Here is a 57,671-nt window from a genome sequence, read left to right as displayed (position 1 = left end):
CCCGACCCTGAGGATTCCATCGATCAGCCATCTGACCAATTCGCTGCACTCGGGCCGGACCAGGGCGACGAGATAGATCACGGCCCGCATCACGGCTACCTAGGCGGGATTGGGTACCCAGAGCCTGTTTTTGAACCGGCGGCTACCGGCACGCCGAGCGACCAGAGCTACCCACGCGGAGCAGAGCATCCGGCTGACTCCGCCCCCCCGGCCCCCGACGAACCCGCCGATTACCAGCGCTACTGGGCCGAAGACCACGAGGATCACTACTATGCCGCCGGCGCAGTCGACGACTACCCAGACTTTCCGCCCCGGCCTGCGGGCTCATCGACTAGCCCGCAGGCGCCGACCGCCCTGTCGCGCCTATTCAGCGCTAGCCACCGGGGCGTCGGCGAGTGGCAGGGCGGACACCGCAGTGACCGCGGACGACGGGGGGTCAGCATCGGCGTGATCGTGGCCCTCGTCGCGGTCGTGGTGGTGGTGGGCACGGTGATCCTGTGGAGTTTTCTCGGCCATGTCTTGGACAATCGCAAGCACCAGGCGGCCGCACGCTGCGTAGGAGGTCAACAGACGGTCGCTGTCGTCGCCGATCCGTCGATCGCCGATTACCTGCAGGAGTTCGCCCAAAGCTATAACGCATCCGCCCGGCCGGTAGGCGACCACTGTATGGCGGTGACTGTCAAACCCGTCGGCTCGGAGGCAGCCCTCGCCGGTCTCAACGGCAAGTGGCCGGCGGACCTAGGGGGAAAACCGGCACTCTGGATCCCGGGCAGCTCGATCTCGGCGGCACGGCTTGCCGTGACCGCGGGTCAGAAGACGATCAGCGAAAGCCATTCGCTGGTGACGTCGCCGGTACTGCTGGCGGTTCGGCCCGAATTCGAGCAGGCTCTCGCCAACCGGGGCTGGGCGGAACTGCCCGGTCTGCAAACCAATCCGAACTCCTTGGCTGATTTGAACCTGCCGGCCTGGGGATCACTCCGGCTGGCCTTGCCGATGAATGGCAACAGCGACGCCACGTTTTTGGCCGGCGAAGCGGTAGCGGCTGCGTCGGTACCTGCTGATGCACCGGCAACCCAGGGCGTAGGGGCAGTGCGCACCCTGATGAGCGCCCAACCCAAGCTCGCCGACAGCAGTTGGGCAGAAGCGATGAGCGCACTGCTCAAACCCGGTGACGTGGCAACTGCGCCGGTGCACGCTGTGATCACCACCGAGCAGCAGCTTTTCCAACGCGGCCAGTCATTGTCAGACGCCCAGAGCACTTTGCGATCCTGGCTACCGCAGGGGCCGGCACCGGTTGCTGACTATCCCGCGGTGCTGCTCAGCGGTTCGTGGCTGACGCAGGAACAGGCCGCGGCGGCCAGCGAGTTTACCCGGTTTGTGCAAAAGCCCGACCAACTGGCGAAGCTGGCTAAAGCTGGTTTCCGCGTTATCGGCGTCACACCGCCGAGCAGCCCCGTTACCAGTTTCGCGGCGGTACCTTCTCCCGTCTCGGTGGGTGACGAGGGGATACGCGCCACGCTGGCCGAAGCGATGATCCAGCCGTCTAGCGGAGTGGCAGTGACCATCATGCTCGACCAGTCGATGCCCACCGATGAGGGCGGCAAAACCCGGTTGGCCAACGTCGTGGCGGCGCTCGACGACAAGATCAAAGTGATGCCGCCCAGCTCGGCGATGGGCCTGTGGACATTCGACGGCCGCGAGGGTCGAACGGAGGTGACAACCGGTCCGCTGGCGGACCCGGTCAACGGCCAGCCCCGCTCAGCAGCGCTGACGGCCGCGCTGGACAAGCAGTATGCATCCAACGGCGGTGCGGTGTCGTTCACCACGCTGCGCATGATCTACCAAGACATATTGGCCAATTACCATGCTGGGCAAACGAATTCGGTGCTGGTGATCACTGCTGGGCCGCACACCGACCAAACCCTGGACGGGGCGGGGCTGCAGGACTTCATCCGCACCAGCACCGACCCGGCCGAACCGATCGCGGTAAACGTCATCGACTTCGGGGCCGACCCTGACCGGGCAACCTGGGAAGCTGTCGCCCAGCTCAGCGGCGGCAGCTACCAGAATTTGTCGACGTCGGCCGCTGCTGACCTCGCTACAACGATCAATACATTCTTGAGCTGAGCCTGCTAAGGCGGTAAGGAGCGCGATGAGGATTGACTTCACTCCGGATCCCCAGCTGTACCCGTTCGTGTCGCGCTGGTTCGACAGCTCCCGGGGGCGGATCCACTACATCGACGAGGGTGATGGCCCGCCGATCCTATTGTGTCACGGCAACCCCACCTGGAGCTTCCTGTACCGCGACATTGTGGTCGCGCTGCGTGACCGGTTCCGCTGTATCGCGCCCGATTACCTCGGCTTCGGGCTCTCGGATCGGCCCGTGGGATTCAGCTACAAAATCGACGAACACGCCCGGGTGGTGGGTGAGTTGGTCGATCACCTGAGCCTGAACGGCTACCTGACGATGGGCCAGGATTGGGGTGGACCGATCGGCATGGCGGTTGCGGTTGAGCGTGCCGACCGGGTGCGCGGCGTCATCCTGGGCAATACCTGGTTTTGGCCGGCCGACACGTGGACGACAAAGGCTTTCAGCAGGGTGATGTCCAGCCCGCCGATGCAGCATGCGATCCTGCGGCGAAATTTCTTTGTCGAGCGGCTAATCCCCGCCGGAACAGAGCGCCGGCCCAGCGCCGCGGTGATGGCACACTACCGGGCAGTGCAACCCAACGCCGCGGCTCGGTTGGGCGTAGCCGAAATGCCCAAGCAGATCCTGGCTGCCCGTCCGCTGCTGGCGCGGCTGGCGCACGAAGTGCCAGCCAAGCTCGGTGCCAAACCCGCCCTGTTGGTTTGGGGTATGAAAGACTTTGCCTTCCGACCCGGCCCTACGCTGCCGCGGATGCGCGAGACATTCCCGGATCACGTCCTGGTCGAACTGCCCACCGCCAAGCATTTCATTCAGGAGGATGCGCCCGAGGCGATCGCCGCGGCAATCGTCGAGCGCTTCGGCTAACGGATTCGAGGCCGGCTCAGGCTGCTTTAAACAAACGCCTCCACCGGCGGGCACGAGCACACCAAATTGCGGTCGCCGTAGGCGCCGTCGATGCGCCGCACCGGCGGCCACACCTTCGGCCGGAACGCTTTGCCAAGCGGATAGGCGGCCTCTTCTCGGGTATACGGATGATCCCAGTCGGAGGCCAGCAGGCACTCAGCGGTGTGCGGTGCGCCGCGTAGCGGGTTGTCCTCAGCAGGCCACTCCCCCGCGCCGACGCGGGCGATCTCGCCGCGTATGGCGATCATGGCCTCGCAGAATGCGTCGATTTCGGCCAGGCTTTCGCTTTCGGTGGGCTCCACCATCAGCGTGCCGGCCACTGGGAAGCTCATCGTGGGCGCGTGAAAACCATAGTCCGCCAAGCGTTTCGCAACATCGTCGACAGTCACACCAGTCGATTTGGTGATCGGCCGCAGGTCCAGGATGCACTCGTGGGCGACCATGCCGTTCTCGCCGGTATACAGCACCGGGAAGTACTCGTCGAGCCGACGGGCTATGTAGTTGGCCGAGGTGATCGCGGTCAGCGACGCCGCCCGCAGACCGTTGGCGCCCATCATCCTGATGTAGGCCCACGTGATCGGCAGGATCGAAGCGGACCCGTACGGCGCCGACGATACCGGCTGGCCTGGTGGCAGTTCGGGGGCAAAGGGGTGGCCCGGCAGGAACGAGGCCAAATGCGAACGAACTGCCACCGGCCCGACTCCTGGTCCGCCGCCGCCGTGCGGTATGCAGAACGTCTTGTGCAGGTTCAGGTGGCTGACGTCGCCGCCGAACTTGCCCGGTCGGGCCAGGCCGACCAGCGCGTTGAGGTTGGCCCCATCGACGTAAACCTGACCGCCGGCGTCGTGCACCGCAGCGCAAATCTCGGCAATGTCGTGCTCGTAGACGCCGTGCGTGGACGGATAGGTGATCATCAACGCCGACAGCCGGTTGGCATGCTCGCTGACCTTGATGCGTAGATCGTCGAGATCAACGTCGCCGTTATCGTGGCAGCCCACCACAACCACGCGCATGCCGGCCAACGCCGCCGATGCGGCGTTGGTGCCGTGCGCGCTTGACGGAATCAGACAGATGTCGCGATGCGGTTCTCCTCGGCTGGCGTGGTAGTCGTGGATCGCCAACAGACCGGCGTACTCCCCCTGAGAGCCCGCGTTGGGCTGCAGCGAGACCGCGTCGTAGCCGGTGATTTGCACCAGCCAGCTTTCCAAGTCGCTGATGAGACGACGCAACCCAGGGGTGTCGGATGCTGGCGCGAACGGATGCTGACGCGCGAATTCCGGCCAGGTAATCGACTCCATCTCGGCGGCGGCGTTGAGTTTCATCGTGCACGAACCGAGCGGAATCATACTGCGGTCCAACGCGATATCCTTATCCGCCAGGGCCCGCAAGTACCGCATCATCGAAGTTTCGGTGCGGTATTGGGTAAATGCGGGATGCGTCAGGAACTCCGAGGTGCGGGTTGCGATGTCCGGGTCCGGGTAGCTCGCCCGCGTCGGCGCGGCTGCAAACGCCGCCAACACGGCCGTGATGTGCTCATCGGTGGTGGCCTCGTCGCAGGCCACCGAGACATGGTCGCCGTCCACCAGCCACACATTGATCCCGCGCTCCTTGGCGGCGCCCTGAATGTGCGCCGCCCGGCCGGGTACCCGGGCCAGCACGGTGTCGAAGAACGTCTGATGCACCACCTCGACGCCGGCGGCCGACAGACCGGCCGCCAGGTCGCGTGCCTGCGCATGCACTCGGCGCGCGATACCGGTCAACCCCTCGGCGCCGTGGTAGCTGGCGTACATCGCAGCCATCACCGCCAGCAGCACCTGCGCGGTGCAGATGTTGCTGGTCGCCTTGTCGCGGCGGATATGTTGCTCGCGGGTTTGCAGCGCTAGCCGGTAGGCCGGCGTGCCGTCGCTGTCGACGGAAACGCCGACCAACCGACCCGGCAGCTGACGGGCATGCCTGTTGTGCAGGGCGAGGTATCCGGCATGCGGGCCGCCGAAGCCCATTGGCACGCCGAACCTTTGAGTGGTGCCGAATGCGACGTCGGCGCCGATCTCGCCCGGTGGTGTGATCAACGTCAGCGCCAACAGATCGGCGCCGACGGCGACCAGCGCGCCGCGGTCGTGGGCCTGGGCGACTAAAGCGGTCCAGTCGGTAATCCGGCCGCTGGCCCCGGGCAATTGGGTGATGACGCCGAAAAACTCACCGTCCGGCAGTCCTTCGCGTAGGTCGGCGGCGACGATGTCGATGCCTAACGGCTTGGCCCGGGTGGCAAGCACCGCGGTGGTCTGAGCGAACACATCGACGTCGACGGCCAGCCGGTTCGCCGTACCGCGCGCAGCACGGTGCATCAATGTCATGGCCTCGGCGGCCGCGGTGCCCTCGTCGAGCATCGATGCGTTCGCGATCTCTAGACCAGTCAGATCGCTGACCAGAGTCTGGAAATTCAGCAGCGCTTCCAGCCGACCCTGACTGATTTCGGGTTGGTACGGCGTGTAAGCGGTGTACCAGGCCGGGTTCTCCAAGATGTTGCGCGACAGCACCGGGGGCGTGAGGGTGTCGTAGTAGCCCTGCCCGATCATCGATACGGCAACGGTGTTGGCACGGGCTAGTGCGCCTAGCTCGGCCAGCGCCTCGGCCTCGGTGGCCGGCGGCGGCAGCCGGTCCAGGCCCGGTGCCGCGCCGGTGTCGGCGACGTTATCGAGGATGCCGCTGGGGACTGCCTTGGCTGCCAGGTCCTCGAGCGAGTCGACGCCAATGACTGCAAGCATGGCGGCGACGGCCTCGCTGTTCGGGCCGATGTGCCGGGCTGCGAAGGTTGATTGGTCAGACACTGGCGAACTCCTGGGGTAGGGACTTTCGGCCCCCTCCCTCTGTCTTCACCCGTTCGCCCGGGCGCCTGAGAGATTCGGCGCCGGGTGCTGTCCGAGCGCCTTTCCCCATCGGCGGGTGTGGACCGCTGGAATCTCCAGAGGGTGCCACCGCTTTCCAGAGGCATCATTAACTCGCGCGGTCCGGGTGCCTGAGAGGTTGACGGAGAGGTATTGCTCCTTCGGCGTCCGTGACTGGCGGTCACAGAACTCTCCCGCGTGAGGGCGATGCAGACCCAACTTTACCCTCGCGTCGCACGCGAGGGTAAACGAGAGGGCGCCGCTGGCTACCCGCAGTTAGCCGATTTTGCGGTCGCGATGCTTGCGCCGGGAAGCCAGCTCGTCTTCCGGCGCGGCAATCGACTCGCCGCCGTCAGCGCGCTCACCGCGGAAGTCGGCGATCACGCCGCTCAGCTCACGCATAGCGCCAGACACGGCGATACCGAACACACCCTGCCCGCCTTGTAACAGGTCGACGACCTCTTCAGCCGACGTGCACTCGTACACCGTGGTGCCGTCGGAGAACAAGGTGATGTTGGCTAGGTCCTGGACGCCCCGCTGACGCAAATGGTCAACGGCAACCCGAATGTTGTGCAGCGAGATACCGGTGTCGAGCAATCGCTTGACGATCTTGAGAACCAGGATGTCCTTAAACGAGTACAGCCGCTGGCTGCCGGAGCCGGCCGCGCCCCGGATCGATGGAACCACTAACGACGTCCGTGCCCAGTAGTCCAGCTGGCGGTACGTGATCCCCGCGATCTGGCAGGCGCTGGGCCCACGGTAGCCGACCAACTCATCAGGCACGGAGTCATCAGGGAAGAGCCCGGGTTGCACGGGTCCGCTCACTGCGGTGGGGCCATTGAGGCCAATGTCGCCATTGGTTGTAGCGGTCGGGGTGTCCCGGTGGTCCGCAAGGTCCAGTTGACCTTGACGTGGCTGCTCGCTCACGGTGGTTCCTCTCGCCGATCGCGCTCTGGTCACTAGCTGCGTTATTGGCTACCCCCGGCAGCCAGGTTTGGTCAGGCCCGAGTGCTAGAGAGCATACGCTGTTCGGTAGCTGCCCTGCCTGAAGTCGTCATCAATGTATGGCCGTCGCTAGGGTCTGTCGGCGCTATCCGCTAGGCGTGTCGCATCGCAGTGCGATATGAGACGCATCCGTGATGTTAGCGCAAGGGTCGTACCCGCCTCAGGCCGTATCGGCGCGCATCGTCGCTGGGCTAGGGCTGGATCGCTCAGCTTCTCCTCGCGCCGTTGCACGGCGCGCATCGTCGCTGGGCTAGGTCGCTTTGAAATCGTCAGGCGACACGCTATCGAGAAACTCCTTGAACTTCTCTACCTCGTCTTCGCGAACAGCGCTGCCGGCCTCCTCGTCATTCTCGTCGGGGATCAGCAGGCCGGCCTGGGCAAGCACGGCCTCCTCGACATAGATCGGAACACCGACCCGCAAGGCGATTGCCACCGAGTCCGAGGGGCGCGCCGACACCTTGATATTGCGATCGAAGATCAGATCAGCGTAGAAGGTGCCTTCCTGCAGATCGACGATCCGCACCTCTTTGAGCGAATGCCCAAGCGCGGCAATGACGTCCCTGATCAGATCGTGCGTCAGCGGACGGGGCGGTTCGACGCCTTGCTGCTCCAGCGCGATGGCGGCGGCCTCCGATTGGCCGATCCAGATCGGCAGATACCGGTCACCGTTGGCTTCGCGCAGCAACAGCACCGGTTGGTTCTGCGGCTGCTCGACACGAATGCCGACAACACGAACTTCACCCATCTGTGTCCGCCCTCCGCATATGCCGCTGTGTCCGATTCACGCTCGGCGCAACGACGCGGTGGACACCGTGCCTTGCCACGCCGCCGAACACCAAGCTGTCGAACGAAGTCTAATCCTCAGCGGTGCAGAACGCCGCGAACCGCGGACTTGATCAACGAGGTGTGCAATGTGATGGCGAGCGCAGCGACCTCACGCGCTAAGTCGTCGGCGCGGTCACGGGCGCCGGCCTTACCCGCTTTGACTATCGGCCCAGCGATTTGGGCGATCAGGTCGGACTGGCGGTCGGCCGCTGACCGGAAGGCTCGCAGATGCCGCGGCTCAACACCGTATTCGGACAGCGCCCGCGCGCATTGGAGGATCACGACCGCATGCTCATCGAAAAAACCGCCCGGCCCGGTGGTGATCACACCGGCTTTGAGCAGCGCCGTCAGCAGGTCGTCTGCCACTCCCGAGCGGTCTAGGAGGTCTTCTCGACTCAGCCGGATGCGGGCTGGCGATACCGCCGCCGTGTCGGATCCGATACCCGATCCGACACCGGCACCCGGGCTGCCCGTTACCGAAACCAATCGCGGTACCGCGTATGGCGACCCGAAGGGCGGCAGCTCACCATCGGGCTGGGCGTCCAGCTGCGCCCTGATGACCTTTAGCGGTAGGTAGTGATCGCGCTGTGCGGTGAGGATGAAACGCAGCCGCGCACAGTCATACGCGGTGAATCGCCGGTACCCCGATGCAGAACGCTGAGGGGTGACCAGTCCCTCAGCCTCCAAGAAACGGATTTTGGAGATTGTGACATCGGGGAAATCCGGCCTCAGTAGATCCAGGACCGCCCCAATCGACATCCCGGCCAGTGCCGGGCTATCGGGTGCGCTCACTTGCCTCCGGTTCCCCCGTCGTCGTCACCTTGTTTGGGCCCGGTCAGGAACACTAAGCGGAATTTGCCGATCTGCACTTCGTCACCGTTTGCCAATACTGCCGAATCCACCGGCTCGCGGTTGACGTAGGTGCCGTTGAGGCTGCCGACGTCGACGACGTGGAACTCGTTGCCTTCCAACCGGAATTCGGCGTGACGGCGGCTCACCGTGACGTCATCGAGGAAGATGTCGCTGTCGGGGTGTCGGCCGGCGGAGGTGATGGCCTGGTCGAGCAAAAAGCGCGATCCCGCGTTCGGCCCCCGTTTGACGACCAGTAACGCCGAGCCCGCCGGAAGTCCTTCGACCCCGGATACTGCGCTCTCAGCACCCGCCTGTGCTGGAGCGTCCAGTTCGTTGAGGAAGTCGGCGCGGAAGACCGAGGTCGTCTCCACGGTGACTTCGTCAGAAGTCTGGTCTTCCTGTCTTCCTGAGTCCATGTCCGTCACCCGCTGCTCCTTACTGGCCGCTGTGGCGTTGCCTGACCCGGGCCACTCGCCCGGCTTCCCGTTAGGTTCTCCCCCTGGTACTGCCGACTACAGCCGTCTAGGGCTCATGTGTCGACCGTACCGCGCGGTGATCTGCGATGCGCCAACCACCACAGGATCGGACCCCCACATTGCCCGGCTCTCCCTCGAGCCGCGTGACGTCCACATCGTCGTCGCGCGGGATTGCCAGGCACCTTAGCAATCGTCATTCGGTCAGTGTGCCGCGGTAGGCCTCGGCGTCAAGCAGCGTCGCGGTAGCTGACTCCAAGGCATCGACGTCGGAGACGTGGACATCCAGGAGCCAGCCTGCGCCGTACGGGTCAGAGTTCACGAGTTGCGGACTGCCTTCCAGATCGGTGTTGACCGCCGACACTGTTCCCGACACCGGTGCATACAGATCCGACACCGATTTCGTCGATTCCACTTCGCCGAAGGATTCGCCCGCCGTTAGCTCAGCGCCCACGTCTGGCAGCTGGACAAAAACCACATCACCCAGTGCCGACTGCGCGAAGTCGGTGATCCCGACCCGGACGGTGTCTTCGCCACTGCGCCGAATCCACTCATGTTCGGCGGTGTAGTGCAGATCGGACGGGATATTGCTCACGGTAATCCTGTTCTGGTCTTCTGGTCGGGGCTAGTTCACTTGACGGGCTGAGCGTATTGGTGCGGTTTTGGTTGCCGCAAGGTGGTCACGTCCACTCGGTCGGCTTGTTGCACAGACATCCGCGCGCCAACGCGTTTGACGCTGTCCTCCGCGCCACCGGGGATGTTCATCGCCGCGGCGAGCGTCGGCGGATCGCCAATCGCCAGAATCGAATACGGAGGCGAGAGTGCCTTGCTGTCGATAGTCAGCGACCCGGGGACACCGACCACCCAGGTATCGACACCAACCCGCACCGACTGGTGTGCATCATTGATCTCGATCGCCTCGGCGCCGGCGGCACGCAACTCGTTGATCACGTCAAGCATTGCTTCAGGCGCCACCCCAGGTCCGGGATCGTCGATCGTCAACGTGACACCTGGCCCGGTGACGCCGACGGCGCCGACCAGGATGGACAGCGCGGCCAATCGCGCCTGGGCGCTTTGGATGGCGGCCTGATCGGTATTGCCTGACGCTTGCAACGCGTTCAACGTGTTCTGCAGTTCGGTCACTTCGGTGTTCAGCGTGGCCTCGCGTTGCCGCAACGAATCCAGCAGCACCAATAGATCTGCCGGACGTGCGGTTTCCAGGGAATCACCGGACTCGGTCTGGCGGACCTGGGTGACAATGGCGATCCCTAAGAGCACGCACAACAGGATCGCCAGCGTTCCAAACGCCAGACGCGAGCGACCGCTCCGCAGCGACCCGGACAGTCCTGTCCGGCGTAGCGACCCGCTAAGTTGCCGCGGATAGTCGGCTGGTAGCTCGTGGCGGCCATGGCGCGCCGCATCATGGGCTTTGGGGTCGGCCTTGGGTGGGTTGTGCAGGTTTGGCGCGTCACCACTTTCCCGTTCCGGGAGGCCGCCGTGCGCTGAGGGGTCCTGGCTCATGATGACCTCATCATGGTCATGGCGCCGCTCCTCCTCATCGCTTCGCTCTGCATCGTCGCCGGCGCGGTCAAGCCCCGAACAGCCTGCGCCGCAGCGCGGCGGCATTGCCGAAGATACGGATACCCAGCACCACGATGATCGCCGTGGATAGTTGCGTACCAACGCCCAGCTGGTCGCCGACATAGACGATCAGGGCAGCCACCAAGACGTTGAATACGAATGAAACCACAAAGACCTTCGGGTCAAAGATCCGCTCAAGATAGGCACGCAGTCCGCCGAACACCGCGTCGAGCGCAGCGACCACCGCGATCGGCAAATACGGTTGGATGACCTCGGGCACGCTGGGATGGAAAACCAGGCCCAGCACGATGCCAATCGCAAGCGCTGCAAGACCGATCATGCTGGTCGGATTCCGCTCCGGGTTGCCCCGAGGGGGATCATTCTCACAAGGACTTCTCTCACTAGGGCCCAACCTGTTTGGCGAACTTGACATCTCGGATCGCTCCGGCGGGCAATGTGAGACCGTCGGCGACGTTCACGCTGACGCCGACGCCGTAGGAGGCTTCCAGCAGCCTGAGACGCTGCAGACCGGGGCTGTCGTCGAACACGTCCCGCATCGTGTGCGGCGGCCCCACCGCGAGGATGGTGTAGGGGCTGCTGGTGGGATTGTTGTCAACCAAGATCGCCCCACCGGCCTGCCGAATAGTCACATTCGGCCCGATCCGTGCGCCATCAACTGAGATGGCCTCAGCGCCGCTCGCCCACAACGAGTTCACGACGAGCTGCAGGTCGCGGTCCAGAATGATTTGCTGGCTGCCCTTCATGCGTTGCTTGGACACATCGGAAAGATTAGGGCCTATACCCGGGTCCGTTACGGTCACCGTCAAACCAGGCCCGATGACTGGTGTGCTGGCGGCCGCTAGGCTGAGCGCATCGAGGCGGTTCAGCAGCCGCTGCCCCTCAGCGTTGTGTGCGAGCACGAGCCGCTGCACATCATCGACTTGAGCCGAAAGCACACTGCGCTGTTGGGCCAACGTGGCCGCAGCGGTCTGGGTCGAACGCACGCTTATCGCCAGCAGCTGCTGAGCGGCGCGCACACCAGGTGCGACTGAGCGGGCCTGCGCGACCGCGGCGGCAAACACCGTGGTGACCAGGGCCGCCGCCAACGCTTGCCAGATCCAGCTGAAAGCGCGGGCTCGCGGCGTGGTCGAGCGGCTACGTTCGGCCGCTGCCGCAGCGTAGCCGGGGTCGAGATGTTCGGACAGCAGAGCTCGCAGCAGGGAGGGCACCGGAACCTTCTTCGGCCGCGCTGCTGCGTGGAGGTTGTAGCCTGCGTTCGGGTCATAGCCACCGAGCTGTCGCTCACGTTCAGCCATGTTCACTGGCTTTTCGTACAAGCTGCCGATGGGCTTGGTGTTTGATCTTGGGCATCCGCCGCACGACCATCGTCATCTGCACCGCATACAGTACGAATGCCCACAGATAGGCATAGATACCCCAGATCAGAAACGCCCAACCGCAGGCGCCCAGAACACGGCTCCACAACGTGTCCCAGGTTCCCAGCAGAACAAATGGAAAGCCAACCATCAAGCTGAAGGTCGCCGCCTTACCGATATAGGTCACTGGTAAGGCCGACAGTCCGCGACTCCACAGCAACGGCAGCGTCGCGGCCAGTAGTGCGTCGCGTGCCAGCAGAGTGACGACGAACCACCACGGCACGATCCCGCTTAATGCCAACACGACGGGGATCGTCACCATGTACAACCGATCCACAGCCGGGTCGAGCAGCACACCCAACCGGGAAGACTGATCCAGCAGCCGGGCAATCTTGCCGTCGGCCCAATCCGAGGCACCGCTGAACACCAGAATCGCCACCGCCCAGCCGTCGGCGTGCCTGACCAGTAAAACGTAGACGAACGCCGGGATCAGCGTCAGGCGGATGGCGCTGAGCAAGTTGGGCACTGTCAGCACCCGATTGGGCGGATGCACCGGCTCCATGAGCCGTGACCTTAGCTCGGCGCCGATGCAGTCCGCAGCGTGGACTGAGGTGGGGGTACCTACAGCCGTGCAGCGGCGAGGGGGCGAGCCGGGCAATCAGGCCCAGCCCGGTGACATGACGGTCCGGGGAACAGGCCGAGGGCGATCGGACCTCAGCGGAAGACCCCGGGCAGGCTCAAGGTGGAAAGGGTGTCGTCGGACAGTGGGTTGTCGTTGACCATGTAGGTCCACGTCGACGTCGGCCGCGCCAGCTTGGACAGGTCCAGTCCCGGCTCCTCGTCGAGAACATTGGCGGTTTCAAACGTCTGCTGGGCGGCCTCGATCGCGTCGGCGGCCAGCGAAGCAAACGCGTCGACCGCCAATCGGTGAAATTCGTCCAGCGGGTTCTGCCGGCCGAGCGCGCGCAAATGGATGCTTTCGCGGATGTCGGCTAGATACGCCAGATGATCGGCCCAGCCACGGTCGAGGTGGTACAGCATGATCAGTCGGCAGATCGTCTCGAGACGTTCTTCGGACACGTCCTGAGCCAGCTCCTGGTAACGCTTGGGTGCCAGCTCTGCGAGCTCTTCCCGCGCGGTTGCGCTACGCAGCAACGTGTTTCGCCGATCCACGATGATGGCACGCTGCTGGGCGATCAACTGGTTGTAGCGCCAGGTATTCGCGTGCACGTCCAGCAGCCGACCTTCCGCGACGCGCTGGGCATGATCCAGCAAACCACTGGTCTTGGGGCTGATGATGCGGCCGTCCTCGTTGGTCTGCATCGGCAACTTGTTGCGCTCGAGATTGGCCGCGACGACATCGTCTTCCCAGCTGGAGAAGAACACCGACGATCCCGGGTCGCCCTGGCGCCCGGCCCGGCCACGCAACTGGTTGTCCAGCCGCTCGGTATGGTGCCGCCCGGTGCCGACGACGTGCAGCCCACCCAGCTCGGCGACCCTGTCGTGGTCGGTTTCGTCGGACCCACCGAGGCGGATATCGGTGCCGCGCCCGGCCATCTGGGTGGACACGGTGACCGCACCGAATTTGCCGGCCTCCGCGATGACCTGCGCCTCTTCGGCATCGTTTTTGGCGTTGAGCACGACCGCGGGCACCCCGCGGCGTAGCAGCCGCTCATGCAGCTCCTCGGATTCGGCAACGTCGCGGGTCCCGACCAGCACCGGTTGACCCGTTTCGTGCACCTCAGCGAGGTGCGCCACGATCGCGTCGTTCTTGGCGGCAGCGGTGATGTAGACCCGGTCCGATTCGTCCTCGCGAATATTGGGAGTATTCGGCGGTATCGGTGAAACACCAAGCTTGTAGAACTGGCGCAGCTGCTCACCGGCGGCCAGTGCGGTGCCGGTCATGCCGCACACGGTCGCGTAGCGGTTGATCAGCGCCTGCACCGTGATGGTGTCGAGCACCTCACCGGTCTCGGTGGTCTCGATGCCCTCCTTAGCCTCGACCGCGGCCTGCAGGCCGTCCGGCCAGCGCTGCAGCTGTGCAATGCGTCCGCGGGAGGCGTTGATCAGGTGCACCGCGTCGTCTCGGACGATGTAGTGCACGTCGCGCTGCAACAGGACATGCGCGTGCAATGCGACGTTGACCTCGGTCAGGGTGGTGCCGACGTGCTCCTCGGAGTACAGATCGATGCCGCCGAGCGCCTTTTCGACCTTGCGGGCTCCGACATCGGTCAGATGAACGTTGCGGCTGTCGGAGTCGGTGGCAAAGTATTCGTCGGCGTCAGAGCCGCCGACCAGCTCACCGACCAGCTTGATGATCTCGAGCCGCGGCGTCTCCCGGTGTGTGGTGCCGGCCAACACGAGCGGCACCAGCGCTTCATCGACCAGCACCGAGTCGGCCTCGTCGATCAGGGCCACATCAGGATTAGGCGATACCAGGTCGTCGACGTCGGTCACCAGCTGATCGCGCAGCACATCAAAGCCGATCTCGTTGACCGAGGCGTAGGTGACGTCGCAGCTGTAGGCAGCCTTGCGGTCCTCGCTTGTTGACTCCGCGGTGATCCAGCCCACCGTCAGGCCCATCGCCTCGAGCAGCGGGCCCATCCACTCCGCATCACGACGGGCCAGATAATCGTTGATCGTCACGACGTGCACATGCCGGCCGGCAAGGGCGTATCCGGCCGCCGCAATCGCGCCGGCGAGGGTTTTGCCCTCACCGGTGGCCATCTCGATCACGTCACCGGCAAGCATGCGGAGCGCGCCCAGTAACTGAACATCAAACGGCCGCAATCCCGTTGACCGCTCTGATGCTTCCCGGGCGATGGCAAGGAACTGGGGGATGTCGTCGGAATCCGCGAGATCGTTGAGGTTGAGCAGCCCGCACGCCTTACGCAGCTGCTCATCGCCCAGATCGGCAGCTTCCTTGTCGTACGCCGCCGCGGAAGTGACCTCGGCGAGAGAGCGGCTTAGGTTCTGTTCCGTGCTGGCGCCGAGTAGCCGCCAAAATCGGCTGCTCAGCCGGCCAGGCTGAGTGCGGGTCGTCTTAGACACAGGTCAACGGTACGCGACGTCTACAGCGGCGCGAGCGTGCGTAGGCTGCCCGCGACACGCCGGGCGCCGGCGTGCAACTGTGCACCCTCGCGGGCCAGCGGGCCTGATCTAAGCCAGGTTGGATCGGCGAGGGTAGGCGACGCTCGGATCGGTCAGCACATTCACGACCGACGGCAGACCGCTGGCGAAAGCACGTTCCAGTGCGGGCCGAAGCTCACCGGGCGCCGACACCAGCTCGCCGTAACCGCCGAGGGCGCGGACCACCTCGTCATAGCGGGTACCCGGGCGGAGCTCCGCCACCACCGAGTAGCCGTACAACGCTTCCATCGGGTGTTTCTCCAAGCCCCAGATTCCGTTGTTGCCGATCACCGACACGACGGACACCTGATGCCGGACCAGGGTGTCCCACTCCATGCCGCTGAAGCCAAACGCGCCGTCGCCTTGCAGCAGGACGACTTGACGGTCGGGCCGGGCCAGTTTGGCGGCCAGGGCATAGCCAGGGCCCGAACCCAGGCAGCCGAATGGCCCGCTGTCCAACCAGCAGCCCGGCAGATAGCTGTCGATCACCCGGCCGGCGTACGACCCGAAATCACCGGCGTCGATCACCACGATGGCGTCGCGGTCCAGCAGCGACGCCAGCTCGGCGTACACCCGCATCGGATGCAGTGGGATCCGGTCGTCGCCCAGCTCAGCTTTTTCAAGGTCACGCGCGGTCGTCTCGGCCGTCCGCAGCGCACGGGTCCAGTCCTGATGGCCGGTCCCACCGACGACAGCCAGCGCCGAGAGGATACCCGGCAAATCCCCGTAGAGCCCGGCCGCGACGGGCCGCGGATAGTCGCGATCGGGTTCAGCGCGGTCTGCCACGACGAGCTGTGTTTGCGGCCCGAACACCTTGCCGAAGCCCAGCCGGAAATCCATCGGCACCCCGACAACCAGCGCCACGTCTGCTTCACCCAATGCTTTTCCCCGTGCCCGTGAGAAGGCCAACGGGTGGTCGGCGGGCACGACGCCGCGAGCCATCCCGTTCATCAGCACCGGGATCTGGCGTTCCTCGGCCAGACGTAGTAGCGCGGCCTCGGCGTGCCCCCACCAGACGTTGGTCCCGGCCATGATCACCGGCCGATGCGCCGCGGCTAGCAGGCCGGCAGCCCGGTCCAGGGCTTCGGGGTCGGCAGCGGGAGCTGCGGGCAGGTTGGTCAAAGCGCCGGGGCCACCGCCAAGGTCGTCAGCCATGGAAAACGCGTGGTCCATCGGGACGTCGACAAAACCCACTCCGGACGGGGCACCCACCGCAGCCTGCAATGCTTCGTCGACAAGCCGACCCGCGGCATCCGCCGACTGCGCGGTGGCGGCGAAACGGGCTAACGGCGTCACGAACGGCACATGGTCGATCTCTTGTAACGAGCCCATACCCCATCGCAGTGCGGGTGCCCGGCCGCCGAGCACCACCAGCGGCGACTGGTTCTGCTGCGCCGCCGCCATCGCGCTCATTGCGTTGGTGACGCCCGGCCCCGCGGTGAGCACGGCCACACCTGGCTGCCTGGTCACTTTCGACCAGCCCTCGGCGGCGAAGGCCGCCGTCTGCTCGTGGCGAGTGTCGATGAGCCGGATACCCTCGCTGCGGCAACCGTCGTAAATGGAAAACAGATGCCCGCCTGACAACGTGAAGACGGTGTCGACACCGCTGGCTTTGAGTCGGCGTGCAATGAGCTGGCCGGCGTGAATGCTATGGGCCAGGACGGGATCGGTGCTCATATCGGCAGCCTATCCACGACTTTCGGGTACCTTCGCCGGAAGATTTCTGATGAGGTGCTTTCGGCGCCCGGCCGCGAGGAGACGTCAACGTGGAGTTAAGCCTATTCCAGCCATCTATCGACTGGGGCCACGCGCTGCCAGACTCGTTGTGGTGGATCGCCAAGGCATGGGCGATCAGTGCTGTGTGCGTCGTCGTCGTCTTGGTGGTGCTCAGCTTCACCACCCGCTGGGGCCGCCAGTACTGGCGGATTACCCGCGGCTACTTCATCGGCCCGCAGTCGGTCGGGGTGTGGCTAATGCTGGCTGTGCTGCTGCTCTCGGTCGTCACCAGCGTGCGGTTGAACGTTTTGTTCAGCTACCAAAGCAAAGACTTGTATAACGCGCTGCAAGCGGCCTTCGAAGGCGCCGGCGCACAGAGCGACCTGGTCAAACAGTCAGGCGTGCATGGCTTTTGGATGTCACTCGGAATTTTCTCCATTTTGGCAGTCATATTCATAGTCCGCGTGATGGCCGACATTTACCTGACCCAACGGTTCATCATCGCCTGGCGAGTGTGGCTTACCGACCACCTCACAGCTGACTGGCTGGACCAGCGCGCCTATTACCGGGAACGATTCATCGACAACACGATCGACAACCCCGACCAGCGTATCCAGCAAGACATCGATATCTTCACCGCCGGCGCCGGCGGCACCCCCAACGTTCCGTCCAACGGAACGGGCACCACCCTGTTGTTTGGGGCTGTCGAATCGGTGATATCGGTAATTTCGTTCACCGCCATCCTGTGGAACCTGTCCGGCCGGCTCGACGTGTTTGGGCTCGAAATACCGCGCGCCATGTTTTGGATCGTCATCGTCTACGTGCTGGTAGCGACGATCATCACGTTCTGGATCGGCCGCCCGCTCATCAGGCTGAGCTTTGCCAACGAAAAGCTCAACGCTGCCTTCCGCTATGCATTGGTGCGGTTGCGCGACGCCGCCGAAGCAGTTGCGTTCTATCGCGGTGAGCGGGCTGAAAGAAAGCAATTGGGGCGGCGCTTCACACCGATCATCGACAATTACCGCAGATACGTCAGCCGCACCATCGGGTTCCTTGGTTGGAACGCCTCAGTCAGCCAGACCATTGTTCCGCTGCCGTGGATTCTTCAAGCGCCGCGGCTGTTTGCCGGAAAAATTAACTTGGGGGACGTCGGCCAAACCGCGACCGCATTCGGCAATATTCACGACTCGTTATCGTTCTTCCGCAACAACTACGCCGCATTTGCGGCTTTCCGGGCCGCGATCATCCGTTTGCACGGGCTCGTCGATGCAAATGCCCGCAGCCGGGAGTTGCCCCACGTAGCAACTAGGTCGACCGACGATGGGACGGTTCGTGTCGCCGCTGTCGAGGTGCGCACGCCGGCAGGAGACCAGTTGATTGACCCGCTAGAGCTGCAACTTAACTGCGGCGACTCGCTGGTCATCACTGGGCGCTCCGGGGTCGGCAAGACCACGCTGCTACGCAGCCTGGCCGAATTGTGGCCATACGCTTCTGGGACCCTCAGCCGCCCCGACGGCGAGAACGAAACGATGTTCCTATCGCAGTTGCCCTACGTGCCGCTGGGCAACCTGCGCGGCGTGGTGTGCTACCCGAATTCGCCAGCCGACATCGACGAAGATACCGTGCGAGACACGCTGACAAAGGTGGCCCTTACCCCGCTGTGTGACCGACTAGACGAAGAACGTGACTGGGCCAAGGTGCTATCCCCCGGCGAGCAGCAACGCGTTGCCTTTGCCCGCATCCTGCTCACCAAACCAAAGGCGATATTCCTCGACGAAAGTACGTCCGCGCTTGACGAAGGGCTGGAATTCGCACTCTACGAGATGCTGCGAAGCGAACTGCCGGACAGCGTGGTCGTCAGCGTCAGCCATCGGCGCGCGGTCGAGCTGCTCCACAAACAACAGCTGGAACTGCTTGGCGGCGGCCAGTGGCGGCTGGGCCCGGTGGAAAAGGAGCCAGCGCGCGTTTAGGCTCGCGACGGCGCCGACATTGCCGTGACGGTTGTGGTTTCCACCGGAGTCACGACCATGGCGGCAATTTCGTTGACGTGCGGTCGCTAGCGCGCCCGCGCTGCCGCATGCGCTCCGGCACGGCGGCCGAAGAACGACCCCTCACCTAACTGTGTACCGCTGGCGTAACCCTTGCCATCCTGGGCGATGTTGGAGGCACACGCCCCGGCCGCGTACAGGCCGGCCACCACCGTACCGTCTGCGCGCAGCACCTGGCCGTCCACCGACGTGGCCAGCCCGCCCATGGTGAATCCGGCATAGAGCGCCTTGCCCAGCGACAGATCGAACGCACCCCATGGGCCTTTGTCTTGGGGGGCAAGGAATTCCGGCTGTTTATGGAAATCGGGATCTTCGCCGAGCGCGGCGTAGGTGTTGTAGCGGTCGAGTGCCGCGACCAGGTTGCCCTGCGGGATGTCGAGCGCGGCCTCCATTTCGGTGATGCTCTCCCAGCCGTCGATCAGCGGGACCAACGGCATCTTGGGATGCTCCAGGTGCGCCTCGTCGACGATCAAAAACGCGGCGCTGTCTGGCTGCTCCATGATGAATCCGGCAGTCCTGGAATGGTAGGAGTCTTCGGCGACGAACCGCTGGCCGAGTTTGTTGACGATGATTCCGGTGAGCAGGATCGACGGCGGGTAGGGCGGCGCCGTAATAAACATCTGATCCATGTGCTGGGTGGCGCCGCCGGCCGATACGCCCATCCGAATGCCCAGCCCGTCGTCGTAGGTGTTGCCGAGCACAAATGGCTTCTCGGCCAACTTTGGGGTGTATTTGGCCACCATCTCCGGGTTCATCACGAATCCCCCGGCGGCGATGACGACGGCCTTCGCCTTGATAGCACCGGATTCCGAGAATCGCTTCCACATCACGCCGGTCACGCGGGCCTCTGGGCCCGCACCATCAACGATGAGCTCGGTGGCACCGGTTTCGTAGCGCACCTGCACGCCCAGGCTTGCAGCCCGTTTGAGCAGCAGGTCGATCACCATGTTGGCGCCGCCGGTGTCGCCGGGTACTGGCACCTTGTGCCCCCGCGGCGCCGGCGCCGCCAACTCGAGGAACGGCCACACCTTCTCGTTGCCGGTGTACATCAAGCCCTCGGTGTTGGGCTGGATCACCGCCTTCCCCGGGAAGTAGCTGCGCTCGAACTGGAAACCCAGGTCTTCAAGCCAATTGAAGTGCTCGACACTGCCATCGCAGTAGGCACGAATCTTGGCCCGATGAGCTTCGTCGGGTTGCCGCGACACCGCGACCAAGTACTTGTACATCTCCTCGGGCGAGTCGGGGTGACCGGTCGCCTGCTGGACCGCCGTTCCTCCGCCCAGGTAGAAATGCCCGCCAGCAAGTGAAGTGGTACCGCCCGCCGCGGCGGAGCGCTCGAGAACCAGCACCCGCGCGCCGGACGCCGCGGCGCTGACAGCGGCGCATCCCCCGCCAATGCCGAAGCCGATCACCACCACATCAACGTCATCTGACCAGGACGCCACGGTGTCCGCACTGACGGTGGCGGGTAGTTCGGAGTTCACCGCTGCTCCTGTTTGATGTAGTCGTAGAAAGCCCTGATCGCCGGCGGGACATACGCGATCTCGATGAACGGCACTCCCGCCTGGGGCTTTGACACATAGGCGAACCGGATGTCGCCAGGCATCACGCCCTGCTGCACCACTTCTGCGCCGCGGCCGGCGGCCTCGGCCAGCGCCGCATCAAATCTTTCCGGGCTCTCGGCTTCGATGCAGATGTGGTGCAAACCGGGTCCGCAATCACGCAAAAAATCACTATAGACATTCTCGCCCCGGACCGGCGTGATCAGCTCCAACTGAATGTCCCCGAGGTAGCTCAGCGAAATGCTCGCCACAAAATCTGCGGGTTTGCCGCGGTAGCTGCAGGCATCCGGAGCAAAATGCACATCGGTAATCCGCACCCACTTGCGAACGCCTAACAGGCCGGTGAGAGCCGCTTCCGTGGCGTCCAGGTCCGAGGTAACCCACGCGATCTGTGTCGGCGACTGAACGGGAAGGTGCATCGCCTCGCAGGATAGCCCAGCCTGCCGGCCGGCAGAAGGGCTCGGCGGACTCGAGAAAAACTTTGCCACAATAAGCCGCGCAGGGCCGGGGAAAGTCGAATGAACACGTTCTAATTTCGGTCTGGCAGTCGTGGGTAGCGACCGTCAATGCTGCGTCAACACACCCACCAACAGCCGCATCTGGATGTCAAACACTGCCTCCGGGTCGGTCAGGGTGTCGGCGCCGTACTGCCCGAAGACCTCCAGGCTGGTCGCACCTACCACGCCTGACCACAGCAAAAAGCACTTGACGACGACGTGATCATCGCCGGGAAAACCGAACTCCCGGCGAATCCGTTCGAAGTCCGATGACATCGGTTGCGGGACCACGTCATTGGTCAATCTGATGTCCCCGGTGGCAATCCCGGCGGCGATGGCGTCGAACAACGCTCCCACCACCCGGGCGCCGACTCCGAGGGTGCGCTCCGCGGGGGCGTGATATCCCGGCACCGGGCTGCCGTACAGCAGGGCCCAGCGAGCGGGGTGCGTGACGGCCCATTGCCGCACCGCCCGCGCGATGGCGATCACGTCGTCGGTCCACTGATCGGTTACGGCGTCGCGGGCCCGCTCCACGGTGTCGGCCAGCTCGGAATAGGCGTCGACAAGCAGCAAGGTCAGCAACTCATCGCGGCTTGACACGTAGCGGTACACCGCCGAGGAAACCATGCCCAGGTCGCGAGCTATTGCACGCAACGACAATCCGGCTGCGCCGTGATCGACCAGCTGGCGACGGCCTAGTTCGACAATTTGCGCTTCGACGTGCTTCCGCGAGTCCTGCCGGTTACCCACACCGCCAGTCTGACACAACCGAGATCACCGCTCTTGCGTTCTAGTCAGCGCTGTGGCAGCGTAATCAGAATCGAGAGCACCGCTCTCAAGGGCGGTTGATCCGATCGAGAGGGATGCACGATGTCCACGCAATATGTAGAGCCGAACCGCGCTGCGCGGGCCGCCAACGCGGTAATTCGTTGGCTGGCCGAATTGGGGATCAGCATCGCCGGGACTCAGGCGCTGCGGGTGCACGGCCGCAAGACGGGTAAACAGCGTGCCGTGGTGATCAACCTGCTGACCGTTGATGGCGTCGACTATGTCGTCTCGCCACGCGGTAACACCCAGTGGGCGCGCAATGTCAGAGCAGCGGGCGTCGTCGAGATCGGACCGTGCTGGCGCCGGGAACGCGCCGGGATCAGCGAGGTGCCCGATGCCGTTAAACCTGAACTGTTGAAGCGTTACCTGACCAGGTGGTACTGGCAGGTCAAGGGGTACGCCGCAGGATTGACACCGGAATCAACCGACGAGCAACTGCGTGCTGCCGCGCCCTTGATTCCGGTGTTCGCGCTCGCCCTTCCCGCTGATAAGCGCTAACGAGGATTGGTCATCACTCCGAGATCCTGACGGACCTGTTCGGAGGTGGACCGCCAAGACACCGCCGCGGGCAAATCCCCCCAGACACTGTTGAAAATCCCGACGATTTGCCCCTGGCCCCCTGTGGGGGCCAGGTATACCGGCCCGCCCGAATCGCCTTTCTGACTCTGGACGCTGTGGGACATGGTGAACCACCCGTTGTTGACGCTTACCACGGTTCCGCAGGTCTCACCGGTGATAACACCGAAATGGCAGATCGCTTGTCCAGGCTGAACTACCACGGTTGGGTTTGATTCCAGTCGACGCCCACCGGGCAAAATATCGCTCGCTGTGACGTGATCGTCGAGCACAATCGCCTCATAGTCGGCGATTAACTGATCAGTGGCCACTGTCGTGCCGCTGGGCGTGCTATCCCGGAATGTCGCGAGATGGCCGATGACATTGTGGTCCCGGTCGGTGACCGCTCCCCCGCCGCGGCAGTGCCCGGCAGTGAACGCGATTTTTAGACCCGGATCGACATAACCCAAGGTGCAAATGCGGTTGTCCTGATGGATTTCCATGCCCGGGAAAACCAATGTGGAGTCCGCGCTGGCCACTGCCGGCGACAGGTTGGGCACGAATGCCATGACGGCAACCGACGCGGCGAATGCGCACATAGCCAGGCGGCGCACCATGGACTCCGATCCGTCGGGGCCGGCGCGACCGCCGACCGCAGGTTGAGGTTACGGTGTAATCCTCCCCTAAGGAGCGCGTTTCACATCGTCCACCCTGTTCAGTCGCCACTTCTGGCAGGAGGTAACGCTACCGGGACGTGGTGAGCGGGACACAGCCGTCGGCCTGCGCAGCACTGCGCGGCGCCCAGCCTGGCGGTCCGAAGACGTAGCCCAGCCGATCACGCAGGCGCGTCGCCGATCGCCAGTCGCGGCCGATCGCCACGTATTCGCGGGTCTGCAAGGTCCACACGTTGAATGTGTCGACTTGTTTGGTTAGACCGTAATGCGGGCGGAACAGCTCCGGCTGAAAACTACCGAACAGCCGGTCCCAGAGGATGAAGATGCCACCGTAGTTCTTGTCGAGGTAGATCTTGTCCATCCCATGATGCACCCGATGGTGTGACGGTGTGTTGAAGATGAATTCAAAGAGCCGCGGTAGTCTGTCGATCCGCTCGGTATGTACCCAGAACTGGTAGATCAAGTTCAGCGACCAGCTGAAGAACACCATCCAAGGGGGAAGCCCCAACAGCGGCAACGGAATCCACATCAAGATCTCGCCGCTGTTGTTCCACTTCTGGCGTAATGCGGTGGCGAAGTTGAAGTATTCGCTCGAGTGGTGGGCCTGGTGCGTCGCCCAGATCAGCCGGACCCGGTGAGCGATGCGGTGGTAGGCGTAGTACAGCAGGTCGACACCGAGGATCGCGATAACCCAGGTGTACCACTGGGATACCGGCAGATGCCACGGCGCCAGATAGCCATAGATCGCGGCATAACCGAGCAGGGCCAAGGCTTTCCAGCCGGCGGTGGTGGCGATCGAGACCAACCCCATCGAGATGCTTGCCGCCGAATCGGGGGTGCGATACGCGCCGGAGGGTGGTCGCGGCGGGTGGGACTTTTTGGGGACGGCAGCGTCGATCCGTTCCAGCTTGCGGGCCGCCGTCCACTCCAGAGTTAACAGCAGTAGAAAGAACGGAATGGCGAACAGCACCGGATCCCGCAGTTGCGGGGGTAACTCAGACCAGAAACCAGCCAACGCACCCACGTAAATAGACTACGACCCCGCGTGCACTGGGTGAGCGCCAAATGGTAGAGCTGGGCCGGTACATGCACCTTGGTCGGGTGGGCGGTACATCTGATTGATGGCGGCGACAAGTGAGGTGCTGAGCCGATGACCGATGTGGTTGTAATCGGCTCCGGGTTCGCGGGGCTGTGGGCGGCGCTCGGTGCCGCTCGACGGCTTGACGAGCTCGGGGTCTCCGCAGGCACCGTCAATATCACCGTGTTGAGTGCCAAGCCTTTTCATGACATCCGGGTTCGCAACTACGAGGCCGATTTGAGCGGCTGCCGCATTCCGCTCGCTGATGTGCTCGACCCGGCCGGAGTTGCGCATCTCACCGCAGAGGTCACCGCGATCGACGCCGACGCCAACACAGTCACCACGTCAAGCGGTGCGACATACAGCTACGACCGACTGGTGCTGGCAGCGGGCAGTCACGTGGTCAAACCCGCCATTCCGGGTCTGCGCGAGTTCGGTTTTGACGTCGACACCTACGACGGCGCCCTCACGTTGGAGCACCACTTGCGCGCCTTAGCGCACAGTGCGGCCGGGCTGCTGCAGCCAGCCGCGGCCACAGTCGTCGTGATCGGTGCTGGGCTCACCGGGATCGAGGCGGCCTGCGAGCTGCCGAGCAGGCTTCGGACGTTGTTTGCCCTGGACGGCATCGCACCGCGGGTGGTGCTGGTCGACCACAATCCCTTGGTTGGCTCCGATATGGGCGCGGCGGCGCGACCGGTGATCGAGCAGGCCTTGACGGATAACGGCGTTGAGATCAGGGCGGGAGCCGGTGTTGTCGCCGTCAGCGCGGGCGGTGTGTCGCTGTCAACGGGTGAGCAGCTGAACGCGGCCACCGTGGTGTGGTGTGCGGGCATGCGAGCCAGCTCACTGACCGAGCACATACCGGTTGCACGCGACCGGCTGGGCCGGGTACCGGTCGACGACTATCTACGGGTGACCGGCGTGCCCTCGGTGTTCGCTGCCGGTGACGTGGCTGCGGCCCGGATGGATAGCGAGCACCTGTCGGTGATGTCGTGTCAACACGGGCGCCCAATGGGACGCTATGCCGGCTACAACGTCATCAGCGACTTGTTCGGTGAGCCGATGTTGACTCTTCGTATCCCTTGGTACGTAACGGTTCTCGATCTGGGACCGGCTGGCGCGGTGTACACCGAGGGGTGGGATCGGGTGGTAGTCGCCGATGGCGCGCAGGCCAAGGCCACCAAGCGCACCATCAATACCCGCAGGATCTATCCGCCACTGACCGGCAACCGCGCCGACTTGCTAGCCGCGGCCGCACCCGACCTGCAGGCCCGCCCCTAGCTGGGGCCCTGATAAGTCGGGTCTCAGTCTGCCTGCGCTTGATCGCCGGCGTACCAGTGGACGGCGTATACGCCGGGTTGCAGCGAAAGTTCAGCCACCAGTCGCTCCAACTTGGCCGGCGTATCGCCGTCCATGAGCAAGTGTGCCGTCAAACTGATGTTGTCGCTGTCGGCCTGCCCAGTGTGGATACCCCGCAGGGTGATGTCGTTGCTGCTGGTGTGTTGCACGATGTGAGCGCGCGCGTACTTTTCCGATTTGGGACGACAGATCACCTGTACTTGATATGGCCGCAGGCTTTCGTCCTCTTCGACGACGTTATCGCGGTCGATCAGCCGGCCAAGTGGGCGACCCAGCAAATGGATAGCGACGATGGTGCCGGTGGCGATCACGGTGAATAGCAGGTGCCCAGAGGCAGCCAGCACACCGACTGCCGCCGAACACCACAGGGTGGCTGCGGTGTTGAGGCCCCGGACGTTAAACCCCTCGCGCAGGATTACCCCGCCGCCGAGAAACCCGATCCCCGACACCACATAGGACGCGACTCTGGTGGCACTACTGTCCTGCGTGGCGGCCGCGTAGAGGACAAACAAGGTGGCTCCGGCGGCCACCAAGGCGTTGGTGCGCAGTCCGGCCATGCGCGCCCGCCATTGCCGCTCAAGGCCGATCAGTGCGCCGCAACCCACCCCGACGGCCAGTCGGAGCGCGAAATCGGCGATGCTCAGCGTATGCATGGCGCCGCACCCTTTCCCGATCACGAGGCTCAGTGCCCAGCACCACCCCTCGCAGCATCTTGACGTCGGCAGACCGCGGCAGCTAACCAGGCGCAGGTGAACGGCAGATGTCTCCTTGCCGAATCGGCTAAAGTGCGGCTGAACCGTTTCTGGCGGCTAAACCGCTGGGTCGCGCTATGCCTTGGAAAGTTGTTGAGGGCAGTAGTATTTCGCCGCAAGCACGGCAAACTTGGCTGCGTGATCCATGGTGATTTGGGGGTTGTGGGTCTTGAGGTCCTGGATGAGTTCCAGGCCCGATTCGCCGTTGTTCAAGCACGTGCATACCGCTTTGGCGGACGCGACAGCTTGACCTGGGTTACTGAAGCCGATGTCGGTCTGCTGCAGAGCCGCGATGAAACCCGCGTCGTCACCGTCTGGGTCGGCGTACGCGGGAACGGCGAGGCCGATCATGGCAGTAGCGCCGAGCAGTACAAGTAGCAGTCTCATGACTCGTCTTTCTCCCGGGCCTGGGCAGATCTGAATTCGCAATGACACCATCTTCTTCGGTCTGCTAATCGAAACTGTAGGGCGCATAAAGTGAGCAGCTCAAACACTGAATTGGGTTGCCCATTAGCCCGATTGGGCGTCGGATGGAACGACTTTGGGTTTGCTGTTGGATAAGTGCACGGCGTGGATACCCGGTTTTTTTGAGAGTTGGTCGAGCAAGGCGTCGAGGCCGTCGTGATCGACGGTGTGGTGTTGCACGGTTTCGGGTTTTTCGGAGATCTGTGCGACCAGACGTTTCAGATTGTCGGGCGAGGTGGCGTCTTTGAGGTCTGCGAGTGGGGCCAGGCGGTGTCGGCCGCCGGTACGGGTGCAGGTCAAAGCGCTGGGAGCCCCGGCGCCCAGCGCGCTGCCGAGCATGCCAGCCACCGACATAGAGCTGAGTAAGCTGCCGGCGCTGAGGGCGGCTGCCGGCACGGCTTGTGGCCCGGCGGCCGACAATGCCGCGGCAACGGTTCTGATGGCTGGGGTGGCGGTGGCCCAGCTAGGCGGCACGGTTAACGCCCCGACCAGGGTGCCGCGGCCGAAATTCGCCGTGACGTTGTTGCCCGATATCGCACTGGTCAGCCAGCCCAGGCGGGCATTGGGTACGAGCCCGCCGCCGAGTCCTTCTTTGGGGATGGGGCCCAAGGGCGTGGATGGGACGAACTTGAGGAACTGCGATATGGGAAAGTTCGTCAGCAGCCCGATGTCGTTGAATTGCGTGGTAAAGCCAAGGGGAACCTTGACTGCGGAGTACAGGGCGGTCAACGTCGATGCACCGGTTGGCCCAAAAAGGCCGCTCAGTAGCGCGTTGACAGTGGCGGTGTAGCCGGTGGACAGGTTTGCGCCTACTTCTAGCACCGAGGACAGTGGGTTGGGCATTGCGGATAGTGCCGATAACAGCGCGCCGGCCTGGCCGGCTGTTGTGCTGGTGTCGGTGACGTGGGGTGGCGCGGTGAACGCGGTCAGTGTGGTGGCAGCCGCTGAGGTGCCGGCGTAGGTGTCCATGGCCAGAGCGTCTTGGACCCACATGTCGAGATAGTGGGCTTCGGTGGCTGCGATCGCGGCGGTGTTCTGCCCGAACAGGTTAGCTGCCATCAGCGAGGCCAGTTGACTGCGGTTGGCTGCTATCACGTCCGGTGGTACGTGGGCGGCCAATGCGGTCTCGTAGGCGCTTGCGGCGGCGTCGGCTTGGGTCGCGGCTTGGGTGGTTTGTGCGGCGGTGGCGTATAGCCAACTCAGAAAGGGGGCGAGCGCATTGGTCATGGCGAGCGACGACGGACCTATCCAGGGGCCGCTGGTCAGGGTCGAGATCACTGACGAATACCAAGCCAGGATGGACTGTAGTCCGCTGCCCAGCGTGTCCCAGGCCGCCGCGGCGGCACGCATCGGCCCCGAGCCTGGACCGGCATAGATCCTGCCGGAGTTAATTTCGGGCGGAAACGCTGCATAAAACATCTCGATACCCCTTGTTAGCTGGTCGTAGGTGGTGCTGGGCTATCGCTGGGGTCACGATGGTCATGCCTCAACGACGGGGATCACAATGATGGTGGCGGTGGCGGCCTCGGTGACCACGGCAGCTGGGGATTGCGCCGGCCCCCCGCTGGCAGCGCTGAACGCGCTCGCTGCGATCGCGCGTCCAGCCAAGCTCGACAGGGCCATCTGGCCAAAGACGCCGTTGGTGCCGGCAGACGACGCCACCGGCGCAGCCGCTAGGTTGGCCGGTAACACCGAGGCCAGGGTTTTGATCGCCGGGGCGGCGTGGGTCCAGCTCTGAGGCACCGACAAACTTCCCACCGCGGCCGCCCGTCCCAACGCTCCTGACACCGGACCCGCACCGGCTGGACCCACGTGGGGGGTCAATGAATCAGCTATCGGAGCCAACGCCCCGCTGATCGCTTTCGGGCCCGCGAAATACGCCGCGGCTCCCTGTCCGTTTTGAGCCCACGCGTAGGCCTGTCCAAACGACAAAAACGGGCCACCAGGTATGGAAGTCCACCCCTGCAGGGAATACGGCCCGGTCAAAGCCGACCAGATGGTGTCCCAGTTGGCTAGATCCGTCGAAAGTCCCGGCAACGTCGCTGAGATCAACTGCGGCAACACAAGCCCAGCGAAAGCGTTTTGCGACCCGGTCGACGGCGACGACAACACCGTCGTTGCCAGACTTTGCAACGCGGTCGGCACCGAATTAATCAGTTGGGACAGCTGCCCGCCGAGGTTGGCGGCGGCCACGCTGCTGGCCTGAGAAACCGCTGCCGACTGCGCGGTCCTGGCCGCGGTAGTGACAGTCTGCGGTGGATCGGTAAACGGCGCCAATCGCGACGCGATCGCCGACGAGCCCGCATAGGTGTACATTGCGTCGGCATCCTGAGCCCACATCTCCAGGTAATGGGCTTCAGCGGTAAAGATCGCGGGAGTGTTTTGACCAAACAAGTTGGTGGCGACGAGCGCCATCAGCAGGCTTCGGTTGGCCGCAATCACCGGCGGAGGCACCATTGCGGCGAACGCGGCCTCATAGGCAGCCGCTGCCATCTTGGCCGCCGTGGCCGCCCGTTCGGCCTGCGCGCCAGTCGCACCCATCCATGCCGCATAAGGCGCGGCCGCAGCTGCCATCGCAATCGAAGATGCCCCCGTCCACGGGCCAACTGTCAGGCTCTCGATCGCGGTACCGTACGACGCCGCCGTGGACTGTAGCTCGGCAGCCAACTCATCCCACGCCGCCGCCGCAGTCAACATCGGCGCCGAGCCCGCACCCACATACATCCGACCGGAGTTGATCTCCGGCGGCAGCGCCCCGAAATCAAGCATCTATCACCTCCGATCCCCTAAGTGGCCGCCATCCTAAGCGCGGCCACCTAGCCCGGCACGTCAGTCTGTAATACCGCTAATAAAATCCGTCAAATCCGATGGCAACAGATCCCCCTGCTCGCTACCTAAGAAATTTGTCAGGCTGCCATCTGCCCGCTGAGGCTGCCCGAGCTAATGTAACGACGATCATGATTAAAACTTATTCAAGCTGCGTTCCCGCCGTGTAATGACAACGTAAACAAAAAACCTCACGGACCTGTCGACCCGCGTGAGACGGCATCGCAGTTAACCCATCCGGGTATCTGTAATTCGACGGAAAGTCCTCCGCGGATCGACGCCATTGGCGACTTTTATTAATGTCGAATAGCGCTATTTATCGCCGCCGCTGGCTGTGAACTCTACGACCCGATATTGCACGACTATTAGCGGTTACCATTCTAGGCGTCCAGGTCGCCATGGTGGGCGTTGGTGTAGTCGGACTGGCGAGGCTGTGGGCATCAATGTCGCCATATTGATCGTTTAATTCGCACAGCACACCTCATGGAGTTTCACCAAAAGTCATGCGCAAGCGCGGGGATATCTCCCTGGCTATCCGGCGGCGGGTGGGCGTGCTACAAAAGTGGGACGAAAGCCGTATTGGGGGACGGCGCGACCGAATGACTGGCCCCCCATACTGCCCAGCGGCATCCCGGGCAACCCAGTAGCGACCGTCGAGGGCGCGTTCAATGGCGTGGCACCCAACGTCGAGGCCAGCGGGCTGGTGGCTGGTGCTGCCGTGGTCCAGCTCGGCGGTACGGACAATGCGCCGATGACGGGCGCGTGACCCAACCCAGCGGAAAGTGCGCCCCCAAACCCGCCCAACCCGCTCACGCCGCCCAGCGGGCCAGCCATCGCATTACCAATCCCACTGGCCGCGACATCTCCTAATGCTTCGCCGGCCGCATTCCCGGCTGTTCCAGCACCCAGCAAACTCAAAAATGGCGCCACCGTATTGCTTGGCATGAAGAAGCCGGACGAAAATATGGTGTTGCCGAGAGTCGAATTCAATAAAGCGCCGAATGTCGTATTATCGCTTGAAAATAAATTCAGCAACCCATTGAGTCCGGTCGTCTCACTCGCAGACCCCGCAGCAAACGGGTTCCATCCCTCCAGTCCGCTGAGCAGAGCCCCGAGACCCGTCGTCGGCGACGAGGACGACGCCGGCGATGCCAGTCCCTGCAGCGCGGTGGGCAACGCGGACATCAGCTGAGACAGGGTGCTCTGCTGGGTCCCGGCTGAGGTGGCGCCGGCTTGAGCCACCGCGGCGGATTGGGCGATCAGCCCGCTCGGGCTGGTGTTCTGCTGCGGCTGAGCGAATTGGCTCAGTCGGGAGGCAGCTGCCGAGGTGCCGGCGTAACCGTACATGGCCATGGCATCCTGAGCCCACATCTCGGCGTACTGAGCCTCGGTGGCCGCGATCGCCGGTGTGTTCTGGCCTAGGACGTTGCTGGCAGTCAGCGCCACCAGCTGAGCGCGATTGGCCGCAATCGCCGGCGGGGGAACCGTGGCGACGAACGCGGACTCATAAGCCCCCGCGGCAGCCTCGGCCTGCACGGCAGTCTGCTCGGCTTGCCCGGCTGCGGTGCTCATCCACGTCAGATATGGCCTGGCCGCAGCTGCCATCGACGCCGCTGCGGGTCCATGCCATTCTTCGCTCGTCAGCGCCGTCAGCACCAAGCCGTACGACAGCGCCGTCGAACGCAGTTCTACGGCCAACCCACGCCAAGCCGACGCGGCGGCCAGCAGTGGCTTGGAGCCAGCCCCGGCATACATGCGCGCGGAGTTGATTTCGGGCGGCAACGTGGCAAAGTCCAGTGCTGCAGTCATCGTTACGCTCCTCGTCTAGCTGGTTGCGATCGCGTTGGCGGCTTCGGTGGCCGCATAGGAATCCGCGCTCGCACCCAAAATCGCGACAAACAGCTCGTGCACTGCCATCGCTTGGGCGCTCGCCGCCTGGTACATCGCGCCGTGTGCGTTGAATTGTGTTGCGATCAAGGCTGATATCGCGTCAGCGGCGGCAGGAAGCAGCCCTGTGGTCGCAGCTGCCGCAGCCGTGTTTTGGGTAGCCATCACGGATCCAACCCTGCTTAGGTGACCAGCCGTCGTAGCTAACGCTTCTGGATAAGTAAAGACAAACGACATCGGACTTCTCCTCACGGAAAGAGACCAAACCCGAAGTTCTGTGGCTACCTCCGGAGCTACTTTCGGCGCAGTTCACTCACACGAATCCGCGAAGCGGAGACGATCGGATCAGATCTTTCGGGGGTAAGCCGATTCAGACTGTGGAAACGGTGCCCGGGTCGGGTCGCAACGAAATGGTCGTCGATTTGGAATACGGACTATCGTCGGGACTCATTTCGCTCTCACCTCCTCACGGCCGAGGCACACGAGGGTGCCGCACATTGCACTGTGGGGAGGACGGCTCGGCACGAAATACCCGAGTACGGCACCCCTCTCGTCAGAGCTTTGGCACCACACGGCGTATCCGGCTCAATCAGAGTCGGAAGCCACTTGGGCTCAACCCTTAATCCGGGAGGAGCTGTCCTGACCCTGGGCGTCTTTCGACGTTCGAGGTCAGTGGCCTATATCCGTGCAGACGCCTCACCTAGCGAGGTGCTTGCACAGGCCATCGTGGCACTCGGGGCAAGGTGAGTCAAGGCAACTGCCAGACGATTGCAACACTGCAGTAGCCCAACACAAATCAGCCGTTCACAGTGGTGCCGCGGATACGAAGTCCAGCGAGACGTTTCAGCTGGAGCCGGCGCAGGTACGCCCGCGACATTGCCGCCGGGCCGCCATAGGCTACGATGACTTCTTCTCGGCCACCGCCGCACTGAGGCCTTCGGCCAGGTCGGCACTGGTCAACTCCTTGAACCGCAGCAGTTGGTCCGTGCTGAATTCGGTGAGGTCGCTGGCCAGCACCGCATCGAGGTCCTCGTCGTCGAGGCGGAAACTACGGTGGTCGCGGGCCTTCTCCACTACATTGCGCACGAAGCCGGCATTGCCGAGCATGTCGATACCCCGAATCAGATCTCCGTCTTCGGAATAGGTCTCGTCCAGGTAGAACTTGGTGTACGACGGCAACAGCACCTGTGCCTCTTGCTCAGTGATGACGTCTTCGTTCTCCTGGCCCATCAATTGGGTCAGCGCGATCAACTCTTCGGGGGTGTAACTGAAGAACTCGATCACCGTCGAAAACCGCCGTCGCAGACCCTGATTCACCTCGAGCATTTTATCCATCGCCTTGGCGTAGCCCGCTCCGAACACCACCAGCTCGTCGCGATGGTTCTCCATGTACAGCAGCAGCGTATTGATAATCGCATTGCCGTAGGGGTCTCCTTGGGTGTAGCCCTTCTCGTGCAGGGTGTGCATCTCATCGAAGAAGACCGCTCCACCCAACGCACCCTCAAGCATCTCCTCGGTGTTCTTCTCCGCATCGGCCATATACCGACCCAGCAGCTTGGTGCGGCTTGTCTCGACCACGAGCGGCTTGCGCAGCACGGTCAATCCGCACAGCTGCTTAGTGAAAGCGCGTGCTACCGAGGTCTTCCCGGTACCCGGTGGTCCAAGCAACAAGGTGTGGCGCGATGTCACCGGTACCGGCAAACCCATTTTGGCGCGGGCCAAGTTCACCTTTGTCGTCGACTTGATGAGTTTGATTTCCCGCTTGGCTTGTTCCATGCCCAGCATCGCGTTGAGCTCGGCATCCCCTTCCGCCAAATACTTTGTGGCCATCTCCGCGTGGCGGGCGGCCTCGGTCTGCGCACGGGTCGGAGCGCTGTCTGGATCCCACGGATCAGTGCGGGCCTCAATTGTTTCCGGGTCAGTCAGTATCAGCCGGAAGTTGGGGTTATCCAACGCTTCTCGAGCCGGGGTGAACTTCGCGTCCCGCGAATACACCCGGCGCAATAGCTCGACAGCTTCGTCGTCGCGACCGACGTGTCGTAAGCACATGCCTTGGGTGTACAAAGCGATGTTGGCCGCGCCGGGCACGCGGTCCCCCTCGATTGCTTCCTGGCCACGCCGGAACGCTTCTTCAAAAACCCCAAGCGACGCCAGCGCCGAAGTGGCCATTGCCGCGCCCGCGGCTTTCAGCTCGGGGTGACGCCACTGCTTTCCCTCGGGAAATTGGGTAAGCACGTCCGGCCAACGCTTGGTTCGGAAGTGCAGCACCCCCCGCACATAGTTGACTAGCTCGGCGTCGAAAGGGTGCCGCGGCTCGATGCCCTCAAGCAGTTTGGCCGCATCCTCGTAGCGTTTCGCCTCGGCGAGCACGGCGGCATAAGCGCAAGCCAACGACTCCACGCTGGTTACCGCTAGTCGTAAAAACAACCCGTCGGACACTTCGGGACGGAACTGCAAATCGGTGACCCCAAGGCGACGCGTCTCCCAGCCGAACGTCCTGACTGAACTCCATGCGCCGACCAGCACCTCGATGCTTTGATCACCGGCCAATATTCGCGCCAGCCAAGCATCACACATCCCTGGATCAAGGGTGGTGGCCGTCTTGAACATTTGCGACGCAACCTGCGGGTTGTGGCTGGGCTGCAGTCCGTTGACGGAGATCCCCGACGCGAGCAGCCCGGCGACCATAGCGTTGCGGGCATCTTCGGCGGTTGACTGTGGGCGGGTCATTGCCCTGCAGGTAAGCTCGCTGAGCTTTCCCGCACCTGCCCCACCGGCAGCACCAGCTCGTCACGATCGCTCAACTCTCGGCTGGGCACGACCAATACGGGCCGGGCCGCCGGCGCCGGCAAGCTAGCGCGCACCGCGGCTAATTGGCGGCCGGTCAGGCGGTTGAGTCCGCTCCATGTCTCCTTGGCCAATCGGCTGTCGCTGTGGTAACGCACCCACGCCGAAAGCCGGGGTCGGCCACCGCGACTGGTGAGACGGATCGTGATCACGGTGGCCCCAACGTCGGGGAGGTCAGGCAGCCACAGCTCATCCAGTGTCTCGGAATCGATGTCGGACGGCGTCACCCAGAAGCTAGTCGCGAACCCATTGAAGTGCTTGAGATGGCGCCATCCCGGGCGGCTCCACGTTGGTTCCAGATCGGCCAGCACGGCACTGTCGACCTCGGCCAGCTCGTCGGCGGTTAACGGCCGGGCCGCACAGTCTTGTCCGTCGAGATCTTGGGCGAGTCGCTCGGTGGCCGCCACCAACGTCGAAGCCAGCGAATCCCGGGCAGCCACCGCGGCGACGTTGCGCTGCGGGTTCATCCGTAACACCAGCCAGGTGCGGCGTTGATAGGTGGGCGGGCGATCACTCACCAGCCCCCATTCTTCGGGCCCCCAGTCATCGAGTGCTGAAAGTTCGGCCGCGTTGCCGCCGCGGCGTATCTTCACCGAGACAATGTCGATGCCATCGAGGTGGATATCGAACTGCCGCAGCCCATCGGCAACGGCTTGTACCGATAAACTTGCCGGCGTTGTCCGGTGCCGATGTCGCCCCGTTGGGTCGTCCTCACCATCGTCCACGGCGATCACTGTCGCGAGCCGGCCTTTGTACTCACGCACCCCAACCGTGTCGCGTCCGAAGCGGCGGTGGTGATCGATCGCGGGCGTACACCCCGCCGCCAGCGCGGCGCCAGGATCGGCAGACCAATCCCACACCCACGTGGCCACACCCGACGCCAGCGTGATGCCGCGGTAGCTGACTAACGCCAGCACCATGATCACGGCGGCGATTCCAACACCTACCCACCACGCGACATGATGACCGGCCTGCCATGACTCCGGGACGTGGCTCGCCAACACGAGGACGACAATATCGATCACAAATACCGTCGTGACACGCGGCCACGACAAAGCCAACCCCAACCTGCGCTGAGCCTTCATTACCGCTCCGCCTTCATCGCTGCTTTCGCGTTCGCCGCACCAGCATCGCTGTACCGAACGCCGCGCCGCCTATCAATACTGCTGCGGTCAGTCCTCCGGCGGCCACCCACACAGGCACCATATCGCGGTGGGCAGGCGGCTTGGGCAGATTCAGCGGTGACGACAGCTGCGGCGGCGGCTTTGCCGGGCCTTCGGGTACGTCCCACGTCAGTGCGGCTAACGGGTCGACAATGCCATAGCCAACCTGGTTATCCACGCCGCGAGCCGGCGGCCTAGCCGTGTGGATCAACCGGTTTATCACCTGGTACGCCGTGAGCTGGGGGTATCTCCCACGCACGAGCGCGGCCACCCCTGACACAATCGCGGCCGAGAAGCTGGTACCAGCCGGCACCAGCAACGTATTGTCTGGACCGTCAATCGCATTGATCAGGCCGTCATCACGCGGTGAAAGGCCGATAATGTCGGTTCCCGGCGCCGCGATCGACACCCACGGTCCAGCGATGCTCGTTTGGGTCAGCGGCTGACCATTCGAATCGACTGCGCCAACGGTCAGCACGTAGTCGTTGAACCAGGAGGGCGTGACGACTGTAGTAACACCGTTCCAGTCGCGGGGATCATTCGGCTGTAAAGGATCAAACAGCGGGTTCTGCTTGCAGTCCTTCTTGCTGCTGTCGCCGGCAGCGGCAACGATGACGGCGTTCTTATCGACCGCCGCATAGCGGACGGCCGCTCCCAGCGCGCGCTGATCGATGATATTGCGCGCACTCATGCACGTGACGTCGGAAATGTTGATCACCGTGGCGCCCATGTTGGCGGCATGCACGATGGCCCGCGCCATGGTTTGGACGTAGTCAATTTTTTGCGATGTCTGCGGATCTTCGTCGCCGGTGTACGAGTCCTTAAGGCCAAAGGCCTGGCTTGACTGGCGGATCGAGATGATGTCGACATCGGGAGCGATCCCGCTGTATGCGTCGGGGCGCGACGCAGGCGCCGGCGGCGGTGACGGCGGGTTAAGCGCCGGGTCGCGTGGGCGCGGGTTGGTCGGGTTGGCCGGGTTGTCAACGGCCTCTACCTGTCGGCCGCCCGAGTAGCTGGGTATTGTCACCGTGCCGCCGCCCCGGCTGCCTGACGGAGCCTGCTGGCCAGGTGGCGGTGGCGGTGGCGGTGGCAAGCCCGGAGGCGGCGGACCCTCTTCCGGGGGCGGGGCCGGAACAACCGTCACGGTCTGAGGTAGTGGCGACAAGGTCACAGTCTGCGGCGGTGGCGGCTTCTCGGTGGTGGGAATGGTGACAGGTCTGCGCGGTGCCGCGGGCACCGGCGCGCCGGTCGCCGGCGCCGCGCCGATCATCGACGCCACGATGGTCCCGTGGGCGTCGCAATCTGACAGCCCATCGCCCCCCGCCATCACATAGTCGCCACCGGCGATCAGGTGCGGGAACCTGGGGTGCGGAGTCACGCCGGTGTCGATGACGGCTACCTTCTGCCCACCGCCGCGACCGAATTCCCATACTTCGGACATGTTCAGCATGTCCATATACTTTGGCGGCAGCCGAAAGTCAGTGCCGGGCAACACCCCGACCTCGGTGCAGTAGGAGTTCTGTTTCATCGGTGCGGCCGGGCCGGGCGGACCGTCCGGCGGCACCGCGCCTGGATCAATCGTCGGAGGCGAAATCGCATACGCTGGCGGCAAACCAGCAAATGCACCCGAGGTAAGTAACGCTACTGCGACGAGCGCGCGGGGCACGCAACCGCGTCGCGCCCTCTTACTACCGGTACCGGATCGCGGCATAGACATCCATCAACCACAATGCCAGCGGGAAAATAGGCATCAAGCACAAGTATTCGATCCATTCCACAAGCTTGCGGAACAGCGGGCTATAGATCGTGTTGGGTACGACCGCCGCAGCTGTCAGCCCCGCGGCAGGCAGCAGAACCAATATTGCCGCCCCGATCGACACCGCCAACGGCGACGACAACACCAGCGCGTACCGCACCACCACCGCCGCGACGATGAGTACCGCCGTCGCTGCCAACGTGATCGCTTGCCAGCGGTCGACATACGAGCGGCCCCGCAGCAGCAGGAAACCCGAGGTAAACCCTGCTAGCAACAGCGGCAGCCAGCGCTGCCCGGCGTGCGGATTGCTCAACGCGGTGAGTGAAATTACCAGCAACACGCCCAGCCCCAGGAGCAAACCTGACAAATAAGACCGGGCACGCTCGGCTTGCAGCAGCACATCACGCACCGAGGCCGGCCCCTCCAATACTGGCGGGCCTCCGTCGGAGCGCACCACTGTGGTGGGCAGATCGGGTCGCGCTTCAAACACCCACCGGCTGGTGGCCGACGGGAACACCGGTAGCCGAATGCCGGCCAGACGGCGGGACAGCGCTGGTGCGCAGTGGTAGAGCAGCACGCAGGCCAGCACCACGCAGGACAGCAGCGTCACCGCGCTGGTCATCGCGACCATCCGTGCCAGGCTCGCGATCGCCGCCACCACGCAAATAGTGATAATTGCGGTGTAAATACCGAGTTGGCGACCGGTGAACCGCAGGGCCAGCATCACGGCAATCGAGAGCACCCCGAAACCCAACACCGCGTGGGGGGACCCCAGCGGGCCAGGTGGCGCGGCCGCTGCGGCCACAGTTACCGGTGCCATCCCACTCAGTAGCAAGATGTCACCAGCGCGTCGATCCTCGCGGGTAGTGGCCCGCATCAGCATCAGCGTGGACACCGCCAATACCAGCAGCGCAATCACCGCGGCGTAGATGACCGACAACCAAGAATTGTGGTGCCAACGCCACCAGCTCAGCAAAGCTGACGCAGCCACCACCCCGGTCGCTACCATCGACGCGCCGACCTGCACGGCAACGATCGGGTCAATCGCGGCGAACCGCTTGCTGAGATTTGCCGAGACCGCGGTGGAGATGTGCTCGATCACCTGTGATCGACGCTCGGTGTCGGGGATGAACCGAATCCACAGTCGGTCGCCGTCGTAGACATCTTGCTCGGTCAGCGATTGGGTGGGCCGTAACGGCGTGCCGTCAATCAGGCACAGTGCCCACCTGCCGCGCCCGGTCGGCTCAAGTGTGCCTTCGCCAAGCTCGCGCAGCCGACTGTTGACTACTTTCAGCAGTGGGTCGGTCATCACTGACACCGGGGCGTTGGCATCAAGGAGAACGCCGATCTGGGCGCCTTCGCCGGCCATGATGCCAACTACGACCGCACGGGGCGACGAAACACCCTCGATGTCGGTCTGTGGCGCGTCAGCTACCGCGGTCATCGTTCTGCACCCCCTGATGTGGTGAATGTGGTTTCCCGCGCCTCTGGCCGCGCGGGGGCTGCGCACCTGCACGTGCTGAGGCGCCGCGGCTCCCTGGGAGGTGCGGCGCGACCAGTTCCGAACCCATTTGCCTCGCCTTGCGGTTAGTGGTTGGCGTCACACTACTTTTTCAATTTTGCTGCCGATTATAAGGTAGTATGCACGGTTTATTTCTTGACTGCATACGTTAGTCAAACACGTTGTGGCATTTTGTATTTCGCAGTCGACGTCAGACCCTGCTGTGAGTTTTCCAGTCACCGTAAGGCAGCGTGTCCAACACGGTTTTCACACCCACCTGCACTAGTTGCGGGGTGGCCGGGCAGATCGCTAGCCACGCCTCACCCGAACCCGCTGTCCGGGCTTGTTGATAAAGCGCGATACGCCCACCGGAACCGTCCTTTAGCGATAACACCGAGGCGCTGGGCCCCTTGGCATCGTCACGGTACTGTCGCGCATACACCGCAACCTCGGCCGCGGGGTCTGACAGCGCCTGGCCCAGCGCGGCCACCGTGGCGGCGCTGATGCCCATACGCCGGAGATCTCCACCGGAGAACACGTTAAAACCCGAGTCCTGCCACGACTTTGTCGCTTCCAGCATTTCTTCTAGCGGCACGTTGACCGCGTTGATCGCCGCGGGATCCGCGTGGTGAATCGATTCCAGACCATCCATCACTAGAGAGGTGATCGATGCGCTGTCCGCGACGGCGACGTCGTCAACGGTGATGTCGTTGCCAACCCGAACCGCTGACACCCAGTGCGGGCCACGGCGAGCCAACACCACCCGGAACTCGTTGTCGGGGATATCACGCGAACCCGGTGGTTGGTTCTCGTCGTCGACAACTCCGTAGAGCAGCTTTCCCCGCGACAACAAAGCAACGACTTCAAGGTCGGGTGCGGCGAGAACCCGCAGTCGAGCCGCGACATGCTCATTCACCTCGTTATTGACGACGATGCCCTGCTCGCGCATGACCGCCATCCCGGGGTGTTCATTCAGCCAGTCGTTGGAGTCGGTCGATACGAACGGCCTGCACCGCAGCTCCGGCGCGACGTGTCGAATGTCCAGGAGTGCCTGGAGCATCCAGAAGCCATCAACGTTGACAGTGATATCCGTGCGGGTGCTCTGTTGGTCCATCAGTACCTCGGGGGGTCGACGTGGTCGGACATTGCAACACGCGGCAGCACACCGGCGGTGGTGTGCTGCCGCGCTTTGAGGATAGGTGTTACGCCCAGCTGGCGCCGACGGCGCTATCGGTGCTGGCCATGCTGCTACTGGCACCGCCCCAAAAGTCCCCGGCAGCAAGCACATCGCGGATGATGGCCTGATGCTCGGCTTCCAATGATGCGGCCTGTGCCCGGATGGTGGCACCATGGGCGTCGACGTCGCCGAACTGGTAACTGATCATATCGTGTTCTCCTAATGGCTAAAGGGTACGCAGCCGCGGCTTTCTGCGCTAGCTGCCGAGGGCCCGCTGCGAGGCGTCCTCTTGTTGCTCGTAGTTGTTGGCGTCGCGCACCAGGCCGTCGCGCACCCCGTGCAGCATGTTCACGATGTTGCGAAACGCCTGATTCATCTGCCCCATGGTGTCGTACGAGGTTGCCTGCGCGGTCCCGCTCCAGCCGGCACCTGCGATGTTCAGCGACGACGCCCACATCTTGCGGGCCTCGTCTTCGACCGTCTGGGCGTGCATCTCAAAACGGCCCGCCATATCCCGCATCGCGACCGGATCGGTCATAAAACGTGGTGCCATGTTCGCTATCTCCCAATCGCTGAATTAGTTAAGTCGTTGTTGTGATGGACGGCGGCGGCCGGATCGATTACGCGCGGCACAACCGCCGACCCGAATATTTAAGGATGATCCCCCCTTATCTTTATCTTTCAGCCGGCCGCCACCGGACGTCGTACCGCGGTGAAACGCGGGGCGGACCCTGACCACGGTTTCCGAGTTGACGGAGTCCTCGTGGTTCTTCGGGGCGCGATGGCCGCCCGCCCCTTAATTGCCAGCCCGGTCAGCCGGCAGCGGCCGCGTTGGCGGCCTCGGTAGCAGCGTAAGAGACTGAATTGGTATTCAGGTTTGTCACGAGCGACTCGTGAATTTGCGCTGCCAAAGCACTAACCGCCTGGTACATCTGGGCGTGCGCGGCGAACTGAGCCGCCGTTAGCACCGACACCTCATCGGCGGCTGCTGGCACCACACCCGTCGTTGGTGTCGCCGCAGCCGCGTTCTGAGCGCTCATAGCCGTGCCGATAGCCTGGAGGTTTCCGGCGGCGGCGGCCAAAGCCTCGGGCTGTGTAGTCACAAACGGCATGGCTGTTCCTCCTCTAAATATCCCCAGCAACCGCTCTCTGCCGAGAGTAGATGACTGTTTCGCCAGAAGCTGTTTTCAAGGCCACCTGTTCACAACTGTTCATGGGACGACACCACAAATTCACCTTCGGTAACGCCACGGTAACAGCGGCCGCCCCCGTTTGCAGTCGGCTCAAGACGATTAAAACCAAACCTGTGAATAAATTACGGTCTGAGCAATCAAAAGCACGCTGGTCAGGGCATTTCGGGTAGCAACGGTTGTAGCGCTCCAGCAAAAATCGGACCGCTGATTAATGCGCGGCAGGACCGTCCAGCAACGGCCTGAACGGGTGGGTACCGCGCGGTATCCCTAGGAGCGATAAACGCGCAGGCGACTTTGTCAGGCCGGTTATCCGCAGCAATTACTGACGTTGGACTTTGCGCGGTTATCCGGCGAAGGGCGGACGGGCCATGACAGTGGGGCGGAATCCGTATCGGGGGCCAGAGCCGGCCGCCCCGGCACCCATACCGGCCAGCGGCATCCCGCCCAGCAGATTCCCCGCCCCGCCGGACTCCGGGGCGGCGTTGATCGTGCTGATCGGTAACGGAGCAGGCGCGTGTGCCCCCGGTAGTGGTCCGCTCCACACCGACGGAACCGACAGACGCCCGACCGAGGCCGCATTGCCCAGCCCCGCCGATATCGGTCCCCCGCCGCCACCACCGCCAAGCAACCCGCCTAAGCCGCCCAACCCCTTGGCAGCACCCCCGGCCCCGGCCGCCGGCGCCGCCCCACCAATCAACCCCACAGTCTTTGCGGTCTGAACAAAGTTGTTGGCCATACCGACACTGAAGTACGGCAAACCCTCGGTGTTATAGAAGAAGCTTGCATACGGCGTATACGCCGTCAAAAACGCCTCAAGGCTAGACGGGAAAGTGGTGGTACCGAACAGTATCTGCCACAGCGGCGACAGCGGACTCGTCGAGGACCCTAACGAACCCAATTCGGTCTGGATGGGTTGGGTAATGGGCGCCGCGAGACTGCTCAGCGTACTGGTGATCTGGGTCAGTAAGCTGTTCAGCGTTTGCTGGGCTGTGCCAGCCCAGGTGCCGGTGGCCGCGCTCGCCGCGGCCATCTGGACGTCCTGAGCAGCAGGACTAGTGATCTGCGGCGCCGCGGTAAACGGGGTCACCGCCGAGGCCGTCGCCGAGCTGCCGGCATAGCTGTACATCGCCGCGGCATCTTGAGCCCACATCTGACCGTATTGGGCCTCCAGGGCCGCAATCGCCCCGGTGTTTTGCCCCAACACGTTGCTCGACAACAACTGCGCCACCTCAGCACGGTTGGCCGCGATCAGCGGCGGGGGCACCACCGAGGCAAACGCGGCCTCAAAAGCCGCCGCGGCCGCCCTCGCCTGCATGGCCGCCTGCTCAGCCTGCGCCGCCGTGGCATTAATCCACGCCAGATACGGCGTGACCGCCTCAGCCATCGAAGCCGACGCCGGCCCCAACCACTCCTCGCTCGAAAGCGCGGTCACCACCTGCTCATAACCCATAGCCACCGAATTCAACTCAGCAGCCAACGCATTCCAAGCCGACGCTGCAGCCATCATCGGCGCCGAACCCACACCCGAGTACATTCGTCCAGAATTGACCTCAGGCGGCAACGCGCCAAAATCAATCGCCATACCCTGCCCCTTAACCAGCCACGACCACATTGGCTGCCGCAGCAGCCGCCAACACGTCCCGCCGGGTAGTCACAACCGACATGCCATCTCCCTCTTGCTAATCCTCTAGCTCAAAGAGCCCCGGGGACTTGGTTATTCATGACGCTAGTTGGGTCGCTCGTAGCACTGCCGCTGTCGCGACCAACTGTTCATTCCCGAACGACTATTGTTTACCTGCCGGTCCCCCGAGCCTTCCCGCAATCCGGTTGTAGGTGCCGTCTTTTGACAAGTGTCGAACATCCTTTCGGTGGTGTGGTCGCGATCGGGTTCTGGCTGACGGGTTATCACTGGATTCATGGCGTTATCCGGCCGACGGCGGGCGGGTAATCACGTTCTGGCGGAACCCGTATCGGTGGGTAAAGCCCGCGGCAGCGCGCCGCCCACCGCCACCCATCGGCAGTCCCCGTAGCAGACCCCCAGCTCCGTTTGGCGAACTACTGGATACATAGTTGACGGCCGCCGCCTGGGCGGCCGACTGTTCCATCGATCCAGGCGACGCGCTCCACGTAGGAGGCACCGACATTAGTCCAATCCTGTTGGCGGAGGCCAAACTTGCCGACGCCTGCCCACTCCCGCCCAGGCTGAAGCTGGCAAACTGCGGCGTCGAGTACCAAGCCCCGCCCGAGCCTGCCGTCGTCCCGGCGCCAAACGTCAACTGCTGTCCGATCGAGCCGAAAAACTGTGGTATGCCCAGACCGAAATACGAAAGCCCCAGGGTACGAGCGATGGCAGTCCGTTGATTGGCGGGAATCGAGCCCAGCAACTGCACAATCGGATGAGATTTCAACTCACCGGAAAGAGTCGATACCGACGACGAAAGCTGTTGCAGCAGTTGAGGCACCGCCGACGCGCTGATCAGGTCCGAAGTCGCCGACGACGCCGTCTGCCCGCCGGCGCCGGCCGGCGTGGCCGCGGCGTTAGCAACCGCCGCTGACTGTGCAACCAGTCCGGATTGGTCGGCGCTCTTCGCCGGTGCAGTGAACGGGCTCAACTGCGAAGCAGCCGCCGACGAGCCAGCATAGCCATACATCGCGGTGGCGTCCTGAGCCCACATCTCGGCGTATTGTGCTTCGGTGGCCGCCATCGCCGGCGTATTCTGGCCGAAAAAATTGGTCGCAATCAGCGCCATCAACAACATCCGATTTGCTGCGATCACCGGCGGGGGCACCGTCATCACAAACGCCGTCTCATAAGCGGCCGCGGCAGCCCGCGCCTGCACACCGGCCTGCTCAGCCAACCCCGCCACTGCGCTAAGCCACGCTATATATGGCGTCGCCGACGCCACCATCGAGCGCGACGCCGGACCCAGCCACGGCGAGTTCGTCAACTCCGAAACCACCGACCCATAGCCACTCGCCGTCGAACTCAATTCAGCCGCCAACCCGTCCCAGGCCGCAGCAGCGGCCAACATAGGCCCCGAACCCGCACCGGTATACATCCGACCCGAATTAATCTCCGGCGGTAACGCCCCGAAATCCAACACCACCCCTCCTTAACCCCCTTAGCCGACCGCGATCCCGCAGGCGGTCTCGGCTATCCCCGTGCTGATCGGCGCGATCCCCAGCGTTCTCACGAACTCGCACTCAATCGTCACCCGTTGGCCCCTGACGTCAAGCAGCAGCCCGGCTTGTCAAGCAAGCCGCGGATCTTGCGGATACTTATCGTTCGGTGGCCAGGTCCCGACTACGGGCAGCAAATGCAACCGCAAGACGTGCCTTCTTCCTCAAAACCGTTGAGCGCGAACCGTAATCAACTACAGCTGATTCGTACCGAACAGCCGCACACGAGACTCTAAGGGGCAAAACGGGCCTCGGCCGCTGGCGATGCCAAGTATTCATGCAGCACAAACCACTGTTAAGCCGCTGTTAAATTTTCGGATCGGTTCAGCCATGGCTACCTGCATAACGCGTAGCGTCCAGATGGCCCATTGGAAGCCGACTCGATCAGTCTGCTTCGAGAATGAGCGCCATTTCTGGGCAAGCGGCGACGCCATCTCGGATCAACTGTGCGTCCTCCGGCCGTACCTCGTGCTCCTCAAGGGTCGAATAGCCCGAGTCGTCGATCGGGAACAGTTGCGGATCAACGGCGTAGCACTGCGCGTGCCCCACGCACCTGGACTGTTCGAGACGAACCTTCACGGGTTTCCTCCCTCGCGCACATCGGACAGACGTCAGATCCGGCCATATTGGTCAATACGTAGATTAGCTGTTCGGCAAGCCTTGCGGCGGCGGCTCGCTTATTGGCAGTGTCATCACGGCATGGCTGCGTCGGCGACCGCGAAGCAAAGAACGGACAAACGAAAGACATGAGCACCTTCGGCGAAGGCCAGCGGGGCACATTTCACCTACCGCGGCTTGAATTTTCGACATTACCGATGACCACCGACAGAGGTGCGGGATGGAAGACACTGCGCGACGCAGGGCCGGTGGTTTTCATGAACGGCTGGTACTACCTCACGCGTCGCGAAGACGTACTCTCCGCACTACGCGATACGAAAGCTTTCTCCTCGAGGGAGGCGCTGCAACCCCCCGGAAATCCACTGCCGGTGCTTCCGTTGGCATTCGACCCGCCGGAGCACACAAGGTACCGAAAGATCTTGCAGCCCTATTTCAGCCCGGCCGCCTTAAATAAGGCGCTGCCAACATTGCGCGGCCACACTGTCGCCATGATCGATGCCATCGCCAGCCTGGGCGAGTGTGAGGCGATGGCCGATTTCGCGAAGCTGTTCCCCTTTCAGCTGTTCCTTGTTCTTTATGGACTATCGGTGCAGGATCGTGACCGCCTGATTGCCCTGAAAGACGCCGTCATCGGCATGTCGGACAAGCCGTTCCCCTCCGAAGCTGACATTGCTGCGCAGCGGGAACTGCTCGAGTATTTCGTGGACGCAATTGCCGAACGCAAGCGGAATCCGAGGCCGGATGTGTTGTCGCAGGTTCTCATCGGCGAAGACCCGCTCAGCGAGATCGAGGTGTTGGGCTTGAGTCACCTGTTAATACTGGCTGGGCTGGATACTGTGACGGCGGCCGTGGGTTTCTGCCTGCTCGAACTCGCGCATAGACCACAGCTGCGCACGATGCTTCGTGACAAACCCAAGCAGATCAGGGCCTTTATCGAAGAGATCGTCCGACTCGAGCCGTCGGCACCGGTGGCTCCTCGCATCACCACCGAGTTCGTCAACGTCGGTGGAATGACGCTGCCCCCAGGCTCACCAGTGCGGTTGTGCCTGGCCGCGATCAACCGCGACGGCACCGACGAAATATCTACCGACGAGTTGGTTATGGACGGAAAGGTGCACCGGCACTGGGGGTTTGGCGGTGGGCCACACCGATGCCTGGGGTCACATTTAGCACGTCTGGAACTCGCCCTCGTTATCGATGAATGGCTGAAGAAAATACCCGAGTTCGAACTGGCTCCGGGTTACCTGCCCGAAATTCAATTCCCGTCGAAGTCCTTCGCGCTCAAGGCATTGCCGCTGCGCTGGAGCTAGTCAAGTGCCAGTAATGCAGGCGCTATCGCTGCACCTCACTCGCCGCCACCTGCACGAACACACCGGTGTCTTCGGCCATCAACAGGCCTCGGCCGCGGGGCAACGGACCGCCCTTCATCTTGCCGCGGATGAAGCCCTCATCGGGATCGGCGTCCATCACCAACAATGGCGCGTTCGCCTGATGCAGGGCCCGCAACATCGGGTCGCTGCCCGCCGAAGACCAGCCTCCGAACGTGCGGGTGACAATGACATGCAAGCCGACATCGCTGGCCCGGGTCACCCACGGAACAACCTTGTGCAGCGGTGAATCGAAACCTGGCGGCAGTTGCTGGATGTCATCGACGATCAAGAAGATCTCCGGGCCGCTCCACCACGACTGCGACAATAACTCTTCCGCGGACAGGCCAGGCGGCGGCTCACGGCCGGCCAACAGCGCCGCCAAGTCACCCACCATGGCGGATACGCCGTCGAGGTTGTAGGCGAACTTCTCCATATAGTCGGAGCCCAGCGCCGTCAGCAGCTGACGACGCGGGTCGATCAGCCATACCTGCGCAGAGCGTTCCGAGGTCGGCGGTGCGTTGGTACCGCCCGGTGCGTAGAGCCGGCCGATTTCGGACATGATGGTAGCCAGGGCTGTGGTCCGCCCACATTCGCGTCGACCCGTAATCATCAAATGCGCGTTCTCGGCGAAGTTCAGGTAGACCGGCTGCAAGTCCAATTCCGATATCGCCCAGGCGATTCCGCCTACGCCAACCCCTTGACGGGTGTCCCGGGCCGCCAGCTCTCGCACTTGTTCCACGCCGAACCGGGCCGGCAACCGGCGCACCGGTGGGGCCTGGGTGCTCGTCAGCCGGCTGACCGCTGCGACCACGCTGTCGGACTCGAAGACGTTATCTGGGGTGTTGGCCAACGCTGGCCGGGCGACCAACGTGTGCAACCCCGCCTGCGGATCGCTGTCGAGTCGGACGTAGTTGACCGCGACCATGCCGCGTCCCGGCTTGACCGGAACGTCCTTGGCAAACCGGGAACGCACCAACTTGGCGTCTTCCACGGCGGCCAAGCGCAACTCGACTCGGGAACCGAAGCCGCTACGCACCGGCGGCCGCAGCTCTGATTCGCGATCGGCGGTGACGATCACGTGCACGCCGAACGAGGGGCCCTGGTTGATGATCAGGTTCACCTGCTCGATCAGTACCTCGTTTTCTTCGGCCAGCGCCCGGTAGTTGTCGATCACCAGGTAGACGTCGCCGAACCCATCATTGGGCACCGGGCCCGGCTCACCGCCGAACTTGCGGCGCCGGAACACCTCCATCGAGGCGATCCCGTGTTCGAGGAAGCTACGTTTGCGATCGCGAACCAGCGCCAGCAGTTCGGCCACGGTACGGCGCACACCGTACGGATCCGTAGGACCGGCTACCTCGCCGACGTGGGGCAAGTGCGCCACCGTGGTCAACGCGGTGCTGCTGTAGCCCAGGCAGTAGAACTGAACCTGCTCGGGGGTATGGGTAAGTGCGGCCGAGCAGATGAGTGTCTGCAGCGCCGTGGTTTTGCCCGAACCGCCGGCCCCGAGAATCAGCACGTTGGAGCCGGGTCCGGAGGTGTCAACCGTCCACGGCGGCTGGTCATGCTTGAACGGCCGGTCAATGATCCCGAGGGGGAACACAAGATTCCTGGCCGAGCCGTAGTCCTTGTGCCAGGGATGACCCAAAAACCGGTTGACCAAGTCGTCGATGGCGACGGGCTGGGTCAGCGGAGGTTGCCACAACCGGTAGGGCTCAAAGTCGATCTTGCGAAGCTGATCGATGATCACCGTACCGATTTTCGGTGTCCTGACCCCTCCTTCGGCCTCTCCCTCAGTGACCTCCTCGTCGACCACCTCGCCGTTGGCAAAGACCGCCTCCGCATCGACCTCGGGGCCTCCTACACTCACCTCGAGCGGCGTGAACGAGTTGGTAAACAATTGTGGTCGAACATAGTCGATGTTGTGCACCAACACTGGTTGTTCCTCGCCGTCGATGGTGACGCCGCGGAAGTAGTCCCGCCACAGGAACTCGGCCTGAAACCGGATGATGTCCTCGAGGCTCTTACGGAAATACCCCAGACCCGCCTGAGCCGGCAGGTTCACCGCGTTCGGCACGCCGGCCGCCTGCGCCGCGCCGGCGGTACGTGCTTTGAGCACCAAGCGATAGCCCATGTTCTCCATGAGCTTTTCAGCTCGGCTCTCAATGGTCTGCGACGCCATCATCAAGTGAATCCAGTAGGCGCGGCCTTGCCGGCCGATCGAGTCGAGCACGTCGACCGCCGTCGGCATGATACGAAACCATTCGTAGAACTCGTCGATGACCACCACGAGCATCGGTAGCGCCGGCATGTCCTGGCCGCGCGCCCGCATCCTGGCTCGCACCGAGTTGTATTCCTTGGCGTCGTCTACACCGGCGTTGTCGCAGACCGCTTTGCGGCGGGCGATTTCGCCCCACAACGCGTCCAAGAAGCGCTCCATAAGCACTTGGTCTTCTTCAAGGTCAGTGATGATCCGGGACACGTGCGGCACGCCGGCGAACGGCTTGACCGCCGACCCGCCCTTGAGGTCGGCCAACACGAACTGCAACTCCTCCGGCGGATGAGCGAGCATCAACGATTCGATCACGGTTCGCACTAGCGTCGATTTGCCCGAACCAGTTGTCCCCGACATCACCCCGTGTGGGCCATCGCCGCCTTCATCGAGCGATTTCATGTCCAAAAACAACAGCTCACCGTTGTCGGATCGATTGCCGAACGGTACCCGCAACCGCGACCTGCCCAGCGTATCGGTGCGGCTGTTCCACAACGCGCCAAAGTCGATCGTGGCTGGATCGTCAATTCCGTAGTAGGACAAGATGTCTCGAGCACCGATGTGGGCAACTCGCTGGCCGATCTCTTCGTAGGCTTCGGCCAGCCGCCAGCGCGCCAGCTTCTGCGCGAACTCTTCTGCTTCGGCGATGCTGAGGTGGTCGGTGAGGGCGAAAAACCAGGGCTTGTCGTCGATCACCATCCAGGTATCACGGTCGCGGGGCAGCGCGTCGATCACACCTTTTTCGTCGAACCGCAACGTGCGCTCCGGAACTGCTGTCCACATCGACGAGCCGGTCAAGTCGAAGAACGTCACCCCGTCGACACCTTCGGCGCTGATCACGTACTCCCACTGCGGATCGGCGACGTCCGCGACAATCAGGTGGTGAGGTGTCGGGGTCTGTGCCGATGAACTGGCGTGCCGAGGCGTAAATGACCCGCGGCCGGCGAACAATTCGGCTTGCTCCGCGGCGAATTCCCGCACCGAGCTGTACACCATCCGCGCGTTGCCTGCTGCGTCGTGACGCCGGGGATCACCGAAATGCGGCAGCCACTTCACCCAGTCCCACTGCTCCAAATCGGAACTGACAACCACCATCTGCACGTGGTCGGGCCCGTGCGAGAACGCCAGCTGGCAGATGATGGACCGCATCAATCCCAGCGTCTGCTCGCGGTCCCCCAAGAGCGCATACCAGGGTTCCACGAGCAGCGAAACCATTTTTGGCAGGTTGTAGACGACGCTTTGATAGCGTCCGAACTCCTGCAGCGCCTTCCCCGTCACCGGCTCCAGCTCGATGTCGGTCGGCATATTCTGCGGTTCGCCCCAGGTCACCTCGGGACGCGTCATACCCACGCCGACTCGGACGACGCAGAAGTTGAGGTCCTTGCCGTCAGGCTTGCGTTCCCACATTCGGGACGATCCCACGGCAGCGGCCAACGTGGTGGGCGCCGGGTGGTACCACCGGTAGTTGGCGTCCATGCTGTCAGCCGACTCATTCGCGGTGTCCCGCAGCATGTCCAGCATCAACATGAACTGGGCGCGCATCGCGTCCAGCTTCGGCCGGCTCATTTGCTGCTGACCGCCCATTCGGCCGCTGAACATCATCATCCCGACGCCGCCGATCATGAACAGCGGAAAAATCGAGCCGGCGCCCCCGAATACCCGTGAACCGCTGGCGAAGGTCATGGCGACCATGCCGCCCACCAGGCCGATCACTACGACGCCGACCACGATCATCCACCAGGGCTTGCCCTCTGGTGGCGGAATGCTTAACGGTGTTGGCAGGACGATGTTTTCCGGTTTGATAACCGGAGCCTTTTCCGGCGTCGGTCGCGCAAAGCCACGTTTCACTTCGGTACCACCAACTCTGCAGGGGTCATGTCCATCGGTAGCGTGTCGTGCTCCACCAATGCATCCGCTCGGGACAGCGTCGGGCCTTGCGGCAGTAGCCGCAACGCCACCCAGGGCGCCAGGCTGGGCGTCCCTTTCAAACCCAATGCCTCGCGCGCGTCCTTGGTGTCGTCTACCCCAAACCGAGCTCCCGCCCGGGTGACCCACCACAGCGATTCCGTTGTTTGAGCCGCCGGATTGTTGCCGGTGACCGCAACGAAGTTCGCATAGTTAGGACCGAAGTAGACTTGGTCGGCTTCGCGTCCGGTCGTGTCCGCCTTCACCAACGACACCACTTTATTCACGTCGGCTGAGCTGATCGGAATGGTCGGCCCGGTTATCACCTGGACACGTGACCGGCTCTCACCGGCGGTCCGTTCCCACCACCAGCAGGTCGACGGATTCTCTCGGAGGTCGACCACCTGCAGCGGGGTGTCTGGGTAGGCAGACAGATCTAGCTTGTTGACCACCGGCATCTTTGCCAACGCATAGGGCTCGACGGTGATCGGTTTGGCGTTTCCCGGGTTACCGGCGTTCTGCATGATCTGGGCCACCAGCGGGGGGAGCGTCTCCACGCCGTCAGCCAACACCAGCGAATACTGTTGCGGACCACTGATCTGTGGCGTGACGATCACCGTGCCCACCGGGCCCGGGGCGCCCGGAAATGAGGCCGGATTGCCCTGGTTTGGCACGTCCGGCACTACCAACTCGGGCCCCACCGGCAAAGCGTCGAACAACGCCCGGCTCATCGGACGCGCTTGACTGACTTGCTCTGGCGTCAAGCCCAGTGGCAACAGCACCGACCGGTTCATGGCGTCGATGCGGGACCGGCGTCCCTGCCGGATGACCCATGCATCCCCGCCGTAGTTCAGCACGACCGCGTCCGAGCCGTTCAACACCCGCCGGTGGCCGGACAGGTCTGGGGATCCGTCGATCACTGTGACCGTCACCCCTGACGGCGACCCAACCCCGGTCGAGGTGGCCACGGTGTCGCACACCAGCCATGACGATGTCTGCGGAGTTTGGGGCGAGAACTCCGACGGTGCGCCGGGGATGCCCACCAGCGGTCCGTGTGGCAGCGTGGCGATCTGGCTGGACCGAACCAGGTGCGGGTTGTCCGGTCGCCCGGTGATCAGCCGCGCGGACGCCAGATTCAAGGCGGGGTACAACCTGTCCCCCACCCGGACGTACAGGGCGCCGGAGTCACGGTCCGCGATGATCGGCGACTCATTCAGCTGGCCGGATGGGCTGATAAATGACCACAGCAGCGCTCCCAGGCAGCCCACCAATGCCGCGGAAACCGATGCCACCACCGCCAGCGTCTGGCGGCGACCTGGTTCGACCTCCATGCGGACGCGCCAGCGCGTCAACGCCATTGCGGTTCGTCGGGCCAGGAACTGATAACCCGTCACCTGGGTCCGTGTCGACAGGCCGAGGCCGTACCCCGACCCCCGCTGCCCGCGGCTCTCTTCGGCCACGTTAGATCACCTTCCGGTCTAAGAAAACGCCTGCATATTGACCTGGATTTAGGGCAATGCGCTGCTCATATCGATAACCGTAAATCACCCGCATTTACTTGGCCATGGTGCGGTATACCCGCCCATCTCGGCGTCGGACTACATCCTTGAATCCAGCGTTCTTGAGTCCGATCAGCCGGTCGGTCGACGGGATCGCGCCATCAGTCGCGTGGACGGTTGCCACCGCGACCACTGAACTGCCACGTTTCATGTCCCCCATTGGAGATTTTCGCGCCTGCACAGCATGGTAGCCGTGGATGGCTAGCTCGTCCTGCTAAGCGTCCACTCCGGCCTGCGCCTCGCTGACCTGCGCAATAGTCACTCGACAAACCTTCCCAGGGGACCATTGAGCGGGCCGCGTCGTCACGGGGCGCGTCCGGGACGCAAGATTGGCGGCATGGCTGAGCTCGCGCCCTCGCTCGTCGAACTTGCCAGGCGGTTTGGCATCGCGACCGGGTATGCGGACTGGACCGGCGGTCAGGTGCACGTCGCTGAGACGACGCTGGTCGCTGCGCTTGCCGCCCTCGGTGTGGCAGCCGGTACCGAGCAAGACCGCAACACCGCCCTGACCGTGCATCGTAGGTCCTACTGGGCACGTCAGATGCCGGCCACAATCGTCGCCCGCGCCGGTGCCCAGGCACGATTCTGGGTGCATGTGAGCCACGGCGCTCCCGCCGAAGTGTGGTTACAGCTCGAGGACGGCACGAAACGGGGCGGGCTGCAGCAGGTCGACAACTTCACTCCGCCTTTCGATCTGGACGGACGCTGGATCGGCGAGGCCAGCTTCGTGACGCCCACCGATCTGCCGCTGGGCTACCACCGCGTGCAGCTACGGTCCGGCGACTCCCAGACCAGCACAGCGCTCATCGTGACACCGGATTGGGTCGGTCTGCCGGAGCAGCTCGGCACCCGCCGGGCGTGGGGCCTCGCCGCGCAGCTGTATAGCGTGCGGTCGAGGCAGTCGTGGGGTATTGGTGATCTCACCGATCTGACAGACCTCGCAGTCTGGTCGGCTTCCCGGCACGGCGCTGACTATGTACTGATCAATCCCTTGCACGCGGCCACCCCGACGATTCCCATGGAGCCGTCGCCGTATCTGCCGACTTCGCGACGCTTCTTTAATCCGCTATATATTCGCGTCGAAGCAATCCCGGAATTCTCCGACCTGAAGACGCGTGGCCGGGTACGGGAGCTGCGGACCGAGGTCCAGCAACGCGCCGGCCAACTCGACACCATCGACCGTGACAGCGCCTGGGTGGCCAAGCGGGCGGCGCTCCTGCTGCTGCATCGAGTACCGCGATCAGCAGGCCGCCAGATGGCTTACGCCGCCTTCTGCCAACGTGAAGGACGCGCGCTCGACGACTTCGCCACCTGGTGCGCGTTGGCCGAACGTTACGGCGGCGACTGGCACTGCTGGCCGAGTTTTCTGCAGCATCCGGCCGGCGTCGGTGTCGCTCGTTTCGTCGAAAAACATTCGGATGCCGTCGATTTCCACCGCTGGCTGCAATGGCAGCTCGACGAGCAGCTCGCGGCGGCACAGTCACATGCGGTGCGAGCCGGAATGTCGTTGGGCATCATGCACGACCTGGCTGTCGGCGTGCACCCGAATGGGGCCGACGCGTGGGCGTTACAGGATGTGCTGGCGCGGGGCGTAACCGCGGGCGCGCCGCCAGATGAATTCAATCAACTCGGCCAAAACTGGTCGCAGCCACCATGGCGGCCGGATCGGTTAAATGAGCTGGAGTATCGACCGTTCCGTGCGGTGATCCAGGCTGTGCTACGCCATGCCGGTGGGGTACGGATCGACCACATCATCGGGTTGTTCCGGCTGTGGTGGATCCCGGAGGGGGCACCGCCAAACCAAGGTACCTACGTGCGCTACGACCATGAAGCGATGGTCGGCATCGTCGCCTTGGAAGCGCACCGGGCCGGGGCGCTCGTCGTCGGGGAGGACCTCGGCACGGTCGAACCGTGGGTGCGTGACTACCTACTACTACGGGGTCTGTTGGGCACTTCGATCCTCTGGTTTGAGCTGGATCGAGACGGAACTGGCGGTCCATTGCCGGCTGAGCGTTGGCGCGAGTACTGCTTGTCGTCGGTCACCACCCACGATCTGCCGCCGACCGCCGGCTACTTGGCTGGCGACCATGTGCGGCTACGGGAGTCACTGGGACTGTTGACCCGACCGGGCGAAGATGAAGTCGAGTCCGACCGCGCCGACCTGGAAGCCTGGATGCGTGAGCTGCGCCGGGTCGGGCTGCTGGGAGATCAGGACGACGACCCGGAACAGCTTGTGCTGGCCCTCTATCGGTATCTGGGCCGAACGCCCTCGCGGCTGTTAGGGGTGGCACTGACCGACGCAGTCGGTGACCGCCGGACCCAGAATCAGCCAGGCACTACCGACGAATACCCCAACTGGAGGATTCCGCTGACCGGCCCCGACGGCCAGCCGCTGCTGCTTGAAGACGTCTTCACCGATCGCAGGGCGGCGGCCTTGGCCGAGGCTGTGCGCGCTCAGATCTCGGCTGCGCCTAGCTGCTAACTTCGGGTGCCATGACTGTCCGCGTGAAGGTCGGGGTCGTCGCACCAGTCGCTGACGGTGTCACCGCGAGCCCAGACTGGATGGTCAGCTTTGCCAGCCATCTTGAGCTGTGCGGGTTCGAATCGATCATCGTCGTCGAGCACACCGTCTTGGCCACCCGCTACGACAGCGTCTATCCCTATGACAGTTCCGGACGAGTTGGTCTGGCAGCCGACTGCCCCATCCCTGACCCGCTTGATCTGCTGGCGTTTTTAGCCGGCCAGACGAACCAGCTGGGATTGGCCACTGGAGTGTTGGTACTGCCCAACCATCATCCCGTCGTGCTCGCCAAACGCGCCGCCACGGTTGATGCGCTCTCCGGCGGCCGACTCCGGCTATGCGTGGGTATGGGTTGGCTCAAGGAAGAGCTCAAGGCCTGTGGCGCCGAGTTTGACAGTCGGGGCCGGCGAGCCGACGAGCAGTTGGCCGTCTTGCGGGCACTGTGGGCCGACCAGCCCCACGGGGCGTCGTATCACGGCGAGTTCTTTAACTTCGAGAATGCCATGTGCTACCCGAAACCAGTTGCTGGCGAACATCTTCCGGTTCATATCGGTGGACACACCCGGGCGGCCGCGCGCCGAGCTGGCCGGTTGGGTGACGGCTTCCAACCGCTCGGCGTCACCGGTCCGCGGCTCGCGTCACTGATCGGGTGGATGCGCGAGGAAGCATCGGTTGCGGGCCGCGACCCGGCGCAGCTTGAGGTGTCGCTGGGCCACCTGGTCACCAAGATCGATGCCGAGCGCGCCGGCGCCCTGATTGATCAGGGCGCCGACCGGATCGTGTTGGCGATGCCGCCGACCACCGATATTGAACAGGCCAAAGACGTCCTGTCGGCCTGCGCGCAGCGGCTGTCGTTGGCCTCAGCGGAGCCTCGTGAACCGGCCTGACACTCACATACCGAACCGGGCGGCCCTCAGCGATTTGGTGCACCGGTACGCCGCCACCGTTGACGATCGTCAATCCGACGCTGCAGCAAAGCTTTTCACTGTCACCGCCGAGCTGGCGGATCAGTCGCCGGGCCTTAACGATCAACGCCATCGAGTTCACAGCCGCCACCAAAGACCGTGTTTGCAGAAGACAGTGGCTCTGCGGTCTTGGCCAGCAGCGTTTTCTCGGGCGCTGAACAGTAATTTCCGCTAGCGGATGGGTTTGCTTGAGATCCAGCGGGAAGCGGGTATTTTCGGCCGCGTGAGTAACATCGATGTTAATCGCACGGGTGCCGTCCAGCAGCCAACGGACGCTGGACGGTCAACGCCCAAGGACGCCACCACGCCCCTGGCCGGTGGTACGCCGCTGGCGTCTGATCCCAACTACCGCGACGAGGTCCATACCGCCGCAGACATCGTCGATGTCGAGACCTACGGTGGCGGATTTGATCTCACCAGGCGGGCAACCGCGCCGCGGCTGCGGGTCGGCCGTGACAAGTGGTTCAACCTGATGTGGCTGATTCCGCTCGGTTTCGCGCTGCTGGTGGCCGCGGTGGCGATCGGCAAGGGCCTGCACAACATGCCGGCGGTGCAGTCGTTCATCCAGCGGTACCCCGGGACGGACACCCATGTCGGCGTCAGCCCGGGCCTGCCCGCATGGATCGGCTGGACCCACTTTTTCAACCTCTTCCTGATGATGTTCATCATCAGGACGGGGATGCAGATTCTGTGTGACCACCCCAGGCTGTATTTCAGTCGCAACGCCACCCCCGGCAAGGACGAGTGGCTGCGAGTGGGCCCGCCGGTGCCCGACGACGAGTTGTGGACGGCCAACGCCGATACCGTTGCCTTACCGCCGCAATTCGGGCTGCCCGGGTTCCGACACTCCATCGGGTTGGCGCGCTGGTGGCACCTTGGAATCGATGTTTTATGGCTGCTCAACGGGGCGGTGTTTTACGTGTTGTTGTTCGCCACCGGGCAGTGGCGGCACATCGTGCCGACGAGCTGGAATGTCTTCCCCGATGCGGCGTCGGTGGCAATTCAGTACCTGTCGCTGGACTGGCCGACAGACAACGGTTGGGTCGCCTACAACGGCATGCAGTTGCTGGCCTACTTCACCACGGTCTTCATTGCCGCCCCGGCGGCAATGATCACCGGACTCGGGATGTCGCCGGCACTGTCGCAGCGAGTCCACTGGCTGAGCAAGCGGTTGAGCATTCAGCACGCGCGGTCGCTGCACTTCCTGGTGCTGGTGTACTTCTTGTTCTTCATCCTGGTGCACGTCACGCTGGTCTTCGCAACCAGCGCGCTGCGAAACCTCAACCACATGTTCGCGGCCCGCGACGATAACAGCTGGATGGGTTTCTGGATTTTCGCTGCGGCGATGGTGGTGACAGCGATCGCCTGGGTTTGGGCCACCCCGTTCAACATTCGCCATCCCCGTGTGGTTCAGCGAGTCGGATATGCGCTCGTCGGCCCGTTCCAGCGGGCGCTGGAACAGCTCGACCCTAAGCCCGGTGCCTTCACCGAAAAAGACATCTCGCCGCACCACTGGCGCAATGGGCGCCTACCTGAGACCGTCGAGTACAAAGAGTTGGAGCAAAACGACTTTCGTGATTGGCGGCTGAAAGTCTACGGTCTCGTCGAGCGCCCGACTGAGTTCTCGCTCGACGAGTTGAAGGCGCTGCCCTACCACGATCAGATCAGCCAGCACTTCTGCATCCAAGCTTGGTCGGGTGTCGCCAAATGGGGTGGTGTGCAGATGAAGACGATCATGGACATCGTCAAACCGTTGCCCGAGGCGAAGTGGGTGGTGTTCTACTCGATGGGCCTTGGCGCGACCGGGGGCATTTACTACAACGCGCACCACATCGGTCAAATGGGCCACCATATGACGATGCTGGCCTACAACATGAACGACCAGCCGCTCCCCTACATGCACGGCAAGCCGCTGCGGCTACGTAATGAGTTGCAGCACGGCTTCAAATTAGTGAAGTGGATCAAAGGGATCGAGTTCGTCGCCGACTACTCCGATATCGGTAGCGGTTACGGCGGCTATAGCGAAGACCACAAGTATTTCGGACGGCACCAAACTCTCTAGCGACCAACAAGTATCCATGCGACACTGCGCTTTTCGGTAGCGAAGCAGCCCTTGGTGCACTTGGCTCCTAGGGGCCGGCCCAGGTGGCGTCCAACTGGTGGGCTACATCGATAACTTGTGCGGCTTGGGATTGAGGTGAGTCGATTTCGGCTGCGAC

The 57,671-nt window shown here is 63.5% G+C and carries 47 protein-coding genes, 1 pseudogene and 3 riboswitches (2 of these 51 only partly in view); of the genes and pseudogenes, 10 read left to right on the top strand and 38 right to left on the bottom strand.

Going from position 1 to position 57,671, the window contains the following annotated elements:
* Positions 1 to 2,127: the 3' portion of a substrate-binding domain-containing protein gene (locus B586_RS10545; RefSeq protein ID WP_054879992.1), read on the top strand. Its footprint begins 18 nt before the window's first position; the window shows 2,127 of its 2,145 coding nt (coding positions 19-2,145); its start codon lies off the left edge, out of view; its stop codon occupies positions 2,125 to 2,127.
* Positions 2,128 to 2,152: 25 nt separating this feature from the next.
* On the top strand, positions 2,153 to 3,013 hold the full coding sequence (locus B586_RS10540; protein WP_054879993.1) for a haloalkane dehalogenase: 861 nt from the start codon (positions 2,153 to 2,155) through the stop codon (positions 3,011 to 3,013).
* Positions 3,014 to 3,039: 26 nt separating this feature from the next.
* On the opposite strand, the gene gcvP is transcribed toward B586_RS10540, so the two are convergent.
* The 12 genes from gcvP to B586_RS10480 all read right to left on the bottom strand — a co-directional run bounded on the left by gcvP (position 3,040) and on the right by B586_RS10480 (position 16,855).
* Positions 3,040 to 5,880 carry an aminomethyl-transferring glycine dehydrogenase gene (gcvP, locus tag B586_RS10535; protein ID WP_054879994.1) on the bottom strand — a complete coding sequence of 947 codons (2,841 nt, stop codon included), beginning with the start codon at positions 5,878 to 5,880 and terminating at the stop codon, positions 3,040 to 3,042.
* Positions 5,881 to 5,909: 29 nt separating this feature from the next.
* Positions 5,910 to 6,028, bottom strand: a riboswitch (glycine riboswitch).
* Between the two features lie 18 nt (positions 6,029 to 6,046).
* Positions 6,047 to 6,144, bottom strand: a riboswitch (glycine riboswitch).
* A 69-nt stretch (positions 6,145 to 6,213) separates the two neighbouring features.
* Positions 6,214 to 6,864, bottom strand: a complete 651-nt coding sequence (locus tag B586_RS10530; RefSeq protein ID WP_047314182.1) for a MerR family transcriptional regulator — start codon at positions 6,862 to 6,864, stop codon at positions 6,214 to 6,216.
* A gap of 328 nt (positions 6,865 to 7,192) precedes the next feature.
* Complete coding sequence (locus B586_RS10525; RefSeq protein WP_047314183.1) at positions 7,193 to 7,687, bottom strand: bifunctional nuclease family protein; 495 nt, start codon at positions 7,685 to 7,687, stop codon at positions 7,193 to 7,195.
* 116 nt (positions 7,688 to 7,803) lie between these two features.
* A complete protein-coding gene (ftsR, locus tag B586_RS10520) occupies positions 7,804 to 8,559 on the bottom strand; it encodes a transcriptional regulator FtsR (RefSeq protein ID WP_047314184.1) in 756 nt (251 codons plus the stop codon).
* On the bottom strand, positions 8,556 to 9,035 hold the full coding sequence (gene garA / locus B586_RS10515) for a glycogen accumulation regulator GarA (protein ID WP_276011769.1): 480 nt from the start codon (positions 9,033 to 9,035) through the stop codon (positions 8,556 to 8,558). The genes ftsR and garA overlap by 4 nt, the downstream gene beginning before the upstream one ends.
* Positions 9,036 to 9,288: 253 nt before the next feature.
* Positions 9,289 to 9,687: a glycine cleavage system protein GcvH gene (gcvH, locus tag B586_RS10510; protein ID WP_054879995.1), complete on the bottom strand. Its 399-nt coding sequence runs from the start codon at positions 9,685 to 9,687 to the stop codon at positions 9,289 to 9,291.
* Positions 9,688 to 9,722: 35 nt separating this feature from the next.
* Complete coding sequence (locus B586_RS10505; protein WP_054880971.1) at positions 9,723 to 10,613, bottom strand: DUF881 domain-containing protein; 891 nt, start codon at positions 10,611 to 10,613, stop codon at positions 9,723 to 9,725.
* A gap of 67 nt (positions 10,614 to 10,680) precedes the next feature.
* Complete coding sequence (locus tag B586_RS10500; RefSeq protein ID WP_047314189.1) at positions 10,681 to 11,013, bottom strand: small basic family protein; 333 nt, start codon at positions 11,011 to 11,013, stop codon at positions 10,681 to 10,683.
* Positions 11,014 to 11,074: 61 nt separating this feature from the next.
* Positions 11,075 to 11,989 carry a DUF881 domain-containing protein gene (locus B586_RS10495; protein WP_047314190.1) on the bottom strand — a complete coding sequence of 305 codons (915 nt, stop codon included), beginning with the start codon at positions 11,987 to 11,989 and terminating at the stop codon, positions 11,075 to 11,077.
* The gene (locus B586_RS10490; protein WP_047314191.1) at positions 11,982 to 12,611 is read right to left on the bottom strand and encodes a CDP-alcohol phosphatidyltransferase family protein; all 630 of its coding nucleotides are present in this window, start codon (positions 12,609 to 12,611) and stop codon (positions 11,982 to 11,984) included. Before B586_RS10490 ends, B586_RS10495 begins: the two co-directional genes overlap by 8 nt.
* A 152-nt stretch (positions 12,612 to 12,763) precedes the next feature.
* Positions 12,764 to 15,100 carry an accessory Sec system translocase SecA2 gene (gene secA2, locus B586_RS10485; RefSeq protein ID WP_054879996.1) on the bottom strand — a complete coding sequence of 779 codons (2,337 nt, stop codon included), beginning with the start codon at positions 15,098 to 15,100 and terminating at the stop codon, positions 12,764 to 12,766.
* Between the two features lie 108 nt (positions 15,101 to 15,208).
* Positions 15,209 to 16,855: an acetolactate synthase gene (locus B586_RS10480; RefSeq protein ID WP_054879997.1), complete on the bottom strand. Its 1,647-nt coding sequence runs from the start codon at positions 16,853 to 16,855 to the stop codon at positions 15,209 to 15,211.
* An 89-nt stretch (positions 16,856 to 16,944) separates the two neighbouring features.
* On the opposite strand from B586_RS10480, the gene B586_RS10475 reads away from it, so the two are divergent.
* The gene (locus B586_RS10475; RefSeq protein ID WP_047314194.1) at positions 16,945 to 18,864 is read left to right on the top strand and encodes an ABC transporter ATP-binding protein/permease; all 1,920 of its coding nucleotides are present in this window, start codon (positions 16,945 to 16,947) and stop codon (positions 18,862 to 18,864) included.
* Between the two features lie 86 nt (positions 18,865 to 18,950).
* Here B586_RS10475 and B586_RS10470 read toward each other — a convergent pair whose 3' ends face one another.
* The 3 genes from B586_RS10470 to B586_RS10460 form a co-directional block, all read right to left on the bottom strand.
* The gene (locus tag B586_RS10470) at positions 18,951 to 20,426 is read right to left on the bottom strand and encodes an FAD-binding protein (protein WP_054879998.1); all 1,476 of its coding nucleotides are present in this window, start codon (positions 20,424 to 20,426) and stop codon (positions 18,951 to 18,953) included.
* Positions 20,423 to 20,923, bottom strand: a complete 501-nt coding sequence (locus B586_RS10465) for a VOC family protein (protein ID WP_047314196.1) — start codon at positions 20,921 to 20,923, stop codon at positions 20,423 to 20,425. Before B586_RS10465 ends, B586_RS10470 begins: the two co-directional genes overlap by 4 nt.
* Positions 20,924 to 21,067: 144 nt before the next feature.
* The gene (locus B586_RS10460; RefSeq protein WP_211141480.1) at positions 21,068 to 21,751 is read right to left on the bottom strand and encodes a TetR/AcrR family transcriptional regulator; all 684 of its coding nucleotides are present in this window, start codon (positions 21,749 to 21,751) and stop codon (positions 21,068 to 21,070) included.
* Between the two features lie 120 nt (positions 21,752 to 21,871).
* Here B586_RS10460 and B586_RS10455 point away from each other — a divergent pair, with 120 nt between their 5' ends.
* A complete protein-coding gene (locus B586_RS10455) occupies positions 21,872 to 22,327 on the top strand; it encodes a nitroreductase/quinone reductase family protein (protein ID WP_054880000.1) in 456 nt (151 codons plus the stop codon).
* Here the strand turns inward: B586_RS10455 and B586_RS10450 are convergent.
* Both B586_RS10450 and B586_RS10445 read right to left on the bottom strand, forming a co-directional pair.
* On the bottom strand, positions 22,324 to 23,001 hold the full coding sequence (locus B586_RS10450) for an Rv1815 family serine proteinase (RefSeq protein WP_047314199.1): 678 nt from the start codon (positions 22,999 to 23,001) through the stop codon (positions 22,324 to 22,326). The two genes, B586_RS10455 and B586_RS10450, sit on opposite strands and share 4 nt — an antisense overlap.
* 127 nt (positions 23,002 to 23,128) lie before the next feature.
* Positions 23,129 to 24,082, bottom strand: coding sequence for a sterol desaturase family protein (locus B586_RS10445; RefSeq protein ID WP_054880001.1), 954 nt, complete (start codon positions 24,080 to 24,082; stop codon positions 23,129 to 23,131).
* Positions 24,083 to 24,208: 126 nt separating this feature from the next.
* Here B586_RS10445 and B586_RS10440 point away from each other — a divergent pair, with 126 nt between their 5' ends.
* Complete coding sequence (locus tag B586_RS10440) at positions 24,209 to 25,417, top strand: NAD(P)/FAD-dependent oxidoreductase (protein ID WP_054880002.1); 1,209 nt, start codon at positions 24,209 to 24,211, stop codon at positions 25,415 to 25,417.
* 23 nt (positions 25,418 to 25,440) lie between these two features.
* Here the strand turns inward: B586_RS10440 and B586_RS10435 are convergent, their stop codons facing one another.
* From B586_RS10435 to B586_RS10355, 17 genes and pseudogenes are all read right to left on the bottom strand, one after another.
* Positions 25,441 to 26,148, bottom strand: a complete 708-nt coding sequence (locus tag B586_RS10435; protein WP_047314202.1) for an MgtC/SapB family protein — start codon at positions 26,146 to 26,148, stop codon at positions 25,441 to 25,443.
* Positions 26,149 to 26,322: 174 nt separating this feature from the next.
* The gene (locus tag B586_RS10430; protein ID WP_047314203.1) at positions 26,323 to 26,634 is read right to left on the bottom strand and encodes a DUF732 domain-containing protein; all 312 of its coding nucleotides are present in this window, start codon (positions 26,632 to 26,634) and stop codon (positions 26,323 to 26,325) included.
* Between the two features lie 123 nt (positions 26,635 to 26,757).
* Positions 26,758 to 28,131: a PPE family protein gene (locus B586_RS10425; protein WP_054880003.1), complete on the bottom strand. Its 1,374-nt coding sequence runs from the start codon at positions 28,129 to 28,131 to the stop codon at positions 26,758 to 26,760.
* A 60-nt stretch (positions 28,132 to 28,191) separates the two neighbouring features.
* Entirely contained in the window at positions 28,192 to 29,481 is a 1,290-nt protein-coding gene (locus B586_RS10420; RefSeq protein ID WP_054880004.1) for a PPE family protein, read from the bottom strand.
* A 588-nt stretch (positions 29,482 to 30,069) separates the two neighbouring features.
* Positions 30,070 to 31,347: a PPE family protein gene (locus B586_RS10415; protein ID WP_054880005.1), complete on the bottom strand. Its 1,278-nt coding sequence runs from the start codon at positions 31,345 to 31,347 to the stop codon at positions 30,070 to 30,072.
* Positions 31,348 to 31,362: 15 nt separating this feature from the next.
* Positions 31,363 to 31,662: a PE family protein gene (locus B586_RS10410; RefSeq protein WP_054880006.1), complete on the bottom strand. Its 300-nt coding sequence runs from the start codon at positions 31,660 to 31,662 to the stop codon at positions 31,363 to 31,365.
* Positions 31,663 to 31,963: 301 nt separating this feature from the next.
* A riboswitch (M-box (ykoK) riboswitch) is annotated at positions 31,964 to 32,140 on the bottom strand.
* Between the two features lie 182 nt (positions 32,141 to 32,322).
* Positions 32,323 to 34,155: a type VII secretion AAA-ATPase EccA gene (gene eccA, locus B586_RS10405; RefSeq protein ID WP_054880007.1), complete on the bottom strand. Its 1,833-nt coding sequence runs from the start codon at positions 34,153 to 34,155 to the stop codon at positions 32,323 to 32,325.
* Positions 34,152 to 35,357: a type VII secretion protein EccE gene (gene eccE / locus B586_RS10400; RefSeq protein ID WP_054880008.1), complete on the bottom strand. Its 1,206-nt coding sequence runs from the start codon at positions 35,355 to 35,357 to the stop codon at positions 34,152 to 34,154. Before eccE ends, eccA begins: the two co-directional genes overlap by 4 nt.
* A gap of 13 nt (positions 35,358 to 35,370) precedes the next feature.
* Entirely contained in the window at positions 35,371 to 37,146 is a 1,776-nt protein-coding gene (mycP, locus tag B586_RS10395) for a type VII secretion-associated serine protease mycosin (RefSeq protein WP_054880009.1), read from the bottom strand.
* A complete protein-coding gene (gene eccD / locus B586_RS10390) occupies positions 37,124 to 38,635 on the bottom strand; it encodes a type VII secretion integral membrane protein EccD (RefSeq protein ID WP_054880010.1) in 1,512 nt (503 codons plus the stop codon). The genes mycP and eccD overlap by 23 nt, the downstream gene beginning before the upstream one ends.
* A gap of 268 nt (positions 38,636 to 38,903) precedes the next feature.
* Positions 38,904 to 39,806, bottom strand: coding sequence for an ESX secretion-associated protein EspG (locus B586_RS10385; protein WP_047314212.1), 903 nt, complete (start codon positions 39,804 to 39,806; stop codon positions 38,904 to 38,906).
* A gap of 133 nt (positions 39,807 to 39,939) precedes the next feature.
* Positions 39,940 to 40,077: pseudogene (locus B586_RS10380) on the bottom strand (WXG100 family type VII secretion target); the annotation flags it as partial.
* 48 nt (positions 40,078 to 40,125) lie between these two features.
* Positions 40,126 to 40,422, bottom strand: a complete 297-nt coding sequence (locus B586_RS10375; RefSeq protein ID WP_047314214.1) for a WXG100 family type VII secretion target — start codon at positions 40,420 to 40,422, stop codon at positions 40,126 to 40,128.
* A 259-nt stretch (positions 40,423 to 40,681) separates the two neighbouring features.
* The gene (locus B586_RS10370) at positions 40,682 to 40,981 is read right to left on the bottom strand and encodes a PE family protein (RefSeq protein ID WP_047314215.1); all 300 of its coding nucleotides are present in this window, start codon (positions 40,979 to 40,981) and stop codon (positions 40,682 to 40,684) included.
* Between the two features lie 424 nt (positions 40,982 to 41,405).
* Positions 41,406 to 42,638, bottom strand: a complete 1,233-nt coding sequence (locus B586_RS10365) for a PPE family protein (RefSeq protein ID WP_082607737.1) — start codon at positions 42,636 to 42,638, stop codon at positions 41,406 to 41,408.
* A 346-nt stretch (positions 42,639 to 42,984) separates the two neighbouring features.
* Entirely contained in the window at positions 42,985 to 44,163 is a 1,179-nt protein-coding gene (locus tag B586_RS10360) for a PPE family protein (protein ID WP_211141622.1), read from the bottom strand.
* 463 nt (positions 44,164 to 44,626) lie between these two features.
* Entirely contained in the window at positions 44,627 to 44,821 is a 195-nt protein-coding gene (locus tag B586_RS10355) for a ferredoxin (protein ID WP_047316130.1), read from the bottom strand.
* 167 nt (positions 44,822 to 44,988) lie between these two features.
* Between B586_RS10355 and B586_RS10350 the strand changes: the two genes are divergently transcribed.
* Positions 44,989 to 46,170, top strand: coding sequence for a cytochrome P450 (locus B586_RS10350; RefSeq protein ID WP_054880011.1), 1,182 nt, complete (start codon positions 44,989 to 44,991; stop codon positions 46,168 to 46,170).
* 22 nt (positions 46,171 to 46,192) lie between these two features.
* Here the strand turns inward: B586_RS10350 and eccCa are convergent, their stop codons facing one another.
* The 3 genes from eccCa to B586_RS20895 form a co-directional block, all read right to left on the bottom strand.
* The gene (eccCa, locus tag B586_RS10345) at positions 46,193 to 50,350 is read right to left on the bottom strand and encodes a type VII secretion protein EccCa (RefSeq protein WP_047316128.1); all 4,158 of its coding nucleotides are present in this window, start codon (positions 50,348 to 50,350) and stop codon (positions 46,193 to 46,195) included.
* Complete coding sequence (eccB, locus tag B586_RS10340; RefSeq protein WP_054880012.1) at positions 50,347 to 51,867, bottom strand: type VII secretion protein EccB; 1,521 nt, start codon at positions 51,865 to 51,867, stop codon at positions 50,347 to 50,349. Before eccB ends, eccCa begins: the two co-directional genes overlap by 4 nt.
* 94 nt (positions 51,868 to 51,961) lie before the next feature.
* A complete protein-coding gene (locus B586_RS20895) occupies positions 51,962 to 52,117 on the bottom strand; it encodes a hypothetical protein (protein ID WP_156406751.1) in 156 nt (51 codons plus the stop codon).
* A 186-nt stretch (positions 52,118 to 52,303) separates the two neighbouring features.
* Here B586_RS20895 and malQ point away from each other — a divergent pair, with 186 nt between their 5' ends.
* The 4 genes from malQ (at position 52,304) to B586_RS10325 (ending at position 57,514) form a co-directional block, all read left to right on the top strand.
* Positions 52,304 to 54,448, top strand: coding sequence for a 4-alpha-glucanotransferase (gene malQ / locus B586_RS10335; protein ID WP_054880013.1), 2,145 nt, complete (start codon positions 52,304 to 52,306; stop codon positions 54,446 to 54,448).
* A gap of 23 nt (positions 54,449 to 54,471) precedes the next feature.
* On the top strand, positions 54,472 to 55,374 hold the full coding sequence (locus B586_RS10330) for an LLM class F420-dependent oxidoreductase (protein WP_047316145.1): 903 nt from the start codon (positions 54,472 to 54,474) through the stop codon (positions 55,372 to 55,374).
* A 59-nt stretch (positions 55,375 to 55,433) separates the two neighbouring features.
* Positions 55,434 to 55,610, top strand: coding sequence for a hypothetical protein (locus tag B586_RS22750; RefSeq protein ID WP_156406750.1), 177 nt, complete (start codon positions 55,434 to 55,436; stop codon positions 55,608 to 55,610).
* Between the two features lie 152 nt (positions 55,611 to 55,762).
* The gene (locus B586_RS10325; RefSeq protein ID WP_054880974.1) at positions 55,763 to 57,514 is read left to right on the top strand and encodes a molybdopterin-dependent oxidoreductase; all 1,752 of its coding nucleotides are present in this window, start codon (positions 55,763 to 55,765) and stop codon (positions 57,512 to 57,514) included.
* Positions 57,515 to 57,581: 67 nt separating this feature from the next.
* On the opposite strand, the gene B586_RS10320 is transcribed toward B586_RS10325, so the two are convergent.
* Positions 57,582 to 57,671: the end of a hypothetical protein gene (locus B586_RS10320; RefSeq protein ID WP_047316125.1), read on the bottom strand. It continues 474 nt past the right edge of the window; 90 of the gene's 564 nt are visible here — the last part of the coding sequence; its start codon lies off the right edge, out of view — the gene reads right to left on this strand; the stop codon is at positions 57,582 to 57,584.

The sequence above is a fragment of the Mycobacterium haemophilum DSM 44634 genome (assembly GCF_000340435.2).
Lineage (GTDB): Bacteria > Actinomycetota > Actinomycetes > Mycobacteriales > Mycobacteriaceae > Mycobacterium > Mycobacterium haemophilum.
This window is presented reverse-complemented; position numbering and strand designations above follow the sequence as displayed.

Coding starts and splice junctions, on each gene's coding strand:
- B586_RS10540 (WP_054879993.1), top strand. CDS start 2,153: ATGAGGATTGACTTCACTCCGGATCCCCAGCTGTACCCGTTCGTGTCG.
- B586_RS10525 (WP_047314183.1), bottom strand. CDS start 7,687: ATGGGTGAAGTTCGTGTTGTCGGCATTCGTGTCGAGCAGCCGCAGAAC.
- garA (WP_276011769.1), bottom strand. CDS start 9,035: ATGGACTCAGGAAGACAGGAAGACCAGACTTCTGACGAAGTCACCGTG.
- B586_RS10505 (WP_054880971.1), bottom strand. CDS start 10,613: ATGAGCCAGGACCCCTCAGCGCACGGCGGCCTCCCGGAACGGGAAAGT.
- B586_RS10500 (WP_047314189.1), bottom strand. CDS start 11,013: ATGATCGGTCTTGCAGCGCTTGCGATTGGCATCGTGCTGGGCCTGGTT.
- B586_RS10495 (WP_047314190.1), bottom strand. CDS start 11,989: ATGGCTGAACGTGAGCGACAGCTCGGTGGCTATGACCCGAACGCAGGC.
- B586_RS10490 (WP_047314191.1), bottom strand. CDS start 12,611: ATGGAGCCGGTGCATCCGCCCAATCGGGTGCTGACAGTGCCCAACTTG.
- B586_RS10480 (WP_054879997.1), bottom strand. CDS start 16,855: ATGAGCACCGATCCCGTCCTGGCCCATAGCATTCACGCCGGCCAGCTC.
- B586_RS10465 (WP_047314196.1), bottom strand. CDS start 20,923: ATGCACCTTCCCGTTCAGTCGCCGACACAGATCGCGTGGGTTACCTCG.
- B586_RS10455 (WP_054880000.1), top strand. CDS start 21,872: ATGTCCACGCAATATGTAGAGCCGAACCGCGCTGCGCGGGCCGCCAAC.
- B586_RS10450 (WP_047314199.1), bottom strand. CDS start 23,001: ATGGTGCGCCGCCTGGCTATGTGCGCATTCGCCGCGTCGGTTGCCGTC.
- B586_RS10440 (WP_054880002.1), top strand. CDS start 24,209: ATGACCGATGTGGTTGTAATCGGCTCCGGGTTCGCGGGGCTGTGGGCG.
- B586_RS10435 (WP_047314202.1), bottom strand. CDS start 26,148: ATGCATACGCTGAGCATCGCCGATTTCGCGCTCCGACTGGCCGTCGGG.
- B586_RS10430 (WP_047314203.1), bottom strand. CDS start 26,634: ATGAGACTGCTACTTGTACTGCTCGGCGCTACTGCCATGATCGGCCTC.
- B586_RS10425 (WP_054880003.1), bottom strand. CDS start 28,131: ATGTTTTATGCAGCGTTTCCGCCCGAAATTAACTCCGGCAGGATCTAT.
- B586_RS10420 (WP_054880004.1), bottom strand. CDS start 29,481: ATGCTTGATTTCGGGGCGCTGCCGCCGGAGATCAACTCCGGTCGGATG.
- B586_RS10415 (WP_054880005.1), bottom strand. CDS start 31,347: ATGACTGCAGCACTGGACTTTGCCACGTTGCCGCCCGAAATCAACTCC.
- B586_RS10410 (WP_054880006.1), bottom strand. CDS start 31,662: ATGTCGTTTGTCTTTACTTATCCAGAAGCGTTAGCTACGACGGCTGGT.
- eccA (WP_054880007.1), bottom strand. CDS start 34,155: ATGACCCGCCCACAGTCAACCGCCGAAGATGCCCGCAACGCTATGGTC.
- eccE (WP_054880008.1), bottom strand. CDS start 35,357: ATGAAGGCTCAGCGCAGGTTGGGGTTGGCTTTGTCGTGGCCGCGTGTC.
- mycP (WP_054880009.1), bottom strand. CDS start 37,146: ATGCCGCGATCCGGTACCGGTAGTAAGAGGGCGCGACGCGGTTGCGTG.
- eccD (WP_054880010.1), bottom strand. CDS start 38,635: ATGACCGCGGTAGCTGACGCGCCACAGACCGACATCGAGGGTGTTTCG.
- B586_RS10385 (WP_047314212.1), bottom strand. CDS start 39,806: ATGGACCAACAGAGCACCCGCACGGATATCACTGTCAACGTTGATGGC.
- B586_RS10375 (WP_047314214.1), bottom strand. CDS start 40,422: ATGGCACCACGTTTTATGACCGATCCGGTCGCGATGCGGGATATGGCG.
- B586_RS10370 (WP_047314215.1), bottom strand. CDS start 40,981: ATGCCGTTTGTGACTACACAGCCCGAGGCTTTGGCCGCCGCCGCCGGA.
- B586_RS10350 (WP_054880011.1), top strand. CDS start 44,989: ATGAGCACCTTCGGCGAAGGCCAGCGGGGCACATTTCACCTACCGCGG.
- B586_RS20895 (WP_156406751.1), bottom strand. CDS start 52,117: ATGAAACGTGGCAGTTCAGTGGTCGCGGTGGCAACCGTCCACGCGACT.
- malQ (WP_054880013.1), top strand. CDS start 52,304: ATGGCTGAGCTCGCGCCCTCGCTCGTCGAACTTGCCAGGCGGTTTGGC.